The following is a 56337-nucleotide window of genomic DNA, read 5'->3' as shown; positions in this document are numbered from 1 at the left end:
GTCGACATGGACCGCCTGTACGCGATCGCGCGCGCGCACAACCTGCGCGTGATCGAGGACGCCGCGCAGGCGCTCGGTTCGACGTGGCAAGGCAAGCGCATCGGCGCGTTCGGCGACATCGTGTCGTTCAGCTTCCACGCGAACAAGAACCTGACGACGATCGAAGGCGGCGCGCTCGTGCTGAACAACGAGGACGAGGCGATGCTCGCGCAGAAGTACCGGCTGCAGGGCATCACGCGCACCGGCCTGGACGGGATGGACTGCGACGTGCTCGGCGGCAAGTACAACCTGACGGATGTCGCCGCGCGCGTCGGCCTCGGCCAGCTGCCGCACCTCGAGCGCTTCACCGCGCAGCGCCGCGCGCTCGCGCGCGCGTATTTCGCCGCGCTCGGCGGCGGCCCGGCCGTGAAGCTGGGCCTCGGCCTGCCCGTCGCCGATTTCGAGAACAGCAACTGGCACATGTTCCAGGTCACGCTGCCGCTCGACCGGCTGTCGATCTCGCGCGCCGATTTCATGGCGCAGATGAAGGAACGCGGGATCGGCACGGGCGTCCACTACCCGGCCGTCCATCTTTTCACGCTGTATCGTGCGCGCGGCTTCAAGGAGGGCATGTTCCCCCACGCCGAACGGTACGGCGCATCGACCGTCACGCTGCCGCTCTTCACGCAGATGACGGAAGACGACGTGCGTCGCGTGGCCGACGCCATCAACCAGATTTGCGATCAATACGGAAAATAAGCGTACATGAATCACCTTGAAGCACGCGCCGGGCATCCGGGCGCCGCGAACCCGGAGGTATCGGTCATCATCCCCGTGTACAACGAGGAAGACGGCCTGGCTGCGCTGTTCGCGCGGCTCTACCCGGCACTCGACGCACTCGGCACGTCGTACGAAGTGATCCTGATCAACGACGGCAGCCGCGACCGCTCGGCCGCGATGCTCGCGGACCAGTTCCACGTGCGCCCCGACACGACGCGCGTCGTGCTGCTCAACGGCAACTACGGCCAGCACATGGCGATCCTTGCCGGCTTCGCGCAGTCGCGCGGCGACATCGTCATCACGCTCGATGCAGACCTGCAGAACCCGCCGGAGGAAATCGGCAAGCTGATCGAGAAGATGCGCGAGGGCTACGACTACGTCGGCTCGATCCGCAAGCAGCGGCAGGACAGCCTGTGGCGGCGCAAGGCGTCGCGGATGATGAACCGGCTGCGCGAGCGCATCACGCGGATCAAGATGACCGACCAGGGCTGCATGCTGCGCGCGTACAGCCGCCGCATCATCGACACGATCAACGTGTGCGGCGAAGTCAACACGTTCATCCCCGCGCTCGCCTACACGTTCGCGCAGAATCCGACCGAAATCGAGGTCGCGCACGAGGAGCGCTTCGCGGGCGAGTCGAAGTACTCGCTGTACAGCCTGATCCGGCTGAACTTCGACCTCGTGACGGGCTTCTCGGTCGTGCCGCTGCAGTGGCTCTCGTTCATCGGCGTGATCCTGTCGCTCGGCTCCGCCGCGCTGTTCGTGCTGCTGCTCGTGCGCCGCTTCATCGTCGGCGCGGAAGTGCAAGGTGTGTTCACGCTGTTCGCGATCACGTTCTTCCTGCTCGGCGTGATCATCTTCGCGCTGGGCCTGCTCGGCGAATACATCGGCCGCATCTACCAGCAGGTGCGTGCGCGGCCGCGCTACCTGGTCCAGGCCGTGCTCGAACAGCACGACGGCATCCCGGCGGTGCCGGGCATGAACCGCACAGAGGCCGCGCAATGAAGCCGCGAGCCGTCGTCTTCGCGTATCACAACGTCGGTGTGCGCTGCCTGCAGGTGCTGCTGGCACGCGGTGTCGACGTCGCGCTCGTCGTCACGCACGAGGACAACCCGAACGAGAACATCTGGTTCGGCAGCGTCGCATCGGTTGCCGCCGAGCACGGGATTGCGGTCGCCACGCCGGCCGACCCCGCCGACCCGGCGCTGCGCCGCGCGGTGTCCGACGCGCAGCCGGACTTCATCTTCTCGTTCTATTACCGCCACATGCTGCCGGTGGACCTGCTCGCGATCGCGCCGCGCGGCGCGTACAACATGCACGGTTCGCTGCTGCCGAAATACCGGGGTCGGGTACCGACCAACTGGGCCGTGCTGAACGGCGAAACGGAAACCGGCGCGACGCTGCACGAGATGGCCGCGAAGCCGGACGCCGGCGCGATCATCGGCCAGACCGCGGTGCCGATCCTGCCGGACGACACGGCCGCGCAGGTGTTCGACAAGGTGACGGTGGCCGCCGAGCAGACGCTCTGGCGCGCGCTGCCCGCGCTGCTCGCGGGCGAGGCGCCGCACCTGCCGAACGATCTCGCGAGCGGCAGCTACTACGGCGGGCGCAAGCCGGAGGACGGCCGCATCGACTGGTCGAAGCCGGCCGCGCAGGTCTACAACCTGGTGCGCGCGGTCGCGCCCCCGTATCCGGGCGCGTTCACCGACGTCGCCGGCACACGTTTCGTGATCGCGCGCGCGCGCGTCGCGGCGCCCGGCAGCGCCGCCGCCGCGGCCGCGGCGGATTTGCCGCCCGGCCTGCACGTAAGCGATAATGCGCTATTCGGCGTCTGCGGCGACAGCCGCGCCCTATCCATTCTCGAGCTGTGGCAGCAGCGCGACGGCAGCGAAACCGTCGTGACGCCCGCGGAATTCGCGCAGTTCATTCATTCTTCCCGTCATTCATGAAAGCAAAAAAAGTCCTGATCCTGGGTGTGAACGGCTTCATCGGCCATCACCTGTCGAAGCGCATTCTTGAAACCACCGATTGGGAAGTGTTCGGCATGGACATGCAGACCGATCGGCTGGGCGACCTCGTCAACCACGAGCGGATGCATTTCTTCGAAGGCGACATCACGATCAACAAGGAGTGGGTCGAGTATCACGTGAAGAAGTGCGACGTGATCCTGCCGCTCGTGGCGATCGCGACGCCCGCGACCTACGTCAAGCAGCCGCTGCGCGTGTTCGAGCTCGACTTCGAGGCGAACCTGCCGATCGTGCGTTCGGCCGTCAAGTACGGCAAGCACCTCGTGTTCCCGTCGACCTCCGAGGTCTACGGCATGTGCTCGGACGAGCAGTTCGATCCGGACGCATCGGCGCTCACCTACGGCCCGATCAACAAGCCGCGCTGGATCTACGCGTGCTCGAAACAGCTGATGGACCGCGTGATCTGGGGCTACGGTATGGAAGGCCTGAACTTCACGCTGTTCCGTCCGTTCAACTGGATCGGCCCGGGCCTCGACTCGATCTACACGCCGAAGGAAGGCAGCTCGCGCGTCGTCACGCAGTTCCTCGGCCACATCGTGCGCGGCGAGAACATCAGCCTCGTCGACGGCGGCTCGCAGAAGCGCGCGTTCACCGACATCGACGACGGCATCAGCGCGCTGATGAAGATCATCGACAACAAGAACGGCGTCGCGTCGGGCAAGATCTACAACATCGGGAATCCGAAGAACAACTTCTCGGTTCGCGAGCTCGCGCACAAGATGCTCGAACTGGCCGCCGAATACCCGGAATACGCCGGCTCCGCGAAGCAGGTTCAGCTCGTCGAAACGACGTCGGGCGCCTACTACGGCAACGGCTATCAGGACGTGCAGAACCGCGTGCCGAAGATCGACAACACGATGCAGGAACTCGCTTGGGCGCCGCAATCGACGTTCGACGACGCACTGCGCAAGATCTTCGAAGCGTATCGCGGCCATGTCGCCGACGCGCGCGCGCTGGTCGAGCAGAACTGACGGGACGCTCGCTTGGCTCGTATCGTCCTCAAGATCGACGTCGACACGCTGCGCGGCACGCGCGAAGGCGTGCCGAACCTCGCGCGCATCTTCGACCGCTTCAGTGCGCGCGCGACCTTCCTCTTCAGCCTCGGGCCCGATCACACGGGCTGGGCGCTGCGGCGCGTATTCCGCCCCGGCTTCCTGAAGAAGGTGTCGCGCACGTCGGTGGTCGAGCATTACGGCGTGAAGCAGCTGATGTACGGCGTGCTGTTGCCGGGCCCCGATATCGGCCGCCGTGCGATCGCCGACATGCGCGCGATCCACGAAGCCGGTTTCGAATGCGGGATCCATACGTGGGATCACGTGTACTGGCAGGACAACGTGCGCGTGCGCGATCGCGACTGGACCGCGCGTGAAATGCAGAAGAGCCACGCGCGCTTCATCGACATCTTCGGCGCGCCGCCCGTCACGCACGGCGCGGCCGGCTGGCAGATGAACGACTCCGCGTTCGAGCAGATCGACGCATGGGGAATGCGCTACGCATCCGACGGTCGCGGCCATTCGCCGTACCTGCCCGTGGTCGGCGGCCGCACGCTGTCGCATGTGCAGATGCCGACCACGCTGCCGACGCTCGACGAAGTGCTCGGTATCGACGGCATCGACACGCACAACGTCGCCGCGCACATCCTGAAGTTCACGCAAGCCAATCCGCACGACCAGGTGTTCACGCTGCACGCGGAACTGGAAGGCCAGAAGCTCGCGCCGGTGTTCGAACAGCTGCTCGCCGGCTGGCGCGCGCAGGGCCATACGTTTGCGACGATGGGCGACTACCACGCGACGCTGGACCGCGACTCGCTGCCATCGTACCCTGTCACGTGGGGCGAAATCCCCGGCCGCTCCGGCGAACTGATCGTCCAGCCCGACTGAGCGTGCGCGCGCGCCGGCACGCCGCCCCGCCCTTGCGGCGTGCCGCGGCGACGCCCCGCCGAACCGCGCCGCCCGAGCGGCGCCTTTCCATAACAACAGGAGAAACACGTGTCTGTCGAAGTTGACCGTCAAGTTCCCGATTTCACCGCACCGGCTACGGGTGGCGACATTTCGCTGTCCGGCCTGAAGGGCAGGAAGCTCGTCCTGTATTTCTATCCGAAGGACAACACGCCGGGCTGCACGACCGAAGGCCTGCAGTTCCGCGATCTCTATCCGAAGTTCAACAAGGCTGGCGCCGAAGTCATCGGCGTGTCGCGCGACAGCCTGCGCTCGCATGACAATTTCAAGGCAAAGCTCGAGCTGCCGTTTCCGCTGATTTCCGATGCCGACGAAGCGCTGTGCGCGCTGTTCGATGTCATCAAGATGAAGAAAATGTATGGCAAGGAAGTGCGCGGAATCGAGCGTTCGACGTTCCTGATCGACGCCGACGGCGTGCTCCGCCAGGTATGGCGCGGCATCAAGGTGCCCGGCCACGTGGACGACGTGCTAAGTGCTGTACAAGCGCTTTGAGCCGCGCTATATTGGGCCGCAATGAATGCCAGTTCGCCCCATATTTCTCGTAGCTGCGCCGGTGCCCGTTGCGTTGCTTGCCGGCACCTGACGCGCATCACGACGGTATCAGCCGAGCCGCATGTCCCGGTCCACGGGGCAGCGGCTTTTTTTTATGGACTGCGTGCCGGCTCTCGGTCCGGCCGTCATCTCGTCAAGGAGTTGACCGACACTTAGGCGAACCGGCTCGACGAAATTCCTGTGCGCCACCGCGCGCAAACTGCATGCGTCTACGTCACGCAGGATGCGATCAGCGGCGCACTTCATGCGACACGATTCCTCCCGAGGGACACCATGCCTTTGCCTACCCCCCCCAGCAAGCTCGGCAGCCTGCTGCCGCCCGACGAATACAAGGCGAAAGCGCGGCCCGCGAAAGCCGCGAAGAAATCCGCCGAAGGGGACGCATCCACAGCCGGTGACTACGGTCCGGCCAGCGTGGCCCAACCGATGACCGAAGCCGCGAACACGACCGCACCGCTGCGCGCCGTCGCGTCGTCGGAGCACGACACCGCAAGCACGCCCGCACGCGGCCGCAAGTCCCGGCAGACGGCTGCGTTGCTGCAGCCGATGCCGGCGCCGGCCGTACCGGCGGCACCCGCGGCACCCGCTGCGCCGGTCGTTGCACGCAACGACAAGCCGGCCGCCGGCAAACCGTCCGCGGCGCCCGCGCGCGATGCCGGCGCCGCGACGAAGTCGCGCAGCCGCAAGCCGGCCGAAGCCGAACTGCAGAAGCTGTTCGTGCTCGACACCAACGTGCTGATGCACGACCCGAGCAGCCTCTTCCGCTTCGAGGAACACGACGTCTATCTGCCGATGATGACGCTCGAGGAACTCGACAACCACAAGAAGGGGATGTCCGAAGTCGCGCGTAACGCCCGCCAGGTGAGCCGCACGCTCGACGCGCTGGTCGCCGACGGCGGCCCGATCTCGGCCGGCATTCCGCTGTCGCGCCTCGGCAGCCGCGAGGCACTTGGCCGCCTGTACTTCCAGACGAAGCTCACGGACATCGCGCCGATCGAAGGCCTGCCCGAAGGCAAGGCCGACAACCAGATCCTCGGCGTCGTGCGCGCGCTGCAGCGCGACCGGCCGGACCGCCAGGTCGTGCTGGTGTCGAAAGACATCAACATGCGGATCAAGGCGCACGCGCTCGGCCTGCCCGCTGAAGACTACTTCAACGACCAGGTACTCGAGGACAAGGATCTCCTCTACAACGGCGTGCGCGAACTGCCGCAGGATTTCTGGACCAAGCACGCGAAGGGCATGGAGAGCTGGCAGGACACGAAGACGGGCACCACGTACTACCGCGTGACCGGCCCGCTCGTCGCGTCGATGCTCGTCAACGAGTTCGTCTATCTGGAGCCGCAGAACGGCGAGCCGACGTTCCACGCGATCGTCCGCGAGCTGAACGGCAAGACGGCGCTGCTCCAGACGCTGCGCGACTACAGCCACCACAAGAACAACGTGTGGGGCATCACCGCGCGCAACCGCGAGCAGAATTTCGCGCTGAACCTGCTGATGAACCCGGAGATCGACTTCGTCACGCTGCTTGGCCAGGCCGGCACCGGCAAGACGCTCGTCGCGCTCGCGGCCGGCCTCGCGCAGGTGCTCGACGACAAGCGCTACAACGAGATCATCGTGACGCGCGCGACCGTGCCCGTCGGCGAGGACATCGGCTTCCTGCCCGGCACCGAGGAAGAGAAGATGCAGCCGTGGATGGGTGCATTCGACGACAACCTCGAGGTGCTGCAGAAGACCGACGACGCGGCCGGCGAATGGGGCCGTGCGGCGACGCAGGAGCTGATCCGTTCGCGCCTGAAGGTGAAGAGCATGAACTTCATGCGCGGCCGCACGTTCGTCGACAAGTACCTGATCATCGACGAAGCGCAGAACCTGACGCCGAAGCAGATGAAGACGCTCGTGACGCGCGCGGGCCCCGGCACGAAGATCGTGTGCCTCGGCAACATCGCACAGATCGACACGCCTTACCTGACCGAAGGCAGCTCGGGCCTGACCTACGTCGTCGACCGCTTCAAGGGCTGGGGCCACAGCGGCCACGTGACGCTCGCGCGCGGCGAACGCTCGCGGCTCGCCGACTACGCGTCGGATATCCTGTAACGCGACACGCCGGCCCTCGCCGGCCGTCGACGCCACGCGGCGCTCCATTTTACGGAGCGCCGTTTTTATTTTTGGGGTCGGAAACGTTGGTCACGCCTCGTAACGCAACGACCTCACTTACGCACGAAACTTCAAGTAAATTCTCAGGAATGGTTGCCTGAGCCCCGCCGGAACGTCTACCATCGGGTCTGTCTGTTGTCATACGATTGGCGAGCGCGCCGCGCTCGCCCGCCTCGCCATGCTTCGAATCTGGGTTCCCGTCGCCGTCGTTTCGCTGCTCGCGGCCTGCTCCAGCGTGCCGCCGCAGTCGGAATCGCGCACCTCCGGCATGAAGATCACCACCCCGCGCGCGTTCCCGCCACCCGCCAATTTCCCGAAATTCGTCGATCACAGCGTCGGCCAGGAAGAAATATCGATCCAGGCGATGAGCCTCGTCGGCGTGCCGTATCGCTGGGGCGGCAACACGCCGACGAGCGGTTTCGACTGCAGCGGGCTCGTGCGCTACGTGATCGGCCGCGCGGCCGACGTGAACCTGCCGCGCACGACCGCCGACATGAGCAGCCGCGGCGTGTCGATCGACCCCGACCAGGTGGCGCCGGGCGACCTGATCTTCTTCAATACGACCGGACGCCCGCACTCGCACGTCGGCATCTATGTCGGCAAGCTGCGCTTCGTCAACGCGCCATCGACCGGCGGCACCGTGCGGCTCGATTATTTGACGAACCCGTACTGGGCGAAGCGCTTCGACGGCATTCGCCGTGTCGCGCCGCCGCGCGGCACACCGGCGCCGTTCGATACGCCGACCTACGAGGCACGACGCGATGCGCCGCCGGCCGCACCCGCTGTCGTGACCGCCGCCGCGCCACGGCAGCCCGCCTATGCCGCCGCGCAAGCAAGCGCTGCCCCGTCTCCCGCTCCGGTCGCGCAAGCCGCGGGCGTCGTATCGACCGCTGCGGTGGCTCCGGCGGCCGCGCCCGCCGCCGATCCGTACGAACCGCCGCCGCCGCGCGTGCAGGCTGCCCGTCAGCAGGCAACTTCCACGAACGGCGACATGCTCGCTGCGACCGCGCATGCAGCACCGGCCGGCCCGGCAGAGGTCGGCACGCAGATTCCGACGACGGCACTGACCGCCGCTCAGGCTGCCGCTTTCGACGACGAACCGCCGCCCGCTGCCGCGCCGTCGCCGCGCACCATCGAGCCCGTGCAGGTGTTGCGTGCGTCGACGCAATCCGCGCCCGTCAGCGCGCGCACCGGCACCGCGGACGATCCGATCGCCCGCTTCGCGAACGGCAGTTACTGATCCGGTTCATTCTCGGCGGCAACCGCGTCATTCGCCGCACCTTTTCCGATCACCAAAGAAAATGCGCCGCAACCTTTCGGTTGGCGGCGCATTTCGTGTCGAGGCGGAAGCGTCGGAATCAGAAGATCTGGTGGCCGACCCACCATCCGCCGGCCGCGATCAGCGCGGATGCCGGAATCGTCAGCACCCATGCCCACACGATGTTGCCGGCGACGCCCCAGCGCACGGCCGACAGCTTCTGCGTCGCGCCGACACCGACGATCGCACCGGTGATCGTGTGCGTGGTCGACACCGGAATACCGAGGAACGACGCGATGAACAGCGTGATCGCCCCGCCGCTTTCGGCACAGAAACCGCCGACCGGCTTGAGCTTCGTGATCTTCTGGCCCATCGTGCGCACGATGCGCCAGCCGCCGAACAGCGTACCGAGGCCCATCGACAGATAGCACGCGCCGATCACCCATGCAGGCGGCGCATCGGACGTCGTCGATGCATAGCCCGACGCGATCAGCAGCATCCAGATGATGCCGATCGTCTTCTGTGCGTCGTTGCCGCCGTGACCCAGGCTGTACAGCCCGGCCGACAGCAGCTGCAACCGCCGGAAGCGCCGGTCGACCTTGCTTGGCGCGGTGCGGAAATACAGCCACGACACGCCGAGCATGAACAGCGAACCGAGAATGAAGCCGAGCAGCGGCGAAATGAAGATGAACGCGACGGTCTTCATCAGGCCGTCGATGTTCAGCGCGCTCCAGCCCGACTTCGCGAGCGCCGAGCCGACGAGGCCGCCGATCAGCGCGTGCGACGAACTCGACGGGATCCCGTAGTACCACGTGATCACGTTCCAGCCGATCGCGCCGACCAACGCGCCGAACACGACGTAGTGGTCAACGATCTCCGGATCGATCGTGCCTTTGCCGACCGTCTGTGCCACCTTCAGGTGGAAGATGAAATACGCGATGACGTTGAACGCGGCCGCGAACACGACGGCCTGCTGGGGCTTCAGCACCCCGGTGGACACCACGGTGGCGATCGAGTTCGCCGCGTCGTGGAAGCCGTTCATGAAGTCGAATACGAGCGCGACGAGCACCAGCGTCGCGACCATCCATAGGGCAAGTTGTATCGAATGCATCGTGGTCCGCTCAGGCGTTTTCCAGCACGATGCCTTCGATGATGTTCGCGACGTCCTCGCACTTGTCGGTGATCTCCTCGAGCAGCTCGTAGATCGCCTTCAGCTTGATGAGCGTCTTCACGTCGTCTTCCTCGCGGAACAGCTTCGACATCGCCGAGCGCAGCACGCGGTCGGCCTCCGACTCCCAGCGGTCGATCTCTTCACATTGCTTGAGGATCTGCGCCGACTGCTTCATGTCGGACAGCATGCCGACGGCTTGCTGCACGTGCTGGGCCGACTGCGTGACGATGTGCGCGAGCTGGCTCGCCTCGGACGTGACGGAGCGCACGTCGTACAGCGACACGGCCGTCGCGACGTCTTCCATCAGGTCGAGGATGTCGTCCATCGTCGTGATCAGCTTGTGGATTTCGTCGCGATCGAGCGGCGTGATGAAGGTCTTGTGCAGCAGATCGATCGCTTCGTGCGTCAGCTTGTCAGCGGCCTTCTCGGCAATTTGCACGTTTTGCTTGTGAATCTCGGCGTCGGCGAGATTGTCGATCAGCAGTTCGAGCTCGCGGCCACCGGAAACGATGTGCTTCGCGTGCGCGTTGAAGAGTTCAAAGAACTTGCCCTCGGTGGGCATGAATCGACCGAACATGGGATTCCTGAGAGATTGTCAAACTACTGTCACGAAAACGGGCGACATTGTACCGTTTCCGGTCGGGCCGCGCCGCGCGCATATGCGCACGGCGGGATTGGATACAACGTTTGGCGATTTAGGGCTTTACATCCGGCGTCACTCGCCGTAGAAGGCCTGTGCCCCCGCAAAGTTGTCGAACTTCGTGAATTGCCCCAGGAACGTGAGCCGAACGGGGCCGATCGGACCGTTACGCTGCTTGCCGATGATGATTTCGGCCGTGCCCTTGTCAGGGCTGTCCGGGTTGTAGACTTCGTCGCGATAAATGAACAGGATCACGTCCGCATCCTGTTCGATTGCGCCCGATTCGCGCAAATCGGACATCACCGGACGCTTGTTCGGACGCTGTTCGAGGCCGCGGTTCAGCTGCGACAGTGCGATCACCGGCACGTCCAGCTCCTTGGCCAGACTCTTCAGCGATCGCGAGATTTCCGAGATTTCGGTCGCGCGGTTCTCGCCCTGCGACGAACCCGACATCAGCTGCAGGTAGTCGACGATGATCAGGCCGAGCTTGCCGCATTGCCGTGCGAGACGCCGCGCGCGCGAGCGCAATTCCATCGGGTTCAGGCCACCCGTCTCGTCGATGAAGAGCTGCGCCTCGCTCATCTTCTGCACCGCGTGCGTCAGTTTCGGCCAGTCCTCGTCGGTCAGGCGGCCGGTACGCATCCGGTGCTGGTCGAGCCGGCCGATCGAGCCGAGCATACGCATCACGAGCTGGGTGCCCGGCATTTCCATCGAGAACACCGCGACCGGCAGCCCGTACTCGACCGCGACGTATTCGCCGATGTTCATCGACAAGGCGGTCTTACCCATCGACGGGCGCCCCGCCACGATGATCAACTCACCACCGTGCATCCCGGACGTCATCCGGTCGAGATCGACGAAGCCCGTCGGCGTGCCGGTGACGTCGCTCGGGTTCGCGGTGTGGTACAGCGTGTCGATGCGCTCGACGACCTGCGTGAGCAGCGGGCCGATCTCGAGGAAGCCCTGGTTGCCGCGCGCACCTTCTTCCGCGATCGAGAACACCTTCGATTCGGCTTCGTCGAGCAGCTGGCGGACTTCCTTGCCCTGCGGATTGAACGCGTCGGCCGAGATTTCGTCGGCGACCGATACGAGCCGGCGCAGCACCGCACGGTCGCGCACGATTTCCGCATAGCGGCGGATGTTGGCCGCACTCGGCGTGTTCTGCGCGAGTGCGTTCAGGTACGCGAGGCCGCCGACGTCGTCGGCCTTGCCGGACGTGGTCAGCGCTTCGTACACGGTCACGACGTCGGCCGGACGCGTCGATGCGATCAGCCGGCCGATGTGCTCGTAGATGATCCGGTGGTCGTAGCGATAGAAGTCGCCCTGCGACAGGAAATCGGCAATCCGGTCCCATGCCGCGTTGTCGAGCAACAGGCCGCCGAGCACCGACTGCTCGGCTTCGACCGAGTGCGGCGGGACTTTCAGCGATTCGATTTGAGGATCTTGCGGCGCGTTCATGGGTTGGGATTATCGCGAATAACCTACGACGTTGCTAGAGACGGGCGCCGCCGAACAGGCAATAAAAAAGGCAGGCCCCGGTTGCCCGGGCACCTGCCCTTGTCCGGACAGCGGAAGCCGCCCGGGAAGCTTGCGTACGACGCTTACGCGTGGTCGCCGATCACGTTGATCGTGACGTCGACGACGACGTCCGTGTGCAGCGCGACCTGGACGGTGTGCTCGCCGATCATCTTCAGCGGGCCTTCCGGCATGCGAACCTGCAGCTTCTCGACTTCGTAGCCTGCCTTCTTCAGCAGTTCCGCGATGTCGCCGTTCGTGACCGAGCCGAACAGACGGCCGTCAACGCCCGACTTCTGCGTGATTTCGAACGATTGGCCGTTCAGCTTCTCGCCGACTGCCTGCGATGCCGCCAGCTTCTCGGCGGCGACCTTTTCGAGTTCAGCGCGGCGAACTTCGAATTCGGCGATCGCTTCCTTCGTTGCACGGCGAGCCTTGCGGTTCGGGATCAGGAAGTTGCGAGCGTAACCGTCCTTGACCTTGACGATGTCGCCGAGGTTACCCAGATTGGCGACTTTTTCCAACAGAATGATTTGCATTCGAATTCTCCTTATTGCGTCGCCTGATTACGCCTTGTGCTGATCGGTGTACGGCAGCAGCGCGAGGAAACGCGCACGCTTGATGGCCGTATCCAGCTGACGCTGATAGTGCGCCTTCGTACCCGTCAGACGAGCCGGCGTGATCTTGCCGTTTTCGCCGATGAAGTCCTTCAGCGTTTCCGTATCTTTGTAGTCGATCTGGTCGACGCCGGCTGCCGTGAAACGGCAGAACTTCTTGCGCTTGAAGAGCGGGTTTTGTTGCTGACGACGCTTGTCGAATTTCTTACCAGTCGGGCGGGCCATGATTTCAGTCCTTTCCAATGTCCTGCAATGCAGTGATGTGAAACACCAAGGTTCTCGCGTTGCGGCTTTTCTTTGCCAGGAAGCCCGTGAACAGCGTTTCGACGCCCATTTCACGGCTTTCCAGCCTGCCGCTCGCCTCACCGGCCGCCACCGCGTCGATCGTCATTTCGACCTGACGGGGAATGCCTGCTTCGACAACTTCCGTGCGGTGGTGCAACGTGGCGCTTGCGATCGGAACACCTGCCGGCGTATATCGCACCGGTGCGCGTTCGACGACGCTCGCCGTCAATTGCAACCTGTTCACGTGAGTAGCGCGCTCCTTGATGGCTTAATGAATGACGAACTTAAGCCTGCGCTTCGGTCGGCTGAGCAGCAGCCGCCTTCTTGGCTTCTTCGCGCTGAACTTCCTTCATCATCGGCGACGGGCCGGTCTCGGCCTTCTTCATCTTGACGATGAGGTGGCGCAGCACGGCGTCGTTGAACTTGAACGCGTGTTCGAGTTCGTCGAGCGTCGTCTGGTCGCACTCGATGTTCATGCAGACGTAGTGAGCCTTCGCGAGTTTCTCGATCATGTAGGCCAGTTGGCGACGGCCCCAGTCTTCGACACGGTGGATCTGGCCGCCGTGCGTCGTGATCGTGGTCTTGTAACGCTCGATCATCGCGGGCACTTGCTCGCTTTGATCGGGGTGCACGATGAATACGATTTCGTAATGACGCATTACACACTCCTTGTGGATTGAAGCCACCCGGGCGTCTGAACCGGTGTGGCAAGTGAGAAGCCGAAGATTCTAACCCGGATACAGGGCGCATGCAACACCGATCGACGATTTCGGACCGGATTCAGCCATGTTTTCAAAGACTTGAACCCGCGCTGGCGGTCGAACGGCGGCTCGCGCGCCCGCTCGGGAATCGGGGGCGGAGCATCGCGCGCGGGTGACGGGCCGGCGCTGCGGCCCGCCGTCATTCGCCGCGCGCCCCGCCCAGCCGCGCGTCGAGCGCCGTCCTGAACGCGGCCAGCGCCGACGGCTCGGCGTCGGTCACGGCCCACCAGGTCATCCCGGCCGCCTCCCAGCGGTCGAGCGCGTAGCCCTGCGACACGGTCGCATATGGCGCCGCCTCCCCACCGCCGCCCGCCGGCCGCACGTACACGTCGATCACGTGCTGCCGGTAGCGGTACACGAGCACCGCGACGCGGCGGCGCCCGACGTAGTCGAGCCGGCCGCCCACGAGCGGGAAGCCGCTCGCCGACAGGTCCTCGACCGGTGGCGCATAGTCGAGCCGGCCGTTGAACCACGGCTTGACCGTATGCCGGTCGGTCGAGATCACGTCGATGTCGCGCGCCGACAGGCCGGCCCGCACGTGGCTCGCGACCAGTTCGTCGACCGTCTGGCCGGTTTCGGCGTGACGGGCGGACAGCGCGATCCCGGCCGCCGCGGCGAGCGCGACCACCAGCGCCACGCCCCAGCCGAGCCCGGGCACCGCCGTGACGCGCGGCCCCGGCCCGGCAGAGGCCGGGTGAGCCGATATGCCGCGTCCGGCCGGCCAGGAGAACCAGCGGCGCCCGCGCGATCGAGGCCGCGGCCGCGGCGCCGCATCAGGCTCCGGCGCCGCCGCGGCCGGCCCGCGCTCGCGCGCGCCGCCTGGCGCCGGCAGCGCCGCGAGGAGGCTCGCCCGCAGCGCATCGGGCGCGCGGTGATAATCGGCCTGCCGCACGGCCCGCGCCAGCACGACGATCCGCTCGCGTTCGCGGCGGCACGCATCGCACCCCTCGACATGCCGCTGGACGCGCAACGCATCGGGCGCCGACAGCTCGCGGTCGACGTCCGCGTCCAGCAAGGCTCGCGCTTCGTTACAGTCCATCGATCGCCTCCGATGCGGTTCCGCTCGCCGACGCACGCCCCGACGCGGGTCCGGACGGCGGCACCTGCGTGCCGCCCAGCAGCGCGGCAAGCCGGCGCCGGCCGCGCGAGAGCCGCGACATCACCGTGCCCACCGGCACGTCGGCGATCGCCGCGATCTCGCGGTAGCTCAAATCCTCCATCTCGCGCAGCACCAGCACCTCGCGGTATTCGGGTGGCAGCTTCGCGAGCGCCGCGTTCACGAGCCGCGCGTTCTCGCCGCGCAGCAGCTGCGCGAGCGGATCCCCGGGCGCCGGCTGCCAGTCGTCGGGCACCTCCGTGTCGTCGAGCGTGTCGGGCAGCGCAACCTCGTGCGCGTGGGTGCGGCGGCGCCACTCGGTGTACCAGGTGTGGCGCACGATGGTCAGCAGCCACGGCCGGGCGTTGTCGCCGCGGCACGAGTCGACGAAGCGCAGCGCGCGCATGCACGCGTCCTGGACGACGTCATCCGCGTCGCCCGGGTTGCCGCTCAGCCAGCGCGCGAGGTTGTACGCGGCGTCGAGATGCGGCAGCACGAGCGCGCGAAACCGCTCGCCGCGCGCGAGCGCATCGTCCTCTGCCCGCTCGTCGACCGCCTGTCCGGCTTGCCCCACATGGCCTCCCTGATCACGGCGGCCGAAGCCGCGCCCGTCTCGCGTCCGTGCTTGCGCCCGTTCTCGCGCCCGGTGCCCGGACAGACCGGCAGCGTGCGCACTCGATGACCTTACCGCCGCTGCACCGAGTTTATTCCCGCATGAAGCCGGTGAAGCGCAAAAAATGCCCGGACCTGCCGTGGCCGTTACGGCGTGCTGCTCCAGTAGCCGGGCCGCGCATACGCTTCGCGAAGGTAGTCGATGAAGTAGCGCACGCGCGCGGGCACGTAGCGCTGCTGCGGATAGACCGCGAGGATGTCGTAGTCCGGCAGTGCGTATTCGTCGAGCACCGTCTCGAGTTCGCCCGTGTCGAGCTGCGCGGCGATTTCCCAGGTCGAGCGCCAGCCGAGCCCGAGGCTCTCGGCCGCCCAGCGATGCAGCAGCTCGCCGTCGTTGCAGTCGAGATTGCCGGTCACCCGCATCGTCACGATCTTGCCGTGGCGCTGGAAATACCAGCCGCGGTTCTGGCCGCCCTGCAGGTTGAATGCGAGACAGTTGTGCTTGAGCAGGTCGTCCAGCGACTTCGGCCGGCCGTGGCGGCGGAAATACTCGGGCGTGCCGCACACGACGCGCCGGTTCGACGCGAGCTTCACCGCGACGAAGTTCGGATCGACCGAGCCGCCGATCCGGATCGACAGGTCGTAGCCTTCGCGCACCAAATCGACGACGCGATCGGTCAGGTTGAACGACAGCTGCATTTCCGGCTTGTCGACGAGAAAACCGGGGGCGTGCGGCGCGACGTGCTTGCGGCCGAACGCGGCCGGCGCGGACACGATCAGGTGCCCGCTGACCGCACGCCGCCCGGCGGCCAGCTCGTTCTCGGCCTGATCCCATTCGGACAGCAGCCCGCGGCAGCGCTCGAGGAACGCCGCGCCCTCCTCGCTCACCACCAGCCGCCGCGTCGAGCGGTACATCAGCTTCACGCCGAGGCGCTTCTCGAGCGCGTCGATGCGCCGCCCGAGCACCACCGGCGACACGCCCTCCTCGAGCGCCGCCGCCGCGAGGCTGCCCGCGTCCGCGACCCGCACGAACGTCTCGATCTGCTTGAAACGATCCATCTGCTGTCTCCGTCCCGGCTTCGGCGCCGGCGGGAAGCCCCGTCCGGCCGCCATTCCATACTTTTAGTTTCGAAATAAGCGACTTCGGCTGATCTTATCAAACCTTTCCTGCGTCCCTAAAGTGTTCCCAACAGACCGATTCGCCAGATCCGCACATTCAAGGAGACATTCATGGCCAAGATGAGAGCCGTCGACGCAGCCGTACTCGTGCTCGAGAAGGAAGGCATCCAGACCGCGTTCGGCGTGCCGGGCGCAGCGATCAACCCGTTCTACTCGGCCATGCGCAAGTCGGGCGGCATCAGCCACGTGCTGGCCCGCCACGTCGAAGGCGCGTCGCACATGGCCGAAGGTTTCACGCGTGCCGCGCCCGGCAACATCGGCGTGTGCATCGGCACGTCGGGCCCCGCCGGCACCGACATGATCACCGGCCTGTACTCCGCATCGGCCGACTCGATCCCGATCCTCGCGATCACCGGCCAGGCACCGCGTGCACGCCTGTACAAGGAAGACTTCCAGGCCGTAGACATCGAGTCGATCGCGAAGCCCGTCACCAAGTGGGCCGTCACGGTGCGCGAACCCGCGCTCGTGCCGCGCGTGTTCCAGCAGGCGTTCCACCTGATGCGCTCGGGCCGTCCGGGCCCGGTGCTGGTCGACCTGCCGATCGACGTGCAGCTCGCCGAAATCGAATTCGACATCGACACGTATGAACCGCTGCCGGTGTACAAGCCCGCGGCGAGCCGCGCGCAGATCGAGAAGGCGCTCGCGATGCTCAACGACGCGGACAAGCCGCTGATCGTGTCGGGCGGCGGCGTGCTCAACGCGGCGGCCGAAGACCTGCTCGTCCAGTTCGCCGAAACGATCGGCGTACCGGTGATCCCGACGTTGATGTCGTGGGGTGCGATTGCCGACGACCACCCGCTGATGGCCGGCATGGTCGGCCTGCAGACGTCGCACCGCTACGGCAACGCGACGATGCTCGCGTCCGACTTCGTGCTCGGCATCGGCAACCGTTGGGCGAACCGCCACACCGGCAGCGTCGAGGTTTATACGAAAGGCCGCAAGTTCGTGCACGTCGACATCGAGCCGACGCAGATCGGCCGCGTGTTCGGCCCGGATCTCGGCATCGTGTCCGACGCGAAGGCCGCGCTCGAGCTGTTCGTCGCGGTGGCGCAGGAATGGCAGGCCGCCGGCAAGCTGAAGGACCGCAGCGCGTGGGTGTCCGAATGCCAGGCACGCAAGCGCACGCTGCAGCGCAAGACCCACTTCGACAACGTGCCGGTCAAGCCGCAGCGCGTGTACGAAGAGATGAACAAGGTGTTCGGCCGCGATACGTGCTACGTCAGCACGATCGGCCTGTCGCAGATCGCCGCCGCGCAGTTCCTGCACGTGTTCAAGGCACGCAACTGGATCAACTGCGGCCAGGCAGGCCCGCTCGGCTGGACGATCCCCGCCGCGCTCGGCGTGCGTGCGGCCGATCCGACCCGCCCGATCGTCGCGCTGTCCGGCGACTACGACTTCCAGTTCATGATCGAGGAGCTGGCCGCCGGCGCGCAATTCAAGCTGCCGTACGTGCACGTGGTGGTGAACAACTCGTACCTCGGGCTGATCCGCCAGGCCCAGCGCGCGTTCGACATGGACTACTGCGTGCAGCTCGCGTTCGACAACGTCAACGCACCGGAACTGAACGGCTATGGCGTCGATCATGTGGCGGTCGCCGAAGGCCTCGGCTGCAAGGCGCTGCGCGTGTTCGAGCCGGAAGAGATCGAGCCGGCGCTGAAGCAGGCGCAGGCGCTCGCGCAGGAGTTCAGCGTGCCGGTGGTCGTCGAAGTGATCCTGGAGCGCGTGACGAACATCTCGATGGGCACCGAAATCGACGCGATCAACGAGTTCGAGGACCTCGCCGAGAAGGCCGAGCACGCGCCGACCGCGATCTCGATGCTCGACTGATCCGCACGCCATTTTTTGACTGACCGACCGAAGAGGCTTAGCTCATGCCGAAGTTTGCTGCAAACCTGACCATGCTGTTCAACGAAGTGCCGTTCCTCGACCGCTTCAAGGCGGCCGCGGACGCGGGCTTCGACGCCGTCGAGTTCCTGTTCCCGTATCCGTACGCGAAAGAAGAACTCGCCGAGCGGCTCGAGACGCACCGCCTGCGCCTCGTGCTGCACAACCTGCCCGCCGGCAACTGGGACCAGGGCGAGCGCGGCATCGCGTGCCTGCCCGATCGCGTCGGTGAATTCCAGCAAGGGGTCGGCCGTGCGATCGAGTACGCGAAGGCGCTGAAGGTGCCGCAGCTGAACTGCCTCGTCGGCATCCCGTCGGCGAGCACGGCGCGCGACAAGACCTTCGTCACGATCGTCGACAACCTGCGCTTCGCCGCCGATGCGCTCAAGCGCGAAGGCATCCGCCTGCTGGTCGAGCCGTGCAACAGCTTCGACATCCCGGGCTTCGCGCTGAACCACTCGTCCGAAGGGCTCGACGTGATCCGCGCGGTCGGCTCGGACAACCTGTTCCTGCAGTACGACATCTATCACATGCAACGGATGGAAGGCGAACTGGCCGCGACGATCGAACGCAACCTCGCGTCGATCGGCCACGTCCAGCTCGCGGACAACCCGGGCCGCAACGAGCCGGGCACGGGCGAGATCAACTACGCGTTCCTGTTCGCGCTGCTCGACCGGCTCGGCTATGCCGGCTACGTCGGCTGCGAATACAAGCCCCGCACCACCACGACGGAAGGCCTCGGCTGGCTGCAAAGCGTCGCCGCCTGCGCACCGGGCTCGGCGCGCCGCGCCGCCTGAGATCCGCTCTTCCCGCGGACTTCCCCTCTACGCCCCTATAGGAGACTTTCACATGGCAACCATCGGATTCATCGGCCTCGGCATCATGGGCGCGCACATGGCGCGCAACCTGCTCAAGGGCGATCATCAGCTCGTCGTGAACGGTGCGTTCCCGGTGCCGGACGACCTGCGCGCGAGCGCGAAGGTCGTCGCGAGCTCGACCGAAGTCGCGCAGCACGCGGACATCATCATCTCGATGGTGCCGGATACGCCCGACGTGCGTAACGTGCTGTTCGCCGACGACGGCGTGGCGAAGGGCCTGACGGCCGGCAAGCTCGTGATCGACATGAGCTCGATCTCGCCGCTCGACACGCAGCAATTCGCGAAGCAGATCAACGCGCTCGGCTGCGACTACCTCGACGCACCGGTGTCCGGCGGCGAAGTCGGCGCCCGCGAAGCGACGCTCACGATCATGGTCGGCGGCCCGGAGCAGGCCTTCGAGCGCGCGAAGCCGCTGTTCGAGAAAATGGGCAAGAACATCACGCTCGTCGGCGACAACGGTGCGGGCCAGACCTGCAAGGTCGCGAACCAGATCATCGTCGCGCTGAACATCGAAGCGGTCGGCGAAGCGCTGCTGTTCGCCGCGCGCTCGGGCGCCGATCCGGAGCGCGTGCGCCAGGCGCTGATGGGCGGCTTCGCCGCGTCGCGGATCCTCGAAGTGCACGGCGCGCGCATGACGAAGCGCACGTTCGATCCGGGCTTTCGCATCGAGCTGCACCAGAAGGACCTGAACCTCGCGCTCGACGGCGCACGCAAGCTCGGCCTCGCGCTGCCGCACACGGCGAGCGCGCAGCAACTGTTCAGCGTGTGCGCCTCCCACGGCGGCAAGGCATGGGATCACTCGGCGCTCGTGCGTGCGCTCGAGATCATGTCGAACTTCGAAATCGGCCAGACGCCGGCCGCGTAACGCCGATGCAGCGGCGCGCGTTTCGCTGCAACGGCGAACGCGCGCGGGCGCAGCGCGACGAATGATTGCGATCCGGCCGCGGCCGGTCGTATCGGTGCGCGAACACGCGCGCATCACGGTGGGGCGTCCCGCCGCGCATCGCTCACCGCGTGCGCGACGGGGCGAAAAAGCGCCGCTCTGGGCTGAGAGCGGCGTGGTGGGGTCCGCAGCGGCACCCGGCGGCGCCGGGGAAGCCTTGGTCGGTCAGACGTCGTCGTCGGGTGTCCGCCTGTCGGATTTCGCGTATTACATTTCTTTACGTTCAAGCGTGCGATTTTTCATGCAATCGTCGCGATGAACGCCTACACTTTCGCCACGCCTTTCGAGAAATCCGCCGCGCTTGGCGCTCCCTCCGGTGAGCGCGCCCAGCGCGGTGTTTTTTTCGCCACTTCACGGCGCGTTTTCTTTTCAACCACCTAGGGAGTGCAGCGATGGGTCTTCTTTCGTTTATTAAAGAGGCGGGTGAAAAACTGCTGGGTCACGCTGACGCGCAAGCAGCGGAAGATCCGAATGCGGCGAACCAGACCGCGGCCGATGCGATCAAGAACTACATCAGCTCGCAGGGTCTCGATACGTCGAATCTGACCGTCGCGTTCGACGGCGCGTCGCGCACCGTCACGCTGTCGGGCAGCGTCGGCGACCTCGACACGAAGGCGAAGGTCAAGGTCGCGGCCGGCAACGTGCAAGGCGTCGCGGGCGTCAACGACGACGATCTGCAGCCGGACGATCCGGAAGTTCAGTACCATGACGTGAAGCCGGGCGATACGCTGTCGGCGATCGCGAAGGAAGTGTACGGCGACGCGAACAAGTACCCGGCGATCTTCGAGGCGAACAAGCCGATGCTGTCGAGCCCGGACCGGATCTATCCGGGCCAGAAGCTCGTGATTCCGCCGCAGTCCTGAGCAATCGCCCAGCACTGACGCAAAAGGCAGGCCATTGGCCTGCCTTTTTTCATGCGCGCCGCGTGCCGCCCGATCGGCGGCCACCGGTCACAGCGTGTCGAATGCGCGTTGCAGCGCTTCGCGCCCTTGAATGCCGTTCGCGAGCGCCAGCATCAGCAGCACGCGTGCCTTGAACGGGCTCAGCGACCCGGCGCTCACGAAACCGAGCACATCGTCGTTCGCCGCGCCGTTGCGCATCACGTGCCCCGAGCCGACCCGCGACGCGCGCACCACCGTGACGCCGGCGTTCACCGCATCGGCGAGCGCCGCCTGCAACGTCGCATGGATCGACCCGTTGCCGGTGCCCGCGACGACGAGGCCGCGCACGCCGGCCGCGACGAGTGCGTCCACGGCCGTGCGCGTCACGCCCGCATAGCTCGCGACGATTTCGACCGGCGGCCACGCCGCCGCGATCGCCAGTTGCGCATCGCGCGCGCGCGTCACGCGGCGCGCGAATTCGACGCGGCCGTCCTGCACCCAGCCGAGCGCGCCCAGTTCCGGCGACTGGAATGCGTCGACCGCGTAGGTGCTCGTCTTCACGACGTCGCGTGCGCCGTGAATCCGGTTGTTGAACGCGACGAGCACGCCCTGCCCGCGCGCGGCCGGGTTGGCGGCGACCGTCACCGCGTTCAGCAGGTTCAGCGGACCGTCGGACGACAGCGCGGTGGCCGGCCGCATCGCGGCCGTCAGCACGACCGGCTTGTCGCCGGTCACGACCAGATGCAGCGCGTACGCGGTTTCCTCGAGCGTGTCGGTACCGTGGGTGATCACGATGCCGTCGATCGCCGGATCGGCCATCAGCGCGTCGATGCGCGCGGCGAGCGTATTCCACAGCGGCAGCGCGAGATCCTTGCTGTCGATGCTGGCGACCTGCTCGGCATCGATGCGCGCGACCGACGCGAGCGCCGGCACCGCGTCGAGCAGGAAATGGACGCCGAGCGCGCCGGCCTGGTAGCCGGCCGTGCTGGCGGCGTCCGGCGCGGCGCCGGCGATCGTGCCGCCGGTGGCGAGTACGGCGATGCGCGGCAGGGCCGCGGACAACGAAGGGGATGCGGAGTTCGGAGTATTCATGGCCGCGATTGTAATGGCTCGCGGCCGGCATCCGGCAGGTTCCGCGTGTCCGGCCGGGGCCGACGCCCACACGTCATGGTTTGTCCCGATCACCGGCGCCCGCACGCACCGTCAACGGCTGCGCGACCCGCCGCGTTATACGAATGCCGTTTTGGTGTTTTCACATTGATTTGCCATAATCGGAGCGCGCGGCGCGATGCGGCCCTGTTCCCGTTGCGCCGGGCTTCGTGACGGCGTCGATATAAAGCGCAATTCACCCCATGGGAGTGTCGAAATGAAAATCCAATCGCTCGTAGCCGCAGTGCTTCTCGGCGGCATGCTGGCTTCCCCCGCTTTCGCGGCGAACAGCCAGCAGGACAAGATGAAGGCCTGCAACACCCAGGCCACCGGCAAGACGGGCGACGAACGCAAGGCGTTCCTGAAGGACTGCCTGTCGGCCAAGCCCGCGAAGGCAATGACGCAGCAGGAAAAGATGAAGGCCTGCAACACGCAGGCCACCGGCAAGAAGGGCGACGACCGCAAGACGTTCATGAAGAGCTGCCTGAGCAGCCAGCCGGCCGCCTGAGTTCCGGCGCTCCCGCACGAATGCCGCGCACCGCTTCGGCGGGCGCGGCTTTTTTGTTTTCGTTGCACGCGCATCGACGCGCACGATGCCGCCGGATGCGCCGGCGCACCGTCCGGCGGCATCGCCACGCCGACGCCGCGATACGTTGCACCGCCCACGCGCCCCGCTTTCCGCTTTCCGGCTTGCGCCGTGCGAATGCCGCCACATGGTGCGGCAATTCGCCGCGATTTCTTCTATGATGGCTGCAACGCGGCCCATCCAAGTACAAGAAGCGCCATCGGGCCGCCCTCGAGACGGACGCGCACGCCGCGTCAAACGGAGGCATGGATGGCATGGAGACAACACCGCTGGTTCCGCCGCTGGCTGATCGTGATCGTGTTCTGGGCCGTGCCCGTCGCGATCGTCGCCGTGCGCGAGATCCGCGAGGAAATGGCGTACAACAAGGCCGACCTGGAGCTCGCGCTGACTACCTGGCAGCTCACCGACGCGCAGCAGGCCGCCGGCGCCGCCACGAAGTGCCACGGGGATCCTGACGCGGCACGTGCGGCCGGCTGCCCGGCCGACGTGCTGAGCGCCAACGCGGCGCGCCAGCAGGCGGCGCGCGATGAATACGTGGTGCGCCGCAATACGCTCGCCGGTTATCTGTGGCATGCGTTCGTCGGCTATTGGGTCGTGCCGGCCGCGTTCCTGTTCGCCTGCGGCGTCGTGATCGCGCTGATCCGCCGTGCGCTGCGGCGCCCGCCCATCAAGCCGCCGACTCCACCGGCGCCCCCCGTCACGCATTGACGCACAGCCCCGCTCTCCCTTTCCCGCTGGCCGCCTGCCGCCGCCCCCGCGCGACGCGCCTCCGCGCGCGCGCCCGGCCGTCCGTTGGCGCGCCGCGACATCCCCGAACGATTTGACGCTTTTTCACGTCGCAATAAAAAGAGGCTGTAATCCACTGTGATATAACTGCCGACGTGATCCGCTCCCTGAGCGAGACTCACCCCGAACGTCATCCGATGGAGAAGAACGATGCAAAAACGGAATCTTGTGCTGAAAGCTGCCGCTGCGCTCATCGTCGGTAGCCTCGCGCTCACCGGTTGCACCACCACCCCGGACAAGCCGGACAATGCCGCGACCAACGCGTCGAAGCGCCAAGCGATCGACTCGAGCGTCGACGCCACGCTGTCGCGCATGTATTCCACGGTCAAGGGTTCGCGTGAGCTCGTCGCGAAGTCGCGCGGCGTGCTGGTGTTCCCGAACGTGCTGCAGGCCGGCTTGATCGTCGGCGGCCAGTCCGGCAACGGCGCGCTGCGCGTCGGCGGTAGCACGGTCGGCTACTACAACACGTCGTCGCTGTCGGTCGGCCTGCAGGCCGGTGCGCAGTCGAAGTCCATCGTTTTCCTGTTCATGACGCAGGAAGCGCTCGACGAATTCCGCGGCTCGGACGGCTGGGCAGCCGGCGCCGGCGCGTCGGTCGCGCTCGTGAAGATGGGCGCGAACGGCGCGGTCGATTCCAACACGGCCACCGCTCCGGTCCAGGTCGTCGTGCTGACGAACGCAGGCCTGATGGGCGACGTGTCGATCAACGGCACGAAGGTCACGAAGCTCAAGATCTGACGCTGACGCCATGCCCGTGCACATCGTGCGCGGGCCATGCGCAAACGGCGATGTCCTTGCGGGCATCGCCGTTTTTTTATTTGCCCGCGTCGCGCGTCAGGTCGTCGAGTCGATCACCTTGAAGCGCGAGCGCTTCTGCGCACGGATCAGCGATTGATAGACGTCGACGTACTGCTGCGCCATCCGGCGCGACGTGAATCGCTCCTCGAAGCGCTGCCGCACACGCGCACGCGGCAGCAGGTGCAGCCGGTTCACGGCGGCAACCGCGCTGATTTCATCCTCGACGATGAAACCCGACACGCCCTCGTCGATCACTTCCGGCACCGCGCCGCGATTGAATGCGATCACCGGCGTGCCGCACGACATCGCCTCGATCATCACCAGGCCGAACGGCTCCGGCCAGTCGATCGGAAACAGCAGCGCATGCGCGCCCGACAGGAATTCGGCCTTCTGGTGATCGGCGATCTCGCCGACGAATTCGACGTGCGGCAACGCGAAAAGCGGCTTGATCTCGCGGTCGAAGTAATCCTCGTCGGCCGCATCGATCTTCGCGGCGATCCGGATCGGCAGCCCGCACTGGCGGGCGATCCGGATCGCCGTGTCGACGCGCTTCTCCGGCGAGATGCGGCCCAGGAACGCGAGATAGCGCGGCTCGACGGGCTGCGGCATGTACATCGTTTCGGGCAGCCCGTGGTAGACGGTCGTCAGCCATTTCGCCTGCGGCAGCGGCTGGCGCTGCGAGTTGGAAATCGAGATCACGGGCGCCGTGTTGAACGTGTCGAACACCGGCTGCTGTTCGGGCAGGTCGAGCCGGCCGTGCAGCGTCGTCATGTATGGCGTTTCCTGCCGGTTGAAGACCGAGAACGAGTAGTAGTCCATGTGGAAATGGAGCACGTCGAAGTCCTTCGCGCGGCGCGCGACCGTCTCCATCAGCAGCATGTGCGGAGCGACCCGGTCGCGGATCGACGAATCGAGGCGCAGCGCGCGCGGCCACACCGGTTCGAGCTTCGCCCGGGTCGTCGAATCGCCGCTGGCGAACAGCGTCACATCATGGCCGAGATCGACGAGCGCCTCGGTGATGTAGGACACGACGCGCTCCGTGCCACCGTACAGCTTCGGCGGCACCGATTCGGTCAGCGGGGCGATCTGGGCAATTCTCATGGTCCACGTCTCCTGTGTCCTGTCCGTTGCCGCACAGCCGGCGGGCGTGTGCGCAGTCGCGCCGCCCCGCTTTCATGCGGCGCCGGCCGGCATGGCGCCAGCCGAATATCTCATTATTATTCGCGATCCCCGTACAGGGAACCGTCCGTCTTTCATTTTATGGGTGTTGTTACAGACCGGATACATTCCACCCGGCGCGCCCGCTCGTTCGCGAGCCGCGCAGCCGCGGCCCTTCGTGGGGCGAGAATCATCATCGAACGCACGCCGCCATGCCCGTCAACGCGACGGCCACTTCCATGCCGGCAGGTCGCGCGTGTCGGCATCCACGAGCGCGGTCGCGCCCAGCTGCTTGTCGAGCACCAGCGATGCGCAGCCGGCCTCGCGCTCGAGCGTCGCGATGAGCCGCGCCGCATGCGACACGACCAGCACCTGCGAACGCTGCGCGGCCTGCGCGATCAGGCGGCCAAGCGCCGGCAGCAGATCGGGATGCAGGCTCGTCTCCGGTTCGTTCAGCACCATCAGCGCCGGCGGCCGCGGCGTCAGCAGCGCGGCCGCGAGCAGCAGGTAGCGCAGCGTGCCGTCGGACAGTTCGGCGGCGGCCAGCGGCCGCAACAGCCCCGGCTGGCGCATCAGCACGTCGAAGCGGCCACGGCCGCCCGGATTGTCGATCTCGACCGACGCGCCGGGAAACGCGTCGTCGATCGCCGCATCGAGTGCCGCGCCGTCGCCGATTTCGCGAATCGTCTGCAGCGCGGCGGCCAGATCGGCGCCGTCGTCCGCCAGCACCGGCGTATGGGTGCCGATATGCGACTGCCGGGCCGGCGCCTGCGCGTCGGTCCGGAAATGGTCATAGAAGCGCCACGAGCGGATCCGCTCGCGCACCGCGATCATCTCCGGCGCGCCGGTCGGATCGGCGAACTCGGTCATCATGCTGTCGAAGCTCGCGACCGGCTGCGGAATCGTCCGCCAGTCGCCCGACGCGGTGCGCGTGCGGATCTGCGCACCCTGCCGGTCGACCAGCAGCGTCGACGGGCGCGGCAGCGCGCCGCCCCAGATGCATTCGCGCTTGATCACCGGATCGAGCGCGAACTGCGAATGGCTCGGGACCGGCAGGCCGAGATCGATCGAATAGCCGAAATCGTCGCACGCGAAGCCGAGCCTCAGGCTCACGGGCCCCTTGCGCACCGTGCCCGTCACCGGCACGTCGCCGGCCAGCATCGCGCGCGAGAAGCGCTCGGGGCCGGCCCACAGCGTCGACGGCAATCCGCCCTCGCGCGCGAGCGACGGGATCACGCGGCCCTGCGCGGTGTCGGCGAGCAGGCGCAGCGCGCGGTACACGCTCGACTTGCCGCTGCCGTTCGGCCCGGTGACGACGTTGAGCGCCGCGAGCGGCACGATCAGCTCACGCAGCGAGCGGTAATTGGCGATAGCGAGCGTGTTCAGCGCGGTCATGGTGACGGAGGGCGGGCCACGTTCAGCGGCCGTCGACGGCCTGCGGATCGGCGGCGGTGTTGGCCGCCGTGCTGGCGGCGGGCTGGCGCGCATGTGGGCGAACGGGATTCGGCGCGTCCGGCGCGGAATCGTGCGGATACAGCTCCATCCGGCTGCGCGGCAGGCATTGCGGAAAACGCGCCTGCAGGTATGCGATTAATCCCTCGCGCACGCGGCAGCGCAGGTCCCAGCACGACGACGAATCGACCGCGCTGACGAGCGCGCGCAACTGCATCGCGCGCTCGGTCGCGTCGGTCACCTGCAGTACCTGGACGCGCCCGTCCCACTCGGGCGCCGCATGGACCAGCCGCGCGAGCTCCTCGCGCAGCGGCGCGAGCGGCGTACGGTAGTCGACCGACAGGTACACCGTGCCGATGATTTCCGCGCTGCTGCGCGTCCAGTTCGTGAACGGATTCTCGATGATCCACTGCAGCGGCACGACGAGGCGCCGCTGGTCCCACAGCCGCACCGACACGAACGAGCCGGTGATTTCCTCGATGCGGCCCCACTCGCCCTGGATCACGACGACGTCGTCGAGCCGGATGGGCTGCGTGAGCGCGATCTGCAGCCCGGCAATCAGGTTGCCGAGCACCGGCCGGGCGGCGATACCGGCGACCAGCCCGGCGACGCCGGCCGACGCCAGCAGGCTCGCGCCGATCTGGCGCACGTTCGGAAACGTCATCAGCGCGGCGCCCGCGCCGATGATCACGATCAGCACCATGACGGTCCGCACGAGCACCTTGGCCTGGGTGTGGACGCGCCGCGCGTGGAGGTTGTCGGCCGTATCCATCGGATGGGCCTGGATGATCGCGTCACCGACGCCGGCCGCGAGCCGCACCAGCAGCCAGGTCAGCGACACGATCGAACCGACCGCGGCCGCGGTGCGCATGCCGCGCACGAACGACATGCTCTCGTCCGCCTGGATCCACACGAACTCGAGCGCGAGCAGCGCGAGCGTGACGAGCGACGGTTTGTCGATGTAGCGCAGGATCACGCTCATCAGCGGATACGGCTGCGCGATGCGCTTGACGATGCGTGCGCCGAGACGATGCACGATCAACACGACAAGCACGACGAGGACCGACACGATCAGCGTGCCGAGCCACGAATGCAACGGCGCATCGGCGATGCGCTGCAGTTCCTCGATTGAAATCATCGGCGCCCGGGATGCTTCGGTTATGAGGCGCGGCGGCCTCGTCCTGGATGCGTCGGCGACGTCCGGGCCGCATGCGCGCCCGGATCCGGCGTCAGATCAACTGCCGCCCCTGCAGGGGAACGCCTTGCCGAGACCGAGCGACACCGCGGTGCTCGCGTTGTAGTCGGCCAGCTTCGGGTTCTCCGCGATGTACTTGCGCACCGCGTCGGTCATTTGCTGCGCCCGGATGTCGGGCGGCAGGCAGAAATACTGTCCGACGCGCGGCCCGGTGGTGCCGCCGATCGCGTCGATGGTGTTGTAGACGCCATCGGCAGCGCCTTCGATGTAGGCCGCGCACGACGCCCGCGACTTGACGTCCGTCTTCGCGCACAGCCGGTCGAGATCCGCGCCCGTGAAAGCCGCCGCCGACAACGGCACGGCAAACGCCGCGGCACAAAACATAGCCCGCAACATGGTGTTCCTTATGTCAATGCGGCCCCAGGCCGCTCGCTGCGTTGACCGGCGCGGCGGCCGGACACCCGCTGCCGGCCGGGTGCCGGCCGGGCGGGCGCGCTCCGCCGCCGCGCCGAAACCGTCATTTTGCACTCTTTTGGGCATCCGCCGGCGCCGATGCACCGACGCGCACCGTCCGCTTGCTCAGGATGTCGATCGCGTCCGGCGCTTTATAGTGCTTCGCGAACTCGAGCGCGGTGATGCCGAGCTGGTTCTTCACCTGCGGATCGGCGCCCTGGTCGAGCAGCAGGTTGACCGTCGTCGCATGGTTGCCGCGCGCGGCCATCATCAGCGGCGTCGTGCCGTTCGGCGACGCCGTGTCGATATACGCGTCGTGGTCGAGCAGGATCTTGACGACCGCGTCCTGGCCGTTGGTGGCCGCGTAGTGCAGCGGCGCCCAGCCCTTCTTGCTGACTTCCGCGCCCTTGTCGATCAGCAGCTTGACGAGGCCGGCATCACCGTTCAGCGACGCGAGCATCAGCGCGTTCTCGCCGGCCTTGTCTTCCTTCTCGAGGTCGACGTTCGGCGTCGTGGCGATCGCGGCAGCAACCTTGTCGGATTTCTCGCGCGCGGCGATCACGAGGATCGGGTCGCCGTTCGGCGCGAGCGTGTTCGGATCGAGCTTGCCGCTCTTCAGCTGCTTGCCGATGTCGTCGATGTCGTCGAACTTGACCGCCTTGACGATCGCGTCGAGCGACTCGGCATGCGCGCCGGCGACGGCAAACAGGCCGCTCGCGACGAGCGCGGCGGTGACGAGTGCGCGCTTGGGCAGGTATGTGGTCGGCTTCATCATTGTTGTGGGCTCCTTCCCTGGGTTGTCGGCTGGCCGCGCGTCATGAGCGGGCGATCTTGAACAGCCGGAAAAAATTCTGCGTCGTCGCATCGGCCAGCGCGTCGACGGCGATCCCGCGCTCGGATGCGATAAAGCGTCCGACATGGCTGACGTACGCAGGTTCATTCGGCTTGCCGCGATACGGCACCGGCGCGAGGTACGGCGAGTCGGTTTCGATCAGCAGCCGCTCGAGCGGCACGCGCCGCGCGACGTCCTGCACGTCGGTCGCGTTCTTGAACGTGACGATGCCCGACAGCGAGATATGGAAGTTCTGCGCGAGCGCCTGCTCGGCGACGGGCCACGGCTCGGTGAAGCAGTGCATCACGCCGCCCGGCACGTCCGCGCGCTCCTCGGCCATGATCCGCAGCGTGTCTTCCGACGACGAGCGCGTATGGATGATCAACGGCTTCATCGTCGCGGTCGCCGCGCGGATATGCGTGCGAAAGCGTTCGCGCTGCCATTCCATGTCGGCGATCGAGCGGCCTTCGAGGCGGTAGTAGTCGAGGCCCGTCTCGCCGATCGCGACGACCTTCGGGTGCGCGGCCAGCTCGATCAGTTCCGCGAGCGTCGGCTCGCGTGCGTCCTCGTGATCGGGATGCACGCCGACCGACGCATAGACGTTGTCGTGCGCCTGCGCGATCGCGAGCACGTCGGGCAGCGTCTCGAAGTCGACCGACACGCACAGCGCATGCGTGACGTCGTGCTCGCGCATGTTCTCCAGTACGGCAGGCAGGCGGTCGGCGAGACCCTTGAAATTGATGTGGCAGTGAGAATCGACGAACATCGTGTTTCCTGAATACGTAAGACGGGCGCTCACGCGCTCGCCGGCAAGCGTTTCCCTACCCGAAGGAAGCAATCCGCGCTCACGCGAACATTTCCCGATAACCCAGAAACAGTTCCTCGAAGACGAGCCGGGCGTTGAGCGGATGGTTCTCGACCGTCCGCTGGCGCGTCACGGCCTTCATGAAGCGCGCGAACGCGTTCGCGTCGACGGCCTCCGCGCAACGCGCGAGCGCGGCCGCCTGCATCGGGAAGTAGCGCGGCGCGCCCGCCATGCGCTGCGCGAGCAAATCGTACAGCCAGCGCTGCAGCCAGCCGAGCACCAGCGGCACCGGCAGCTTCTGCAGCGTCTCGCCGCACGCGAACGGATCGCACGCGGCGCCGGCCGCGAGCTGGCCGAGCGTGAAATCGCGCAGCGGGCGGTTCTCGTCGCTCGCGAGCGCCAATGCGGCGAGCGGCGCGCCGCCCGCTTCGGCGAGCAGTGCACGCGCGTCGTCGACACCGCGCGCCTCGAGCCACGCGGCGGCCGCGTCGGGTGCCGGCACGGTCATCGGCCACTGCCGGCAGCGGCTGATGATCGTCGGCAGCAGCCGGTCGATGCGCGCCGACACCAGCAGGAACACGACGCCCGACGGCGGCTCCTCGAGTGTCTTCAGCAGCGCGTTCGACGCGGCGACGTTCAGCGCCTCGGCCGGATACAGCACGACCACGCGCGCGCCGCCGCGGTGCGAACCGACCCCGCAGAAATCGAGCAACGCCCGCACCTGCTCGATCTTGATCTCCTTGCTCGGCGCGCGCGTCTTCTTGCCGCCTTCATCGGCGTCGGCCGGCTTCGCGTCGTCAACCGCGCCCGGCGCCTCGCCCGCGAGCACCTCGGGCAGCACGATCCGGTAGTCCGGATGGTTGCCCTGCGCGAACCACGTGCAGGCCGCGCAGGCGCCGCACGGCTCGCCGTTCGGCTGCGGCGCTTCGCACAGGAAGCCCTGCGCGAGATGCTGCGCGAACTGCAGCTTGCCGATCCCGGCCTGGCCGTGCAGCAGCAGCGCATGCGGCCATTGCGGGCGCAGTTGCTGCAGGCGGTTCCAGTCGTCGGTCTGCCACGGATAGATCATGTGGTGCGTTCCTTCGGGTTACAGCGCGGCGAGCACGCGTTCGAGCTGCTGGCGGATCTCGGGAATCGACTGCGTCGCGTCGACGATCGCGAAGCGGTGCGGCGCCTCTTCCGCGCGCCGCAGGTATTCGCCGCGGGTGCGCGAGAAAAACGCGTCCGACTCGCTTTCGAACTTGTCGGGCATGCGCACGGCGCCGCGGCGCTCGCTCGCCACCTGCGGCGCGACGTCGAACAGCACCGTCAGGTCGGGCTGGAAGCCGCCCTGCACCCAGCGCTCGAGCGTCTCGAGCTTGTCGCGCGGCAACCCGCGGCCGCCGCCCTGGTACGCGAACGTCGCATCGGTGAAGCGATCGGACACGACCCAGTCGCCGCGCGCGAGCGCGGGCTCGATCACGAGCGCGAGGTGTTCGCGCCGCGCCGCGAACATCAGCAGCGCTTCGGTCTCGAGATCCATCGGCTGGTTCAGCAGGATCTCGCGCAGCTTCTCGCCGAGCTGCGTGCCACCCGGCTCGCGGGTGACGACGACCTGCCGGCCGCCCGCGGCCAGCTTCGCCTGGAGTCGTTCGCAAAACCATTGCAGGTGGGTGGTCTTCCCTGCCCCGTCGATGCCTTCGAACGTGATGAATTTACCGCTCGCCATTATTGACCTCGTATGTACTTGTCCACGGCCTTGTTGTGATCGCCGAGCGTATCCGAGAACACGCTCGTGCCGTCGCCCTTCGCAACGAAATAGAGCGCGCCCGTCTGGGCCGGATTGATCGCCGCCTGCAGCGAGGCGACGCCCGGCAGGGCGATCGGCGTCGGCGGCAGCCCGCGGCGCGTATAGGTATTGTAAGGAGTGTCGGCCTGCAGGTCGCGCTTGCGCAGGCGGCCGTCGTACGCGTCGCCAAGGCCGTAGATCACCGACGGATCGGTCTGCAGCGGCATCCCGATGCGCAGCCGGTTCGCGAACACCGCCGCGACGAACGTGCGGTCAGCCGCGTGGCCCGTTTCCTTTTCGATGATCGACGCGATCGTCAGCGCTTCGTAAGGCGTCTTGTACGGCAGCCCCGGCGCGCGCGCGGCCCATGCTTCGTCGAGACGCGTCTGCATCAGGTGGTACGCGCGCCGGTAGATGTTCAGGTCGCTCGTGCCCTTGTCGAACAGGTAGGTGTCGGGGAAGAACAGCCCCTCGCCGCTGCCGCGGTGGATCGCGGCGTCCGACGCGCCGATCGCGCGCAGCAGTTCGGCGTCGCTCATGCCGGCCGTTGCGTGCCCGAGATCGGGATTGCCGTCGAGTTCCGCGCGCATCCGCTTGAAGGTCCAGCCCTCGATCACGGTCGCGACGTACTCGTTCACGTCGCCGCGCGCGATCTTCTGCAATACGTCGTACGGCGTGATGCCGGTCTTGAATTCGTAGTTGCCGGACTTGAGCCGGCTCGACAGCCCGAGCAGGCGCGTCATCGCGACGAAGCCGAGCGGCTCGACCGGCACGCCGCCGCGCTTGAGCTGCAGCGCGACGCTCTTCACGCTGCTGCGCGGCTTGATCGTGACGTCGAGCGACGCGGCGCCCAGCAGCAGCGGCCGGGTCGCCCAGTAATACCCGCCGCCCGCGCCGGCAGCGGCCACAACGACGGCCAGCGCCACGACCGTCGCGGCGCATTTCTTCAGTAGGGACATGGAAACGAGACTCAGGTAAGACCCATATAATACTTGCTCGCCTCCGTCAAAGTCAGAGTTGACTGCTCCCTCATTCCATGAGCACACCGTTCGCTTCACCGGCTGCCCAGGCCGCAACTGCCTCGCTCCCCGTTTTCCCCCGCCCGTCCGCTGCCGATTTCGACGCGCCGGGCGCCTGCATGCCGCTCCCGCAATTCGGCGTGATCGACGTGGCGGGCGACGACGCCGCGACGTTCCTGCACAGCCAGCTCACCAACGACATCGAGCATCTCGATGCCGCGAGTGCGCGCCTGTCCGGCTACTGCTCGGCGAAGGGCCGCCTGCTCGCGTCGTTCCTCGCCTGGCGCGCCGGTCACGACGTGCGCCTGCTGGTCTCGAAGGACGTCCAGGCCGCCGTTCAGAAACGCTTGTCCATGTTCGTGCTGCGCGCGAAGGCGAAACTGACGGACGCGAGCGACACGCTCGCGGTGGTCGGCTTCGCGGGCGACGTGCGCAATGCGCTGTCGGGCATCTTCGACGCGCTGCCGGACGGCGTGCACGTGAAGGTCGACGGCCCCGCCGGGGCGCTGATCCGCGTGCCGGACGCGGCAGGCCGCAAGCGCTATCTGTGGATCGGGCCGCGCGCGGAAGTCGACGCGCGCCTCGCCGCGCTCGGCGGCACGATGCCGGTCGTGTCGCCGGCCGTATGGGACTGGCTCGACGTGCGCGCCGGCGAGCCGCGCATCACGCAGCCGGCCGTCGAACAGTTCGTGCCGCAGATGGTCAACTTCGACGTGATCGGCGCCGTTAACTTCAGGAAGGGGTGCTACCCGGGCCAGGAAGTCGTCGCGCGCAGCCAGTACCGGGGCACGATCAAGCGTCGCACCGCGCTCGCGCATGTCGCCGGCGAGACCGACACCGTGCATGCCGGCGTCGAGCTGTTCCACAGTGACGACGCGGGCCAGCCGTGCGGAATGATCGTCAATGCGGCGGCCGCCCCAGCGGGCGGCGTCGACGCGCTCGTCGAGATCAAGCTGGCCGCGCTCGACCGCGGCACGGTGCACCTCGGTGCGGCCGACGGCCCGGCGCTCGCGTTCGACGCGCTGCCGTACGCATGGCCAACGGAAGCGTGACGCACTGACAACCTGTTCGCACGCCGGTTCGCACGTGGCGGCCGGCGCGCGATGTTTCCTGCGAGAGATTCGCCCGATGTGTCTGATTGCCTTCGACTGGCAGCCTGATGCCGCCGCCGGTCCTGTCTTTACCTTCACCGCCAACCGCGACGAATTCTTTCGCCGTACGAGTGCGCCGCTTTCGTGGTGGGAGGACGTGCCGGGCGTGCTGGCCGGCCGCGATCTCGAAGCGGGCGGCACATGGCTCGGCGTGTCCCGCGACGGCCGCTTCGCGGCGCTGACCAATTACCGCGCGCCGTTCGACATTCGCGCGGGCGCACCGACCCGCGGCAAGCTCGTGTCCGATTTCCTCGGCGGCCCGTCCGTCGCGCCGCTCGATTATCTCGGCGCGCTGGCCGAGCACGCGGCCGTGTACAACGGCTTCAACCTGCTGGTCGGCGACTGGAAGCGGCGCGAACTCGCGTGGTTCTGCAACCGCGCGGCCGAAGGCGAAACCGCTGTCGCGCCGCCGGTCGCGGTCGGCGCCGGCGTGCATGCGCTGTCGAACGCGCGGCTCGATACGCCCTGGCCGAAAGTCGTGCGCAAGCGCGCGGAACTCGGCACGCTGCTCACCGAGAATCCGACCCCGTCGCTCGACGAACTGATCGAGCTGATGCGCGATCCGCACGTCGCGGCCGACGACGCGCTGCCGCACACCGGCATTCCGATCGAGCGCGAGCGTGCGCTGTCGGCGGCGTTCATCGAGACACCCGAATACGGTACGCGCGGCACGACCGCGCTGCGCGTGACGATGAAGGAAGGCGTGCGGCTGACGGTCGACATCAAGGAGCGCTGCGACGACGACGGCTCGCACCGCACCGTTCGCCCGGGCACGTTCGAGCGCACGTTCACGTTCGACATCGACGCGACGCAGCCGCGCTGAGCCGGTGCGTGCGGCGCCCGGGCCTGTTCACGCGAGTAACGGGCCTCAGGGCGCGCGCGCCATCTCGACGTGCGGCACGCCCACTTCGACGAACCGCTCGCCGATGGTCGTGAAACCGTGCCGTACGTAGAACGCCACTGCGGCATCCTGCGCGTAGAGCCGCACGACCGGTTCGCCGCGATGCCGCGCCGCGTCCAGCAGCGCGTGCAGCACGGCCGATCCGGCGCCCTGCCCGCGCGCGTCGGCCAGCACCGCGACGCGGCCGATCGTGCCGGAGCGCAGCAGCCGTCCGGTCCCGACCGCGCGGCGCGTGCCGGTCGCCGCATCGGCCCGGTAGGCCACCGCATGCAGCGACAGCGGATCCTCGTCGTCGAGCTCCCATTCCGGCGGAATCCGCTGCTCGCGCACGAACACCGCATCGCGAATGCGTGCGGCATCGCCGCCCAGCACCGTCCAGTCGCCCGTTTCCACCCAGTCGTCGGTCATCGCTTCCTCCGCGCGGCGCCGGGCGCCGCCGCCGTCAAACGTCATCGAATGCCGCCTTGAGCGCCGCCACCGCGTCGGCATGCGCGGCCCGCACCTCGGGTACGTAGCCGCCCATCTTGAAGAACTCGTGGATCATCCCCGAATAGCAGACCAGCGTGACCGGATTGCCGGCCGCGCGCAGCTTGTCCGCGTACGCGGCGGCCTCGTCACTCAGCGGATCGTATTCGGCCGTCGCGATCCACGCCGGCGCGACACCGGCGAACGACGGCGCGTCGCGCTTGCCGTCGAGCGGCGCGAAACGCCAGTCGTCGCGATCGGACCGATCGCGCACGTATTGCGTGAAGAACCACTGGATCGTGTCCTGCGTCAGCAGGTAGCCGCTCGCGAGCCGCGCGTGCGATTCGGTGTCCTGGTAGCCCGTCACGCCCGGATAGATCAGCATCTGCAGCGCAAGGTCGATGCCCGCGTCGCGCGCGAGCACCGCGCAGACCGTCGCGAGCGTGCCGCCCGCGCTGTCGCCGCCGAGCGCGAGCCGCGTCGCATCGATGCCGAATGCGGCGGCCTCGCGATGCAGCCAGCGCAATGCGTCGTCGGCGTCGTTCACCGCGGTCGGGAACCGGTGTTCGGGCGCGAGCCGGTAGTCCACCGACAACACCGCGCACTGCGCGTCGCGCGCGAACATCCGGCATAGCGCGTCGTGCGTATCGACGCTGCCGACCGTGAAGCCGCCGCCGTGGTAATAGACCAGCGCCGGCAGCGGCTCGGCAAGGCTCGGCTCGACCGGCAGGTACAGCCTCGCGCCGACCGAGCGGCCGTCGCGCGTCGGCACGACGCAAGCCTCGATCGAATGCATCGGTGCGGGCGCGACGTCGAGGATCGGCGCGCTCTTCTCGTACGCTGCGCGCGCCTGCTGCGGCGTCTGGTGGTGATAGGACGGACGTTTCGCGCGCTCGATCATATCGAGCACCTGGGCGATCTTCGGATTCAGCGGCATCGGTGAGGACGGCGCGTACGGCGCCGTGAGCGAACAAGCGTCACATGATGCCACGCGCGGGTCAGACGAGTTGCACCAGCTGCTTGCCGAAATTACGGCCCTTCAGGAGCCCGAGGAACGCGTCCGGCGCCCGCTCGAGCCCGTATGCGATCGTCTCGCGGTAATGGAGCCGCTTCGTCGCGACGAGTTCGCTCAGCTCGGCCAGCGCGGGCGGCCACGCGTCCGGATGCTCGAACACGATGAAACCCTGCATCGTCAGTCGCGAGCGCAGGATCAGGCCCGGATTCGCGAGCGGCGCGGGCACGCCGTCGTAGCCGGCGATCATCCCGCACAGGGCGATCCGGCCGAACGCGTTCATCCGCGCCATCGTCGTGTCGAGCACCGCGCCGCCGACGTTCTCGAAGCAGCCGTCGACACCGTCCGGCGTCGCGGCGGCCAGGTCGTCGGCCAGCCGGCCGGCCTTGTAGTCGACGCACGCGTCGAAGCCGAGCGTGTCGACCACGTAGCGGCACTTGTCGGGGCCGCCCGCGATGCCGACCGCGCGGCATCCGACGCGTTTCGCGAGCTGGCCGACCACGCTGCCGACCGCGCCGCTCGCCGCGCTGACGACGACGGTTTCGCCGGCCTTCGGCGCGATGATCCGGTTCAGCCCGACCCACGCGGTCACGCCGGGCATGCCGGTCACGCCGAGCCATGCGGACAGCGGCACCCGCGACGTGTCGACCTTGCGCAGCCCGCCGCCGTTCGACGTGCCGTATTCCTGCCAGCCGAACTGGCCGACCACGTGCTCGCCGACCGCGAAATCCGGGTGCCGCGACTCGACCACCTCGCCCGCCGTCGCACCGATCATCACCTCGTTCAACGGCTGCGGCGCCGCGTACGACTTCGCATCGTTCATGCGGCCGCGCATGTAGGGATCGAGCGACAGGAAATGGTTGCGTACCCGCAATTCGCCCGCGGCGAGCGGTGCGAGCGGCGTTTCGACGAGCCGGAAATTGTCGGCGCTCGCGGCGCCTTGCGGGCGTGACACCAGCAGGATCTGGCGGTTGACCGTGTTCATTGCTGTCTCCTTGGTTTCGTTCGCGCGGTATCGCCATCCCGTTGCGGATCCGTGCCGCAAAACAAACGGCCCTGCCTTCGATCAGGCAGGGCCGCTCGTTCGGCGCTTACGCGTCGCTCGGGCCGGGATGGGCGTCCGGCGCCGTGCGCGTGCGTTGTCGCTTGATGTCGCGGCCCACCGCGAGCCGCCGCATGTACTTGAACGTGCCCAGCGCCTTCGCGACGAAGTTGCCGTCGCTGTCGCGCACTTCGCCTTCGCAGTACGCCATCGTCGTCGAACGATGCATCACGCGTCCGTACGCGCGCAGCTCGCCGCGCCCCGGCTGCATGAAGTTCACCTTCATCTCGACCGTGACGACGCCGACGCCGTCGTCGGTCAGGCTGCGCGCGGCCATCGCGAGCGCGATGTCCGACAGCGTCATCGTCACGCCGCCGTGCGCGATGCTCCACGTGTTCATGTGCCGCTCGTCGAGCGGCAGCACGATCTCGCTCGCGCCGTCCTTCGCGGACACGAGCCGCACGCCGAGCAGATCGACGAACGGGCTTTCGATCGACGGGCCGTCCGTCGGGGATGCCGCGTCGCTCATCGTGCGCTTTCGGAGAAATAGTCGACGCACTGGCGCGATTCGGCCACCGCAACGATGAATTTCTTCACTTCCTGGTGAACCGGGTGCACCTGGTACGCATCGAGCGCGGCCTGGTCCGTGAAATCGGACACGAGCACGACGTCCGACGTCGCGTCGAGGCCGGGCGTCGCCACGCCGACGTCGAGCTGCAGGATGCCCGGCACGAGATCGCGGCAGCCTTCGAGCTTTTCCTTCAGCTTCAGCGCGTTCTGCGCACGCGTGCCGCCTTCCGCCGATTCCTTCAACTTCCACATGACGATATGTCTGATCACTTCGTTCGCTCCAGTTCGTGGTGGTTCGGCGATTCGCCTGGAACCCTTGCCCGTCGGGCATCGACTGCCCTTTCATCGTTCGCTCACGTTCGTCGGAAATCGCGCCCGGCCGACGAAAAGGCGGGTGTCAACGCGGGTTCGATTTCAGACTTCCAACGACGATACCCGCTTTTTCACCGTGCCATTTACCGACATCAAGATCCGACAAACGCAAGCAGGCAACAAGCCTATCAAACTTACCGACGGCAATGGGCTGTATCTGTTGGTGAAGCCGTCGTCCGGCTCCAAGCCCTGGCGATACAAGTACAGAATTGCGGGGAAAGAAAATCTCTTCGCGATCGGCGAATACCCAACGGTCAGCCTCCAAGACGCGCGCGTGGCGCGCGATGATGCCCGCGAACTCGTCAAGAAGGGGCTGCACCCGTCTCACGCGCGACAGGAAGTGCTGTCCACGCGCATCAACGAAGGCAAAGCAACTTTTCGTTCCGTAAGCGACGAATGGCTTCAGAAGAAGAGGAAGACTTGGACCGAGCGGCACTATGGCGAGATTCTGCGCATGCTGGAAGCGGATGCGTACCCGTACATCGGGAACCGCCCATGCGTTCCATTACTGCACACGACGTGCTTGCTTTGATGCGCCGAGTCGAGGAGCGTGGCTCCCCTTCCGTAGCGATCAAACTGCGCCAGTACGTGTCCAACGTGTTCCAGTATGCGGTGATCACGCTTCGGGCAGATACAGATCCCGCATCCGTGCTGCGCGGATCGGTCCTCCGCCAACCGAGAATGCTCGGCCATTGAGCCGCGAAGAACTAAAGAGGCTCTTTCGGAAGCTTCCGACCTACAAGAGCAGACGAACCGCGATTGCGATTCGATTGCTGATGATGCTGTTTCCACGAACGGTCGAGCTTTGCCGGGCGCGATGGGAAGAAATCGACCTGGGAACCGCCGAATGGAGGGTGCCACCGGAAAAAATCAAAGCGCGACGCCTGCACATCGTTCCGCTTCCCAAGCAAGCGCTTGAACTACTTCGCGAGTTGCAGGAGATGTATGGCAATCGTGGATATATCCTGCCGATCCTTCATAGCAATCGAAGGCTCCCACATATGAGTCGCGCAACGATTAATCGCGCGATCGACTACATGGTTCCGGATAACCCTGAACCGATAACCGGTCACTATTTTCGAGCAACCGCGTCGACGAACCTTCATGAGATGGGGTGGAAAGACGAAGTCGTTGAGATGCAGCTATCGCACAAGGATAAGGACAAGACGCGTTCGACATACAACCATGCAAAGTACTTGCGGGAACGACGGGAGGTGATGCAGGCTTGGGCAAATTGGCTTGACGACGTCGAAAATGAGGCGCGTATGGACAGCGGTATCGCAACCGCTTCCATCAATGACCGATGATGCAGCAGTACCTGCGCTTTATCTGACCAGGCCACAATCAGAAAGCTACGCCCAAACCTACGCTTGGCACTTTCGGGGACGTCCATTCCCGCCCCGAATCGGTCCGTCGGTGCGACGAGATCTGGACGACCACCCGCCCTTCTCCGACATACAGCATGTCCGAGTGAAATGCTTGTCGCCATTTGCCAAGAGTGAGAGAACTGATCCACTACGGGAAACCGCAGTCGTAAGGGTGGAGGTCGAAGCCGGCCAGTTCTCAATGTTCCAGCAACAGTCGTGCGGGCGGCCTTCGTTCAAAGCCACGCGTAGGCCCACGGTCTATTGGGAAGGCGACTAACGAGAAGAATAAAAAATCAGCGGTAATTACAAACATTGGTTCTTTTTTTATACAAAAAATATGACGACTAAACCCCTTGACCAAATACAACACCACTACCATACTGACTTTTGTGAGTGAGAGCAATGTACCGAAAATCACTTCGGCGTAAATTATAGCGTAGATTTACAACCAAAAATGGAGGCCCTATGAACGTGAAAATGTAGTTTGCGCTGCTACAGTGAAATCATCGACTCGATAGTTCCTGTCGGTAATTTTCATTTTCGATCGATCGCTACGCTAGGCGACCCATCCAATCTAGAATCGATGCAACGACTTCGATGCCAACTAATAGAGACAGCACAATGAGTCGCCAGAACTTACCCAAATCCGACAGCAAACCCGTTCTTCATCCCGGGCGATCTACTGGCACGCTCACTGAATATTGACATCATACAAATTCATTTCATAGCAATGCTTTTGGCTTGCGAACCAAATTCCACAAACCGATTGCCATTAATATTGAGGATTTAACATGGAAGACGATTTGATTTACACGGATTCTAAAATATCCGCCGAACCCGCAGCCTTCGACTCGAAGTATCAGTTCGACTCCGGCTGGATGGCTGAGAGCAATCAGACGAACCACAACTTGGTTATAGCCCACAATCTACATGTCTCACCCACTCAAATAGCTATTATTTTTTCACCTGACCAGGAAACGATATATCCACTGCTCTGGCCATGGGATAACTCCAAATCGGGAAATCCCATTTCAATTTGGGCCGATACAACCACCATCACACTCTCTATATATTCCAAAGTCCCGTTGCACGGAAGTTGGAATGGCCAGACCGCCAGTTGGACATACTGGAACACGGGATATTTCCGGGTTTTTGCCTCATCCTGATTGAGTCACTTGAAGGCGAAAAGCTCGTGCTATCGGTCGGCGGGCTTTTTTCACATCGTAAGCTAACCAAGCCTACCACAAGCGCTTGATCGATACAGTCAGTGACAATATCGAATGGAATGCGCAGCCTAACGGCCTGTCCGAGTATAGCCTCCGATTCTGTGCTCATGACAAGCAGCCCCCCGTCGTGACCGCCGGAAACTGGCCGAAAGGCGAACTTCGTGCGCGCCGAGGCCGCCGGCAAACTCGGGCGACCAAAGCAACTTCTCCCGGTCGCATGAGCATGCGACCCGCCGCAACACCTGCAACCGTGACTCCAATGATGCGGCAGTACCTGCACCTTATCTGACACGGCTCAGCACACAAACCTCCGCCAATACCTACGCTTTGGCTTTTGGAGATGGGCGGCTATCGACCCGTTTCGGCCGCACATACAAGATTCAAGAATGCCTGCTCCCAGAGCGAAAGCAGACTGTGACTACAAAGAGACAAGGCATCCAGATTCGAACATTTTACCGATCCATCTGGCAATAATTGCATCCGCTTTTCAAGCGATCATTCGGAATTTTCAAAAACATTATTGACTCCATCTTTATCCGAACTTTAGAATCCCCTGCGACAGCTTACGTTTCACTCCCTGCACCACTTGCATCGCTTCCGGTGCCATGACGGGGCGCCTGTACAAGAAGTCAATCGTGCCTCACGGAGGCGAAGTCTTCTTTTACTTTTCAATTCTGGCATTAACCGCCTGCCGGTTATTCCGCCCAATTCGCCCCGCATCACGTCCGGATTAAATCGCGCATTCATCGGAATGCCGTCGCACCGGACGAAGCCGGCCGAGCGCCGGCAGATTCGATCATTCTCATAAAAAATCGCCATTCATCAGGAGGGACATGACATGCATCGCTTCGCGAAGTCGCTTTGTATGGGACTCGTCTGCGCCGGCCTGCTCGCGGCCTGTAACGACGACGACGTCAAGCCGGCCAATCCGCCGTCGAACCAGGCCGCACTGTCGTTCCGCATGGACGCCGGCGGACAAATCAATGCGTTCTACCGGCAGGACCAGGTCGCCGCGCATCTGCTGGTGCGTTCGTCGACGAAACCGCGCCTGCTCGTCGTGTTTCCGGCCGGCAACAGCGGCACCGGGCTGTGGTTCGACGATACGGTGCAGCCGGTGAACTGGAGCCTCGACACGCCACCCGCCTCGCTATCGGCGCCCGACACGCATGGTCGTCCGCTGCACGGCATCGGTGCCGACGTGTCGGTCGACACCGATACGCTGACGATCCGCCAGGGCCTGCTCAGCAACGTGCGCTTCCTGCGCGACTTCAACGGCGGCGCGACGATTCCGCCGGAGATCGTCACTGCCCCGACGATCCAGGGCAGCGCCGCGCAATGGCAGCGCGACAGGATCGACGGCGCCCCCGGCTACGCGCTGCGCATCACGCTGCGCGACGGCGGCAGCATCGCGCCGGCCGCAGGCGGCAAGCTCGTGCTGCGCGCGGCGCCCGGCACACGCACGCTGAAACTGCATGTCGACGCGCTGTCGGGCGAGACGCCGTTGTCGCCGATCACGCGCGCCGACCTGCTCGCGCCGTCCGTGAACCCCGACCCGGTCAGCCAGAACGTGCTCGAATTCCTGAGCTTCCACGACAAGCTGCTGGCCGGCTCGTGGCAGTACGACACCTACTTCGGCCGCGACACGCTGATCTCGGTGCGCATGCTGATGCCGGTGCTGGAGCCGGCGGCGATCGAGGCCGGCCTGACGGCGGTGCTGAGCCGCCTGTCGAACGACGGCAAGGTCGCGCACGAGGAAGGCATCGGCGAATTCGCGCTGATCGACAACGCGAAGAAGGGTCGGCCGAACGATGCGACGCCGGCCTACGACTACAAGATGATCGACAGCGACTACCTGCTCGCGCCGATCGCGGCGGCCTGGCTGATCGACGACACGCGCGGCCAGGCGCGCGCGGCCGCCTATCTCGCGCAACGCGGCAGCGACGGCCAGACCAACGGCAGCCGGCTGGTCGTCAACCTGCTGCACGTCGCGGCGACCGCGCAGCCATTTGCGCAGCAGCCGTCGGTCGCGAACCTGATCCGGCTGCGGCCCGGCGAGATCGTCGGCAACTGGCGCGACAGCACCGACGGGCTCGGCGGCGGCGTCTACCCGTACGACGTGAATGCGGTGCTCGTGCCGGCCGCGCTGCGCGCGGCGAACGCGTTCCTCGCGCGCGGCCTGCTCGATCCGTACCTGGACGCCGGCCAACGCGCGGCGCTCGCGAACACGGCGACCGAAGCGGCCACCTGGGAGCAGCAGGCGCCGCCGCTGTTCCAGGTGAGCGTGCCGGCCGCGCAGGCGGCGACCGACGTGTCGACCTATGCGCCGTCCGCCGGCGTGCCGGCCGGCACCGCGCCGAGCGCGCCGCTGTCGTTCTACGCGCTGTCGCTCGACCAGCAGGGCGCCCCGATCCCCGTCATGAATTCCGACGGCGGCTTCGCGCTGCTGTTCGGCACGCCGCCGGACGACGAGCTCCGGCGGATCGTCGCCGACGTCACGCGGCCCTTCCCGACCGGGCTCGTCACCGATGTCGGGATGCTGATCGCGAACCCCGCGTATGCGAGCCAGGCGCTGTGGCGGAAGTTTACGAGTTCCGCGTATCACGGCACGGTGATCTGGTCGTGGCAGCAGGCGATGTGGGTCGCCGGGCTCGGTCGCCAGCTCGCGCGCCAGGACCTGTCGGACACGACGCGCACGCTGCTGACGCAGGCACGGCAGACGATCTGGCAGGTGATCTCGAACGGACACGACATGCGCACGTCGGAGATGTGGACCTGGTCGTACGTCAACGGCCAGTACCGGCCGGACGCATTCGGCACACGCAGCGCGGATGCGACCGAGGCCAACGCGGCGCAGCTGTGGAGCACGACGTATCTCGCGATCCGCGATCCGCAACTGCGCACGGGCAAGTACTGGTGGCAGGCAGCGCAGCGGATTCAGGACGCGCAGCCGGCGAACGCCGCGGCGATTGCGTCGCGATAGTCGGGCCGCCGGTGAAACGAAAGCCCCGCGCGCGTATTCGCGGGCGGGGCTTCGTTCGGGGTTGCACGCAAAACGGCGGTACGTGGCATCGCGCCGCTGCCCCGCATCAACGCGCGCGGCGTCGCCGGATGCGCGCCGGTCGCGCGTCAGTGCGCGACCACGCGATTGCGCCCGTCGCGCTTCGCCTGGTACAGCCGTTCGTCGACCGCCCGCAGCAACGCATCGACCGTACTCCCGTCCACACCGTACTGCGCGACGCCGACGCTGACCGTCACCTGCACGCGCTTGAAATCCAGCCCGAACGGCGAACTCGCGATCGACGAACGCACGCGCTCGGCCGTCATGCGGGCGCCTTCGAGCGGCATCTCGGGCAACAGCGCCATGAACTCCTCGCCGCCGACCCGCGCGAGCGCACCCGCCGGACGAATCGCCTCGAGACACTGGCGCACGACGCCGCGCAGCACTTCGTCGCCGATCTGGTGCCCGTATGCGTCGTTGATGTTCTTGAAGTTGTCGAGATCGAGCGCCAGCAGGCAAAACGGCGTGCCGTCGCGTTCCGCACGCACGATCTCGCGCTCGACCTGCCCGATGAACTGGCGGCGGTTCGACGCACCCGTCATCGGATCGGTGGCGGCCATGTACTCGAGCTTCTGGTTCGTGCGCCGCAGCTCCTGCAGCGCGCTATCGGTGCGCGCCATCGATTCCGACAGCCGGCTCATCAGGTCTTCCTGGCGGTAGATCGCCGAGAACGAGCGCGTCGTCTGCAGCGCCTGCACGACGCCATAGCTGAGCAGGAAGAACCCGCCCGCGAAGATCGCATGCGCGAGCCACCACATGTGATTCCATGGCTTGCCGAGGATGAACGCGACCGACGACAGCGCGAACGCCATGATCGACATGCCGTAGATCACCATCAGCGGCGAACGGATCCGCCTGGCGAGCAGCACGCCGACGTTCAGCAGCGAAAACACCAGCGCGCCGCCTTCCATCGACAGCCGCGTGCCCAGCGCGCCGGCGACCGGCGAATACGCGATATAGGCGACCGCCACATTGACGATCAAGAAAAACGCGATCCACGGCAGCCAGGTTAGCGCGCGCGTGCGCTTCTCCGGCCGATCGGGCGGATTCGAATACGACAGCATGCCCGTCAGCAGCAGGATCGACATCACCAGCCGCGACGCGGGCCCGTACAGCAGGAACAGCCAGATATTGTGGTGCGCCATCCCGGTGAAGACCCCGTGCAGCGCATAGATCATCGCGAAGCCGAGAAAGCCGAGGGTCAGCCAGCGCAGCAGCGGCTCGCCGGACGACCGGTAGCACACCCACGTCACGTAGGTGACGAATGCGCCTTCGAGTGTGGCAGCCGCGATCGCGATTTCATGGAATGCGTGGCTCTCGAACACGACGCGCGGGTCGCCGAAGAACCACAAATAGGCGATCAGATAGGCCGGCAAGAGCGCGAATCCGATCAGCAGGCATTTCGCGTAGAGCCTCGCGGCGGCGCTGACGACGCGCGGGGGTTCCGCCGATGCATAGGTCGTGCTCAATTTGATCCCCGTTTCGGTCTGCTGCGTGGTTCGAACGTCCACGGTGCCGGAAACGCGTGCTGCATCGTCTTCGCCGGCTACCGGAAACGCGTCGCGAGCGTCCGTGCGACGCACGCGCTGGTCCATCCCGCCGAAAGGCAAATGTCAGAGCAAGTATAGATGCGGCAATTCGTTTGACAAGTAAGGAGAAACGGCAGCATCGAAAGGACGCCTTTTACTTGCGATTCCTTTCAAATGGCCTGCGAATGCCGGCGCTCGCGGCTTCCACTCAAGAAGCCGCGAGTTAGCCAGTCGAAATCAAACGATTTCGAACAGCCCGGCCGCCCCCTGCCCGCCGCCGATGCACATCGTGACGACCACGTATTTCACGCCGCGCCGCTTGCCTTCGATCAGCGCATGGCCCGTCAGGCGCGCACCCGACACACCGTACGGATGGCCGACCGCGATCGCGCCACCGTTCACATTCAGGCGTTCCTCAGGAATCCCGAGCGTGTCGCGACAGTACAGCACTTGCACCGCGAACGCTTCGTTCAGTTCCCACAGGCCGATGTCGTCGACCTTCAGCCCGGCCTGCTTCAGCAGCTTCGGCACGGCGAACACCGGGCCGATGCCCATCTCGTCCGGCTCGCAGCCGGCCACCGCGAAACCGCGGAACACGCCGAGCGGACGCAGCCCGTCGCGCTGCGCGACGTCCGCGTTCATCACCACGCACGCCGACGCGCCGTCCGAAAACTGGCTCGCGTTGCCCGCGGTGATCACGCCGCCCGGCACGGCCGAACGGATGTTCGACACGCCTTCGAGCGTCGTGTCGGGCCGGATGCCTTCGTCGGCCGACACCGTCACGTCCTGCGTGAACAGCCGGCCCGTCGCCTTGTCGGCAATGCCCGCGCGTACGGTAATCGGCACGATCTCGTCGTTGAAGCGCCCGGCTTCCTGCGCGGCCGCGGCCCGCAGTTGCGACTGCACGCCGTACGCGTCCTGCCGCTCCTTCGAAATCCCGTAGCGCTTCGCGACGTTCTCCGCCGTCTGCAGCATGTTCCAGTAGATCTCGGGCTTGTGCTCGACGAGCCAGCCTTCCTGGATCATGTGCCGGTTCATTTCGTTCTGCACGCACGAGATCGATTCGACGCCGCCTGCGATGTACACGTCGCCCTCGCCCGCGATGATCCGCTGCGCGGCGAGCGCGATCGTCTGCAGGCCGGACGAGCAGAAACGATTCACCGTCATCCCCGGCACGCTCACCGGCAGCCCGGCGCGCAGCGCGATCTGCCGAGCGATGTTGGCGCCGGTCGCGCCTTCGGGGTTCGCGCAACCCATGATCACGTCCTCGATGCGCGCGGGGTCGAGCTTCGCGCGTTCGAGCGCGGCCGCGACCACGTGGCCGCCGAGCGTCGCGCCGTGCGTCATGTTGAATGCGCCGCGCCACGATTTCGCGAGCGGCGTGCGTGCGGTCGATACGATTACGGCTTCGGTCATGCGAGTCTCCTTCGGTCCTGCTTCAGGTTATGGTCTGCTTACCTATGGAACGCGCATGCGTTGCCACGAGAACGGCCGCTCGCGAGGCGCGCGACGCCGCGAATACTAACGTATTCGCAAGGAGCGCAACGCGGCGAGCGGCCGTTCTCGTGGCAACCCCAAACTTGAAATTCATTCCACGGGAATGCCCGAAATCGCCCGTATGGCGGCGTCGCTCGTCGCTTGTTTGGCTCGGCCAAACGGCGCTCCTCACTTCTTGCCATACGCCCCGAAGGAAGTCCCCTTGGGGGACGAGCGATTTCGGGCATTCGCATGTGCGTTCCATAGGTAAGCAGACCCTAAATCGGATGGGAATGCGCTACGCCGTCGGGCGCGCGCCCGCGGACGTCACATGCGCGACGCCCGCCGCCTGCATCTGTTGCCATGCGTGCGCGAGCGACCCGTTCAGGTCGATCGCGCGGCACGCATCATTGATCACCGCGGCCTCGAAGCCGGCCGCGCGCGCATCGAGCGCGGACCACGCGACGCAATAGTCGGTCGCGAGCCCGCAACACCACACGCGCTTCGCGCCGAGCTCGCGCAGATAGCCGGCGAGCCCCGTGCGCGTCGTGCGGTCGGCTTCGACGAACGCGGAATAGCTGTCGAGCTGGGCGTCGCCGCCCTTGCGAATCACGAGCCTGGCATGCGGGATGTCGAGGTCGCGATGCAGCGCCGCGCCTTCGGTGTCCTGCACGCAGTGCACGGGCCACAGCACCTGCTCGCCGTACGGCAGCGCGAGCGTCGAGAACGGCTCATGCCCCGGGTGGTTCGCGGCGAACGACACGTGTTCGCGCGGATGCCAGTCCTGCGTGAGCACGACCTGGTCGAAGCGTCGCGCGAGCGCGTTGATCACCGGCACGACCGCGTCGCCGTCCGGCACCGCGAGTGCGCCGCCCGGCATGAAGTCGTACTGCACGTCGATCACGAGCAATACGTCGTCGGTGCGTTTCATTGCGTTTCTCCTTGCTGCCTTCGCCGTGCCGTCACGCGCGGCCGTCAGTCGTTGAATCCGCGCCCGGCCGACGCCCGCTCGGCGATCGACGGCGCGAGCTGCCATGCGTCGCCGTTCGGCGCGGCCGCGTAGCGGCGGATCGCCCGCTCGACGTTGTAGAGGCCGACCATGTCCGCGTACAGCATCGGGCCGCCACGCCAGAGCGGGAAGCCGTAGCCGGTCAGGTAGACCATGTCGATGTCGGACGCCTTCGACGCGATCTTCTCCTCGAGGATCTTCGCGCCTTCGTTGACGAGCGCGAACACGAGCCGCTCGACGATCTCGTCGTCGCCGATCTTGCGCCGCTCGATGCCGCGCTCCTTCGAATACGCGACGACCATCTCGTCGACGAGTGCCGACGGCTTCGCCTTGCGCTCGCCCGGCACGTAGTCGTACCAGCCGCCGCCCGTCTTCTGGCCGAAGCGGCCCTGTTCGCACAGGCGGTCGGCGATCTTCGAGTACTGCAGATCGGGCTTCTCGACATAGCGGCGCTTGCGGATCGCCCAGCCGATGTCGTTGCCGGCGAGGTCGCTCATCCGGAACGGGCCCATCGCGAAACCGAATTTCTCGATCGCACGATCGACCTGCGCGGGCAGCGCGCCTTCCTCCAACATGAAGAGCGCCTGGCGGATGTACTGCTCGATCATCCGGTTGCCGATGAAGCCGTCGCACACGCCCGACACGACCGCCGTCTTGCGGATCTTCTTGGCGACCGCCATCACGGTCGCGAGCACGTCCTTCGCGGTCTGCGCGCCGCGCACGACCTCGAGCAGCTTCATCACGTTCGCGGGGCTGAAGAAGTGCATGCCGACCACGTCCTGCGGACGCTTCGTGAACGCGGCGATCTTGTCGACGTCGAGCGTCGACGTGTTCGACGCGAGGATCGCGCCCGGCTTCGCGACGGCGTCGAGCTGGCCGAACACCTGCTCCTTCACGCCGAGCTCCTCGAACACGGCCTCGACGATCAGATCCGCGTCCTTCAGGTCGTCGTAGGACAGCGTCGGCGTGATCAGCGCCATGCGCGCATCGAGCTTCTGCTGCGTGAGCTTGCCCTTCTTCACCTGCGCGTCGTAGTTCTTGCGGATCGTGGCCAGCCCGCGCTCGAGTGCGTCCTGCTTCGTCTCGAGCAGCGTGACGGGCAGCCCCGCGTTGATGAAGTTCATCGCGATCCCGCCGCCCATCGTGCCCGCGCCGATCACGCCGACGCGGCGGATCTCGCGCACCGGCGTGTCGGCCGGCACGTCGGGAATCTTGCTCGCCGCGCGCTCGCCGAAGAATGCATGCCGCAGCGCGCGGCTTTCCGGCGTCATCATCAGCGCGACGAAGCCCTCGCGCTCGGCGACGCTGCCCTTGTCGAAGCCGTTCAGCACGCCGGCTTCGATCGCGTCGATGCACTTGTGCGGCGCGGGGAGATTCGGCGCGGCGGCCCGCGCCGAATTGCGCGCGAACTGGATGAAACCCGCGGCGTTCTCGTGGACGATCTTGCGATCGCGCACGCGCGGGTGCGGCCCCTTCTGCGCACCGACCTTGCGCGCGAACGCGACGGCCGCGTCGAGCAGCTCGCCGTCGGCCATCGCGTCGAACAGCCCGCTGTCCGCGAGTTGCTCCGACGGCACCGGTGCGCCCGACACGATCATGTTCAGCGCGGTTTCGAGGCCCACCGCACGCGGCAGCCGCTGCGTGCCGCCCGCGCCCGGCAGCAGGCCGAGCTTCACTTCGGGCAGCGCGACCTGCGCACCCGGCGCCGCGACGCGATAGTGCGCGCCGAGCGCGAGCTCCAGCCCGCCGCCCATCACGACGCTGTGCAGCGCCGCGACGACCGGCTTCGCGCTCGCCTCCACCGCGCGAATCACGGTGTGCAGCGTGGGCTCCTGCAGGGCCTTCGGGGTATTGAATTCGGTGATGTCGGCGCCGCCCGAGAACGCGCGGCCGGCGCCCGTCAGCACGATCGCCGTGACCGACGGATCCTGCAACGCGCGATCGAGCGCGTCCATGACGCCCTGGCGCGTCGACAGGCCGAGCCCGTTGACGGGCGGATTGTTGAGCGTAATGACGGCCACGCCGTCGCGAGTCGAGTAATCCACTGCCATCTGCCTGCCTCCATGCATCGCGCGCCGGGGTGGCTGCGCTTCATTGTGCGCGGTCGAACGGCCGCATGTCCGGATCGAACCGAGGCAGCATACAACGAAAAAGCACGGTCGTTCAATTTGAATTTTTCCCGTTCCGGGGGGCGGATCGGGCGACCGCGTGGCGGACTACGGGGCGGACCGTCGCCGGTCCTGGCTTACGGCTCGCCGACCGCCGTCGGCAGCACGTAGTCGCGGAACGTCTCGCGCAGCTTCAGCTTCTGCAGCTTGCCGGTCGCGGTGTGCGGCAGCGATTCGACGAACACGACGTCGTCGGGCACCCACCACTTCGCGACCTTGCCTTCGTAGAACGCGAGCAGCGCGTCACGGCTGAGATTCGCCCCTTCGCGCGGCACGACGACGAGCAGCGGACGCTCGGTCCATTTCGGGTGCGCACAGGCGATGCAGGCGGCTTCGGCCACGCCCGGGTGCGCGATCGCGACGTTCTCGATGTCGATCGAGCTGATCCACTCGCCGCCGGACTTGATCACGTCCTTGCTACGGTCGGTAATCTGCAGGAAGCCGTCGGGATCGATCGTCGCGACGTCGCCGGTGGGGAACCAGCCGTCCGACAGCGGCGAGGTGTCGCTCCTGAAGTAGTGGTCGATCACCCAGGGCCCGCGCACCTGCAGTTCGCCGAACGCGACGCCATCCCACGGCAGTTCGTGGCCGTCGTCGCCGACGATCCGCATGTCGACGCCGCAGATCACGCGCCCCTGCTTCTCCAGCAGCCGGCGCTGCGTGTCGAGCGGCCGCTGCGACTGCGCCCAGTTCAGCTTCGCGAGCGTGCCGAGCGGCGACAGCTCGGTCATCCCCCATGCATGGATCACGCGCACGCCGTATTCGTCCTCGAACGTGCGCAGCATCGCGGGCGGGCATGCGGAGCCGCCGATCACCGTGCGGTTCAGCGTCGAGAAGCGCACGCCGGCCTCGCGCATGTAGTTCAGCAGCCCGAGCCACACGGTCGGCACGCCCGCGGAAAACGTCACGCGTTCGGCCTCCATCAGTTCGTACAGCGACTTGCCGTCGAGGTCCTTGCCGGGCAGCACGAGCTTGCCGCCCGTGAGCGGCACCGCGTACGGCAGCCCCCACGCGTTCACATGGAACATCGGCACGACGGGCAGCACGGCGTCCAGCGCCGACAGGTTCATCGCGTCGGGCAGTGCGGCGCCGTATGCGTGCAGCACCGTCGAGCGATGCGAATACAGCACGCCCTTCGGATTGCCCGTCGTGCCCGACGTGTAGCACAGGCCCGACGCCTGCCGCTCGTCGAGGCGCGGCCAGTCATAGTGACCGTCTTCGGCGTCGACGAGGGTTTCGTAGCACAGGTACGGCAGCGCGCCGGACGGCAGGTGCGCGGCGTCGGTCATCGCGATCCAGCCCTTCACGTGCGGGCACTGCGGCGCGATCGAATCGACGAGCGGCGCGAAATTGATGTCGAAGAAAACGTAGCGGTCTTCCGCGTGATTAATGATGTAGGCGATCTGCTCAGGAAAGAGGCGCGGGTTGATCGTGTGGCACACGGCGCCCATCCCGCCGATCCCGTAATACGCCTCCAGGTGCCGGTAGCCGTTCCAGGCCAGCGTGCCGACGCGGTCGCCCGATTCGACGCCGAGCCGTGCGAGCGCCTGCGCGAGGCGCTTCGCGCGTTGCTCGCAGTCTCGGTACGTGTAGCGATGCAGGTCGCCTTCCACGCGCTTCGACACGATCTCCGTGTCGCCCGCATAACGCGCGGCATGCGCGATCAGCGACGACACGAGCAACGGCATGTCCATCATCTGGCCCAGCAACGGCTTACCCATCGTCTTGTTCTCCCGGAAGGACGCGAATCGGTGACCAGCCTTGAAGCGGTGCGCCTGCTTGCGGCCCGTCCACGGCCGGACGGGCGTCGCGCAACGCACGCGGGCCGCCATGCGGGCGGCGCGGCGCCGCCTTACAATATCGGCTTACCCAGAGGCGCTCAACATGTCGTTTTCCCGAAGCGCAGCCGATGCGGCTGACACTCTCCCCGACCTCGCCGCCACGCTCGGCGCGCCGGCCCTTGGCGCGTTCGTCACGCTCGGCGACGCGTTTCATACGCGGCTGCCGGCCGCGCCGCTGCCTGCGCCGTACGTCGTCGGCTTTTCGGACGAAGTCGCGCAATTGCTCGGCCTGCCGGCATCGTTCGCCGCCCAGCCCGGCTTCGCCGAGCTGTTCGCCGGCAACCCGACGCGCGACTGGCCCGCGAACGCGCTGCCGTACGCGTCGGTGTATTCCGGTCACCAGTTCGGCGTGTGGGCCGGCCAGCTCGGCGACGGCCGCGCGCTGACGATCGGCGAACTCCCCGGCACCGACGGCCGACGCTACGAGCTGCAGATCAAGGGCGGCGGCCGCACGCCGTATTCGCGGATGGGCGACGGCCGCGCCGTGCTGCGTTCGTCGATCCGCGAATTCCTGTGTTCCGAAGCGATGCATCACCTCGGCATCCCGACCACGCGCGCGCTCACGGTGGTCGGCTCCGACCAGCCGGTGGTGCGCGAGGAGATCGAGACGTCGGCCGTGGTCACGCGCGTGTCGGAGAGCTTCGTGCGCTTCGGCCACTTCGAGCACTTCTTCTCGAACGATCGCCCGGACCTGTTGCGCCAGCTCGCCGATCACGTGATCGACCGCTTCTATCCGGCGTGCCGCGACGCCGACGATCCGTACCTCGCGCTGCTCGAAGCCGCGACGCTGCGCACGGCCGAGCTCGTCGCGCAATGGCAGGCCGTCGGCTTCTGCCACGGCGTGATGAACACCGACAACATGTCGATCCTCGGCCTGACGATCGACTACGGACCGTTCGGCTTCGTCGACGCGTTCGACGCGAATCACATCTGCAACCACTCCGACACGAGCGGCCGCTACGCGTACCGGATGCAGCCGCGCATCGCGCACTGGAACTGCTACTGCCTCGCACAGGCGCTGTTGCCGCTGATCGGGCTGCAGCACGGCATCAGCGACGACGATGCGCGCGCCGAGCGCGCGGTTGACGACGCGCAGGCCGTGCTCGCGAAGTTTCCGGAACGCTTCGGCCCCGCGCTCGAACGCGCGATGCGTGCGAAGCTCGGCCTCGAGCTGGAACGCGAAAACGACGCCGAGCTCGCGAACAAGCTGCTCGAAACGATGCACGCGAGCCATGCGGACTTCACGCTGACGTTCCGCCGGCTCGCGCAGCTGTCGAAGCACGATGCGAGCCGCGACGCGCCGGTGCGCGACCTGTTCATCGATCGCGACGCGTTCGACGCGTGGGCGAACCTCTACCGCACGCGGCTGTCCGAGGAGACGCGCGACGACGCGGCCCGCGCGGCCGCGATGAACCGCGTGAACCCGAAATACGTGCTGCGCAACCATCTGGCCGAAGTCGCGATCCGGCACGCGAAGGAAAAAGACTTTTCCGAAGTCGAACGACTCGCGCAGGTGCTGCGCCGGCCGTTCGACGAACAACCGGAACATGAAGCGTATGCGGCATTGCCGCCCGACTGGGCCGGGTCGCTCGAAGTGAGCTGTTCGTCGTGACCCGCACGACCCGACCGACCGATCAGGAGAATTCCCACATGTCACACGATTCCGACGATAAAACCTACCCGTACCAGAAGGATGACGCCGAACTGCGCCGCCGCCTCACGCCGATGCAGTACGAGGTCACGCAGCATGCGGCGACCGAGCGCGCGTTCACCGGCGAATACACCGACACCGAAGACGCCGGCATCTACACATGCGTCGTCTGCAGCACGCCGCTGTTCGAATCCGGCGCGAAATTCCATTCGGGCTGCGGCTGGCCCAGCTATTTCAAGCCGCTGAACGGCGAGGTGATCGACGAGAAGATCGACCGCACGCACGGGATGGTGCGCGTCGAGGTCCGCTGCAACCATTGCGGCGCGCATCTCGGCCACGTGTTCGAGGACGGCCCGCGCGACAAGACCGGTTTGCGGTACTGCATCAATTCGGCTGCGTTAAACTTCGAGTCCCGACCCGAAAACGAATGAGCGGCGCCGGACGGATCGGTCGGACAGCCTTCCCCGGCTGCGCCGATTCCGGACGGTGTCGCCTGGCGGGTCCCTACAACGGTGAAAGGCCGCGCGATGCGGTCTTTCACGCAGCTGCGAGCGCCATGAAATTCCTGTTCGATCTGTTTCCGATCATCCTGTTTTTCGCCGCCTTCAAGGTCTGGGGCATCTTCACCGCCACCGCCGTCGCGATCGTCGCGACGCTGGCCCAGGTCGCGTGGGTCGCCTTCCGCCACCGGAAGGTCGACACGATGCTGTGGGTCAGTCTCGGCGTGATCGTCGTCTTCGGCGGCGCCACCCTCGTCCTGCATGACGAAAAATTCATTCAATGGAAACCGACTGTGCTGTACTGGTTGTTTGCGATCGGGCTGCTCGCCGCACGCTATGCGTTCGGCAACAACCTGATCGAGAAGATGATGGGCAAGCAGCTTACGCTGCCGCATCCCGTATGGGACAAGCTGAACGTCGCGTGGGCGCTGTTCTTCGCGGTGCTTGGCGTCGCGAACCTGTACGTGGTGCAGAACTACACCGAATCGCAGTGGGTGAACTTCAAGCTGTTCGGGACGACGGGCGCGATGGTCGTGTTCATCATCCTGCAGAGCCTGTGGCTCACGAAGTACCTGAAGGACGAATGACATGACCGACGCCTTTCTCGACGCCTCGCCCGACGAGCGCATCGCGCTGATCGAAGCGCGCCTCACCGCCTCGCTCGCGCCGCTGTCGCTCGCGGTGCGCGACGACAGCGCGCAGCACGCGGGCCACGCCGGCGCGGCCGCCGGCGGCCACTACACGGTCACGATCGTGTCGGCCGCATTCGCGGGCAAGCCGCGCGTGGCGCGGCACCGGCTGGTGTATGATGCGCTCGCTGATGCGATGCAGCGCGGCATTCACGCGCTCGCGATCGTGGCTTATACGCCCGAAGAATTCAACGAATCTTCAATCTAGTCTCAACAGGAATTCCCGATGATCCTGAAATCCCCCCGCCTGTGGGTCGCGGCGGCTGCTTTTGCAGCGGCACCGGCATTCGCCCAGAACATCGCCGTCGTGAACGGCACGCCGATTCCGAAGTCGCGCGCCGACGCGATGGTCGCGCAGCTCGTCCAGCAAGGTCAGACCGACAGCCCGCAACTGCAGCAGGCCGTGCGCCAGGAACTCGTGAACCGCGAAATCCTGATGCAGGAAGCGATCCGCGAAGGCATCCCGAACCGCCCGGACGTGAAGGCGCAGGTCGCCGTCGCGCAGCAGACGGTCGTGCTGCGCTCGATGATCGAGAGCTTCCTGAAGAAGAACCAGCCGACCGATGCGGACGTGAAGGCGCGCTATGACGAGCTCGTGAAGGGCGCTGGCGGCAACCGCGAGTACCACCTGCATCACATCCTCGTCGACAGCGAGCAGCAAGCGAAGGACCTGATCGCGAAGATCAAGGGCGGCGCGAAGTTCGAGGATCTCGCGAAGCAGTACTCGAAGGATCCGGGTTCGGGCAAGAATGGCGGCGACCTCGACTGGTCCGACCCGAAGGCGTACGTGCCGGAATTCGCGGCGGCCGCGCAGAAGCTGCAGAAAGGCCAGATGACCGACACGCCGGTGAAGACGCAGTTCGGCTGGCACATCATCCGTGCCGACGACATTCGCGACGTCGCGCCGCCGCCGTTCGATCAGGTGAAGGCGCAGATCGCCCAGCAGCTCGTGCAGCAGAAGCTGCAGGCGTTCGAGGAAGGCCTGCGCCAGCAGGCGAAGATCCAGTAACGTCGGCGACACTCGCCCACGCCAAGGCCGCTCCCCGGAGCGGCCTTTTTCATGGTTCTTCACGGATTAGCGTGAAGGCGAGGCCTAAAAGGAAAGCGGTGCCCGAAGGAATAGACTGGTTGTGCGACCA

At 66.3% G+C, this 56337-nt stretch carries 55 protein-coding genes and 2 pseudogenes (1 of these 57 only partly in view); 26 read left to right on the top strand and 31 right to left on the bottom strand.

Annotated features, from left to right (window positions below; translation table 11 throughout):
- The 6 genes from SB786_RS22100 to SB786_RS22075 all read left to right on the top strand — a co-directional run.
- On the top strand, positions 1 to 738 hold the 3' portion of the coding sequence (locus SB786_RS22100) for a DegT/DnrJ/EryC1/StrS family aminotransferase (RefSeq protein ID WP_410729348.1). Its footprint begins 414 nt before the window's first position; the window shows 738 of its 1152 coding nt (coding positions 415-1152); its start codon lies beyond the left edge, outside the window; the stop codon is at positions 736 to 738.
- A 6-nt stretch (positions 739 to 744) separates the two neighbouring features.
- The gene (locus SB786_RS22095) at positions 745 to 1764 is read left to right on the top strand and encodes a glycosyltransferase (RefSeq protein WP_410729347.1); all 1020 of its coding nucleotides are present in this window, start codon (positions 745 to 747) and stop codon (positions 1762 to 1764) included.
- Positions 1761 to 2708 (top strand): formyltransferase, encoded by a 948-nt coding sequence (locus SB786_RS22090; RefSeq protein ID WP_410729346.1) that lies wholly within the window; start codon positions 1761 to 1763, stop codon positions 2706 to 2708. Before SB786_RS22095 ends, SB786_RS22090 begins: the two co-directional genes overlap by 4 nt.
- On the top strand, positions 2705 to 3757 hold the full coding sequence (locus SB786_RS22085; protein WP_410729345.1) for a bifunctional UDP-4-keto-pentose/UDP-xylose synthase: 1053 nt from the start codon (positions 2705 to 2707) through the stop codon (positions 3755 to 3757). Before SB786_RS22090 ends, SB786_RS22085 begins: the two co-directional genes overlap by 4 nt.
- Positions 3758 to 3769: 12 nt before the next feature.
- Positions 3770 to 4666: a polysaccharide deacetylase family protein gene (locus SB786_RS22080; RefSeq protein ID WP_006758366.1), complete on the top strand. Its 897-nt coding sequence runs from the start codon at positions 3770 to 3772 to the stop codon at positions 4664 to 4666.
- A gap of 108 nt (positions 4667 to 4774) precedes the next feature.
- A complete protein-coding gene (locus SB786_RS22075) occupies positions 4775 to 5236 on the top strand; it encodes a peroxiredoxin (RefSeq protein ID WP_410729344.1) in 462 nt (153 codons plus the stop codon).
- A 193-nt stretch (positions 5237 to 5429) separates the two neighbouring features.
- Here SB786_RS22075 and SB786_RS22070 read toward each other — a convergent pair.
- Positions 5430 to 5674 (bottom strand): annotated as a pseudogene (locus SB786_RS22070) (hypothetical protein); the annotation flags it as partial.
- On the opposite strand from SB786_RS22070, the gene SB786_RS22065 reads away from it, so the two are divergent.
- Positions 5570 to 7390, top strand: a complete 1821-nt coding sequence (locus tag SB786_RS22065; protein WP_410729343.1) for a PhoH family protein — start codon at positions 5570 to 5572, stop codon at positions 7388 to 7390. The pseudogene SB786_RS22070 and the gene SB786_RS22065 sit on opposite strands and share 105 nt — an antisense overlap.
- Before the next feature lie 238 nt (positions 7391 to 7628).
- Positions 7629 to 8690 carry a C40 family peptidase gene (locus SB786_RS22060; protein ID WP_410729342.1) on the top strand — a complete coding sequence of 354 codons (1062 nt, stop codon included), beginning with the start codon at positions 7629 to 7631 and terminating at the stop codon, positions 8688 to 8690.
- 118 nt (positions 8691 to 8808) lie between these two features.
- Here the strand turns inward: SB786_RS22060 and SB786_RS22055 are convergent, their stop codons facing one another.
- The 10 genes from SB786_RS22055 to SB786_RS22010 form a co-directional block, all read right to left on the bottom strand.
- Complete coding sequence (locus SB786_RS22055) at positions 8809 to 9819, bottom strand: anion permease (protein WP_410729341.1); 1011 nt, start codon at positions 9817 to 9819, stop codon at positions 8809 to 8811.
- Positions 9820 to 9829: 10 nt separating this feature from the next.
- On the bottom strand, positions 9830 to 10456 hold the full coding sequence (locus tag SB786_RS22050; protein ID WP_006755440.1) for a DUF47 domain-containing protein: 627 nt from the start codon (positions 10454 to 10456) through the stop codon (positions 9830 to 9832).
- Between the two features lie 138 nt (positions 10457 to 10594).
- A complete protein-coding gene (locus SB786_RS22045; protein WP_410729340.1) occupies positions 10595 to 11977 on the bottom strand; it encodes a replicative DNA helicase in 1383 nt (460 codons plus the stop codon).
- Between the two features lie 143 nt (positions 11978 to 12120).
- Complete coding sequence (rplI, locus tag SB786_RS22040) at positions 12121 to 12573, bottom strand: 50S ribosomal protein L9 (protein ID WP_006755438.1); 453 nt, start codon at positions 12571 to 12573, stop codon at positions 12121 to 12123.
- Between the two features lie 27 nt (positions 12574 to 12600).
- Positions 12601 to 12876: a 30S ribosomal protein S18 gene (gene rpsR, locus SB786_RS22035; RefSeq protein WP_011885022.1), complete on the bottom strand. Its 276-nt coding sequence runs from the start codon at positions 12874 to 12876 to the stop codon at positions 12601 to 12603.
- A gap of 4 nt (positions 12877 to 12880) precedes the next feature.
- Positions 12881 to 13180 (bottom strand): primosomal replication protein N, encoded by a 300-nt coding sequence (priB, locus tag SB786_RS22030; protein ID WP_410729339.1) that lies wholly within the window; start codon positions 13178 to 13180, stop codon positions 12881 to 12883.
- A gap of 40 nt (positions 13181 to 13220) precedes the next feature.
- Entirely contained in the window at positions 13221 to 13595 is a 375-nt protein-coding gene (rpsF, locus tag SB786_RS22025) for a 30S ribosomal protein S6 (protein ID WP_006755436.1), read from the bottom strand.
- 241 nt (positions 13596 to 13836) lie between these two features.
- The gene (locus tag SB786_RS22020) at positions 13837 to 14736 is read right to left on the bottom strand and encodes a zf-HC2 domain-containing protein (RefSeq protein WP_410729337.1); all 900 of its coding nucleotides are present in this window, start codon (positions 14734 to 14736) and stop codon (positions 13837 to 13839) included.
- Positions 14726 to 15367, bottom strand: a complete 642-nt coding sequence (locus SB786_RS22015) for an RNA polymerase sigma factor (RefSeq protein WP_410729336.1) — start codon at positions 15365 to 15367, stop codon at positions 14726 to 14728. The genes SB786_RS22020 and SB786_RS22015 overlap by 11 nt, the downstream gene beginning before the upstream one ends.
- A 185-nt stretch (positions 15368 to 15552) precedes the next feature.
- A complete protein-coding gene (locus tag SB786_RS22010; protein ID WP_410729335.1) occupies positions 15553 to 16464 on the bottom strand; it encodes a LysR family transcriptional regulator in 912 nt (303 codons plus the stop codon).
- A gap of 171 nt (positions 16465 to 16635) precedes the next feature.
- Between SB786_RS22010 and gcl the strand changes: the two genes are divergently transcribed.
- From gcl to lysM, 4 genes are all read left to right on the top strand, one after another.
- On the top strand, positions 16636 to 18411 hold the full coding sequence (gene gcl, locus SB786_RS22005) for a glyoxylate carboligase (RefSeq protein ID WP_410729334.1): 1776 nt from the start codon (positions 16636 to 16638) through the stop codon (positions 18409 to 18411).
- A 44-nt stretch (positions 18412 to 18455) separates the two neighbouring features.
- On the top strand, positions 18456 to 19265 hold the full coding sequence (hyi, locus tag SB786_RS22000; RefSeq protein WP_410729333.1) for a hydroxypyruvate isomerase: 810 nt from the start codon (positions 18456 to 18458) through the stop codon (positions 19263 to 19265).
- 52 nt (positions 19266 to 19317) lie between these two features.
- Complete coding sequence (locus SB786_RS21995) at positions 19318 to 20211, top strand: 2-hydroxy-3-oxopropionate reductase (protein ID WP_410729332.1); 894 nt, start codon at positions 19318 to 19320, stop codon at positions 20209 to 20211.
- A 470-nt stretch (positions 20212 to 20681) separates the two neighbouring features.
- The gene (gene lysM, locus SB786_RS21990; protein WP_166725586.1) at positions 20682 to 21152 is read left to right on the top strand and encodes a peptidoglycan-binding protein LysM; all 471 of its coding nucleotides are present in this window, start codon (positions 20682 to 20684) and stop codon (positions 21150 to 21152) included.
- Between the two features lie 87 nt (positions 21153 to 21239).
- Here the strand turns inward: lysM and SB786_RS21985 are convergent, their stop codons facing one another.
- A complete protein-coding gene (locus SB786_RS21985) occupies positions 21240 to 22262 on the bottom strand; it encodes an asparaginase (protein ID WP_410729331.1) in 1023 nt (340 codons plus the stop codon).
- 274 nt (positions 22263 to 22536) lie between these two features.
- On the opposite strand from SB786_RS21985, the gene SB786_RS21980 reads away from it, so the two are divergent.
- The 3 genes from SB786_RS21980 to SB786_RS21970 all read left to right on the top strand — a co-directional run bounded on the left by SB786_RS21980 (position 22537) and on the right by SB786_RS21970 (position 24429).
- Complete coding sequence (locus SB786_RS21980) at positions 22537 to 22827, top strand: PsiF family protein (RefSeq protein WP_410729330.1); 291 nt, start codon at positions 22537 to 22539, stop codon at positions 22825 to 22827.
- A 327-nt stretch (positions 22828 to 23154) separates the two neighbouring features.
- The gene (locus SB786_RS21975) at positions 23155 to 23613 is read left to right on the top strand and encodes a hypothetical protein (RefSeq protein WP_410729329.1); all 459 of its coding nucleotides are present in this window, start codon (positions 23155 to 23157) and stop codon (positions 23611 to 23613) included.
- Positions 23614 to 23841: 228 nt separating this feature from the next.
- Positions 23842 to 24429 (top strand): YSC84-related protein, encoded by a 588-nt coding sequence (locus SB786_RS21970; RefSeq protein WP_410729328.1) that lies wholly within the window; start codon positions 23842 to 23844, stop codon positions 24427 to 24429.
- 96 nt (positions 24430 to 24525) lie between these two features.
- On the opposite strand, the gene SB786_RS21965 is transcribed toward SB786_RS21970, so the two are convergent.
- From SB786_RS21965 to mltG, 9 genes are all read right to left on the bottom strand, one after another.
- Positions 24526 to 25590, bottom strand: a complete 1065-nt coding sequence (locus tag SB786_RS21965) for a glycosyltransferase family 4 protein (protein ID WP_410729327.1) — start codon at positions 25588 to 25590, stop codon at positions 24526 to 24528.
- A 276-nt stretch (positions 25591 to 25866) separates the two neighbouring features.
- The gene (locus SB786_RS21960) at positions 25867 to 27042 is read right to left on the bottom strand and encodes an AAA family ATPase (RefSeq protein ID WP_410729326.1); all 1176 of its coding nucleotides are present in this window, start codon (positions 27040 to 27042) and stop codon (positions 25867 to 25869) included.
- 22 nt (positions 27043 to 27064) lie between these two features.
- Positions 27065 to 28237: a mechanosensitive ion channel family protein gene (locus SB786_RS21955; RefSeq protein ID WP_410729325.1), complete on the bottom strand. Its 1173-nt coding sequence runs from the start codon at positions 28235 to 28237 to the stop codon at positions 27065 to 27067.
- Positions 28238 to 28333: 96 nt separating this feature from the next.
- Positions 28334 to 28690 carry a Rap1a/Tai family immunity protein gene (locus tag SB786_RS21950; RefSeq protein WP_006755340.1) on the bottom strand — a complete coding sequence of 119 codons (357 nt, stop codon included), beginning with the start codon at positions 28688 to 28690 and terminating at the stop codon, positions 28334 to 28336.
- 121 nt (positions 28691 to 28811) lie between these two features.
- Entirely contained in the window at positions 28812 to 29522 is a 711-nt protein-coding gene (locus SB786_RS21945; RefSeq protein WP_006761886.1) for an ankyrin repeat domain-containing protein, read from the bottom strand.
- A 40-nt stretch (positions 29523 to 29562) separates the two neighbouring features.
- Positions 29563 to 30345, bottom strand: coding sequence for a TatD family hydrolase (locus SB786_RS21940; RefSeq protein ID WP_410729323.1), 783 nt, complete (start codon positions 30343 to 30345; stop codon positions 29563 to 29565).
- A 79-nt stretch (positions 30346 to 30424) separates the two neighbouring features.
- On the bottom strand, positions 30425 to 31453 hold the full coding sequence (locus SB786_RS21935; RefSeq protein WP_212071757.1) for a DNA polymerase III subunit delta': 1029 nt from the start codon (positions 31451 to 31453) through the stop codon (positions 30425 to 30427).
- Between the two features lie 18 nt (positions 31454 to 31471).
- Positions 31472 to 32092, bottom strand: coding sequence for a dTMP kinase (tmk, locus tag SB786_RS21930; RefSeq protein ID WP_011657084.1), 621 nt, complete (start codon positions 32090 to 32092; stop codon positions 31472 to 31474).
- Positions 32092 to 33111 carry an endolytic transglycosylase MltG gene (gene mltG / locus SB786_RS21925; protein WP_410729322.1) on the bottom strand — a complete coding sequence of 340 codons (1020 nt, stop codon included), beginning with the start codon at positions 33109 to 33111 and terminating at the stop codon, positions 32092 to 32094. The genes tmk and mltG overlap by 1 nt, the downstream gene beginning before the upstream one ends.
- A 77-nt stretch (positions 33112 to 33188) precedes the next feature.
- On the opposite strand from mltG, the gene SB786_RS21920 reads away from it, so the two are divergent.
- Together SB786_RS21920 and SB786_RS21915 are read left to right on the top strand one after the other, a co-directional pair.
- Complete coding sequence (locus tag SB786_RS21920; RefSeq protein WP_410729321.1) at positions 33189 to 34223, top strand: YgfZ/GcvT domain-containing protein; 1035 nt, start codon at positions 33189 to 33191, stop codon at positions 34221 to 34223.
- 76 nt (positions 34224 to 34299) lie between these two features.
- A complete protein-coding gene (locus tag SB786_RS21915) occupies positions 34300 to 35145 on the top strand; it encodes an NRDE family protein (RefSeq protein ID WP_410729320.1) in 846 nt (281 codons plus the stop codon).
- Between the two features lie 45 nt (positions 35146 to 35190).
- On the opposite strand, the gene SB786_RS21910 is transcribed toward SB786_RS21915, so the two are convergent.
- The 5 genes from SB786_RS21910 to SB786_RS21890 form a co-directional block, all read right to left on the bottom strand.
- Positions 35191 to 35631: a GNAT family N-acetyltransferase gene (locus tag SB786_RS21910; protein ID WP_410729393.1), complete on the bottom strand. Its 441-nt coding sequence runs from the start codon at positions 35629 to 35631 to the stop codon at positions 35191 to 35193.
- 34 nt (positions 35632 to 35665) lie between these two features.
- Positions 35666 to 36625, bottom strand: coding sequence for an alpha/beta hydrolase (locus SB786_RS21905; protein WP_410729319.1), 960 nt, complete (start codon positions 36623 to 36625; stop codon positions 35666 to 35668).
- Between the two features lie 61 nt (positions 36626 to 36686).
- On the bottom strand, positions 36687 to 37685 hold the full coding sequence (locus tag SB786_RS21900) for an NADP-dependent oxidoreductase (RefSeq protein WP_410729318.1): 999 nt from the start codon (positions 37683 to 37685) through the stop codon (positions 36687 to 36689).
- A gap of 106 nt (positions 37686 to 37791) precedes the next feature.
- Positions 37792 to 38271: a PaaI family thioesterase gene (locus SB786_RS21895; protein WP_011885047.1), complete on the bottom strand. Its 480-nt coding sequence runs from the start codon at positions 38269 to 38271 to the stop codon at positions 37792 to 37794.
- On the bottom strand, positions 38268 to 38582 hold the full coding sequence (locus SB786_RS21890) for a Dabb family protein (RefSeq protein WP_006760033.1): 315 nt from the start codon (positions 38580 to 38582) through the stop codon (positions 38268 to 38270). Before SB786_RS21890 ends, SB786_RS21895 begins: the two co-directional genes overlap by 4 nt.
- Here SB786_RS21890 and SB786_RS21885 point away from each other — a divergent pair.
- The 4 genes and pseudogenes from SB786_RS21885 to SB786_RS21870 all read left to right on the top strand — a co-directional run bounded on the left by SB786_RS21885 (position 38464) and on the right by SB786_RS21870 (position 44257).
- Positions 38464 to 39380 (top strand): annotated as a pseudogene (locus SB786_RS21885) (tyrosine-type recombinase/integrase). The gene SB786_RS21890 and the pseudogene SB786_RS21885 sit on opposite strands and share 119 nt — an antisense overlap.
- Positions 39377 to 39991: a tyrosine-type recombinase/integrase gene (locus SB786_RS21880; RefSeq protein ID WP_410729317.1), complete on the top strand. Its 615-nt coding sequence runs from the start codon at positions 39377 to 39379 to the stop codon at positions 39989 to 39991. The pseudogene SB786_RS21885 and the gene SB786_RS21880 overlap by 4 nt, the downstream one beginning before the upstream one ends.
- A gap of 851 nt (positions 39992 to 40842) precedes the next feature.
- Positions 40843 to 41217 (top strand): hypothetical protein, encoded by a 375-nt coding sequence (locus SB786_RS21875; protein ID WP_410729316.1) that lies wholly within the window; start codon positions 40843 to 40845, stop codon positions 41215 to 41217.
- Between the two features lie 898 nt (positions 41218 to 42115).
- Positions 42116 to 44257 carry a hypothetical protein gene (locus tag SB786_RS21870; RefSeq protein WP_410729315.1) on the top strand — a complete coding sequence of 714 codons (2142 nt, stop codon included), beginning with the start codon at positions 42116 to 42118 and terminating at the stop codon, positions 44255 to 44257.
- 146 nt (positions 44258 to 44403) lie between these two features.
- Here SB786_RS21870 and SB786_RS21865 read toward each other — a convergent pair whose 3' ends face one another.
- From SB786_RS21865 to SB786_RS21845, 5 genes are all read right to left on the bottom strand, one after another.
- Positions 44404 to 45804: a GGDEF domain-containing protein gene (locus SB786_RS21865; protein WP_410729313.1), complete on the bottom strand. Its 1401-nt coding sequence runs from the start codon at positions 45802 to 45804 to the stop codon at positions 44404 to 44406.
- 297 nt (positions 45805 to 46101) lie between these two features.
- Positions 46102 to 47280, bottom strand: coding sequence for an acetyl-CoA C-acyltransferase (locus SB786_RS21860; RefSeq protein WP_410729312.1), 1179 nt, complete (start codon positions 47278 to 47280; stop codon positions 46102 to 46104).
- 358 nt (positions 47281 to 47638) lie between these two features.
- Positions 47639 to 48271: a bifunctional nicotinamidase/pyrazinamidase gene (pncA, locus tag SB786_RS21855; RefSeq protein ID WP_006753411.1), complete on the bottom strand. Its 633-nt coding sequence runs from the start codon at positions 48269 to 48271 to the stop codon at positions 47639 to 47641.
- A gap of 44 nt (positions 48272 to 48315) precedes the next feature.
- On the bottom strand, positions 48316 to 50400 hold the full coding sequence (locus SB786_RS21850) for a 3-hydroxyacyl-CoA dehydrogenase NAD-binding domain-containing protein (RefSeq protein ID WP_410729311.1): 2085 nt from the start codon (positions 50398 to 50400) through the stop codon (positions 48316 to 48318).
- 194 nt (positions 50401 to 50594) lie between these two features.
- Positions 50595 to 52238, bottom strand: a complete 1644-nt coding sequence (locus tag SB786_RS21845) for a 3-(methylthio)propionyl-CoA ligase (protein WP_410729310.1) — start codon at positions 52236 to 52238, stop codon at positions 50595 to 50597.
- A 163-nt stretch (positions 52239 to 52401) separates the two neighbouring features.
- Here SB786_RS21845 and SB786_RS21840 point away from each other — a divergent pair, with 163 nt between their 5' ends.
- From SB786_RS21840 to SB786_RS21820, 5 genes are all read left to right on the top strand, one after another.
- On the top strand, positions 52402 to 53970 hold the full coding sequence (locus SB786_RS21840; protein ID WP_410729309.1) for a protein adenylyltransferase SelO: 1569 nt from the start codon (positions 52402 to 52404) through the stop codon (positions 53968 to 53970).
- Between the two features lie 38 nt (positions 53971 to 54008).
- A complete protein-coding gene (msrB, locus tag SB786_RS21835) occupies positions 54009 to 54440 on the top strand; it encodes a peptide-methionine (R)-S-oxide reductase MsrB (RefSeq protein ID WP_006761174.1) in 432 nt (143 codons plus the stop codon).
- Between the two features lie 125 nt (positions 54441 to 54565).
- The gene (locus SB786_RS21830) at positions 54566 to 55096 is read left to right on the top strand and encodes a septation protein A (RefSeq protein ID WP_006761175.1); all 531 of its coding nucleotides are present in this window, start codon (positions 54566 to 54568) and stop codon (positions 55094 to 55096) included.
- A gap of 1 nt (position 55097) precedes the next feature.
- Positions 55098 to 55406, top strand: a complete 309-nt coding sequence (locus tag SB786_RS21825; protein ID WP_012364068.1) for a BolA family protein — start codon at positions 55098 to 55100, stop codon at positions 55404 to 55406.
- An 18-nt stretch (positions 55407 to 55424) separates the two neighbouring features.
- A complete protein-coding gene (locus SB786_RS21820) occupies positions 55425 to 56207 on the top strand; it encodes a peptidylprolyl isomerase (protein WP_410729308.1) in 783 nt (260 codons plus the stop codon).
- The last annotated feature ends 130 nt before the right edge of the window (positions 56208 to 56337 follow it).

This window comes from Burkholderia sp. SIMBA_062, from assembly GCF_046534765.1.
In the GTDB taxonomy this organism is placed as follows: Bacteria; Pseudomonadota; Gammaproteobacteria; order Burkholderiales; family Burkholderiaceae; genus Burkholderia; species Burkholderia ambifaria.
This window is presented reverse-complemented; position numbering and strand designations above follow the sequence as displayed.

Excerpts from the sequence above, each read along its gene's own strand:
- SB786_RS22065 (WP_410729343.1), top strand. The coding sequence starts at position 5,570 with ATGCCTTTGCCTACCCCCCCCAGCAAGCTCGGCAGCCTGCTGCCGCCC.
- SB786_RS22060 (WP_410729342.1), top strand. The coding sequence starts at position 7,629 with ATGCTTCGAATCTGGGTTCCCGTCGCCGTCGTTTCGCTGCTCGCGGCC.
- SB786_RS21960 (WP_410729326.1), bottom strand. The coding sequence starts at position 27,042 with ATGACCGCGCTGAACACGCTCGCTATCGCCAATTACCGCTCGCTGCGT.
- SB786_RS21945 (WP_006761886.1), bottom strand. The coding sequence starts at position 29,522 with ATGATGAAGCCGACCACATACCTGCCCAAGCGCGCACTCGTCACCGCC.
- SB786_RS21950 (WP_006755340.1), bottom strand. The coding sequence starts at position 28,690 with ATGTTGCGGGCTATGTTTTGTGCCGCGGCGTTTGCCGTGCCGTTGTCG.
- SB786_RS22020 (WP_410729337.1), bottom strand. The coding sequence starts at position 14,736 with ATGGACTGTAACGAAGCGCGAGCCTTGCTGGACGCGGACGTCGACCGC.
- rplI (WP_006755438.1), bottom strand. The coding sequence starts at position 12,573 with ATGCAAATCATTCTGTTGGAAAAAGTCGCCAATCTGGGTAACCTCGGC.
- msrB (WP_006761174.1), top strand. The coding sequence starts at position 54,009 with ATGTCACACGATTCCGACGATAAAACCTACCCGTACCAGAAGGATGAC.
- pncA (WP_006753411.1), bottom strand. The coding sequence starts at position 48,271 with ATGAAACGCACCGACGACGTATTGCTCGTGATCGACGTGCAGTACGAC.
- SB786_RS21980 (WP_410729330.1), top strand. The coding sequence starts at position 22,537 with ATGAAAATCCAATCGCTCGTAGCCGCAGTGCTTCTCGGCGGCATGCTG.
- SB786_RS21860 (WP_410729312.1), bottom strand. The coding sequence starts at position 47,280 with ATGACCGAAGCCGTAATCGTATCGACCGCACGCACGCCGCTCGCGAAA.
- SB786_RS21875 (WP_410729316.1), top strand. The coding sequence starts at position 40,843 with ATGGAAGACGATTTGATTTACACGGATTCTAAAATATCCGCCGAACCC.
- SB786_RS21840 (WP_410729309.1), top strand. The coding sequence starts at position 52,402 with ATGTCGTTTTCCCGAAGCGCAGCCGATGCGGCTGACACTCTCCCCGAC.
- rpsF (WP_006755436.1), bottom strand. The coding sequence starts at position 13,595 with ATGCGTCATTACGAAATCGTATTCATCGTGCACCCCGATCAAAGCGAG.
- SB786_RS21985 (WP_410729331.1), bottom strand. The coding sequence starts at position 22,262 with ATGAATACTCCGAACTCCGCATCCCCTTCGTTGTCCGCGGCCCTGCCG.
- SB786_RS21970 (WP_410729328.1), top strand. The coding sequence starts at position 23,842 with ATGCAAAAACGGAATCTTGTGCTGAAAGCTGCCGCTGCGCTCATCGTC.
- lysM (WP_166725586.1), top strand. The coding sequence starts at position 20,682 with ATGGGTCTTCTTTCGTTTATTAAAGAGGCGGGTGAAAAACTGCTGGGT.
- SB786_RS21830 (WP_006761175.1), top strand. The coding sequence starts at position 54,566 with ATGAAATTCCTGTTCGATCTGTTTCCGATCATCCTGTTTTTCGCCGCC.
- SB786_RS22095 (WP_410729347.1), top strand. The coding sequence starts at position 745 with ATGAATCACCTTGAAGCACGCGCCGGGCATCCGGGCGCCGCGAACCCG.
- tmk (WP_011657084.1), bottom strand. The coding sequence starts at position 32,092 with ATGGCGAGCGGTAAATTCATCACGTTCGAAGGCATCGACGGGGCAGGG.
- SB786_RS21920 (WP_410729321.1), top strand. The coding sequence starts at position 33,189 with ATGAGCACACCGTTCGCTTCACCGGCTGCCCAGGCCGCAACTGCCTCG.
- hyi (WP_410729333.1), top strand. The coding sequence starts at position 18,456 with ATGCCGAAGTTTGCTGCAAACCTGACCATGCTGTTCAACGAAGTGCCG.
- SB786_RS21820 (WP_410729308.1), top strand. The coding sequence starts at position 55,425 with ATGATCCTGAAATCCCCCCGCCTGTGGGTCGCGGCGGCTGCTTTTGCA.
- SB786_RS21965 (WP_410729327.1), bottom strand. The coding sequence starts at position 25,590 with ATGAGAATTGCCCAGATCGCCCCGCTGACCGAATCGGTGCCGCCGAAG.
- rpsR (WP_011885022.1), bottom strand. The coding sequence starts at position 12,876 with ATGGCCCGCCCGACTGGTAAGAAATTCGACAAGCGTCGTCAGCAACAA.
- SB786_RS22055 (WP_410729341.1), bottom strand. The coding sequence starts at position 9,819 with ATGCATTCGATACAACTTGCCCTATGGATGGTCGCGACGCTGGTGCTC.
- SB786_RS21905 (WP_410729319.1), bottom strand. The coding sequence starts at position 36,625 with ATGCCGCTGAATCCGAAGATCGCCCAGGTGCTCGATATGATCGAGCGC.
- SB786_RS22090 (WP_410729346.1), top strand. The coding sequence starts at position 1,761 with ATGAAGCCGCGAGCCGTCGTCTTCGCGTATCACAACGTCGGTGTGCGC.
- SB786_RS21845 (WP_410729310.1), bottom strand. The coding sequence starts at position 52,238 with ATGGGTAAGCCGTTGCTGGGCCAGATGATGGACATGCCGTTGCTCGTG.
- SB786_RS22010 (WP_410729335.1), bottom strand. The coding sequence starts at position 16,464 with ATGGATCGTTTCAAGCAGATCGAGACGTTCGTGCGGGTCGCGGACGCG.
- SB786_RS21995 (WP_410729332.1), top strand. The coding sequence starts at position 19,318 with ATGGCAACCATCGGATTCATCGGCCTCGGCATCATGGGCGCGCACATG.
- gcl (WP_410729334.1), top strand. The coding sequence starts at position 16,636 with ATGGCCAAGATGAGAGCCGTCGACGCAGCCGTACTCGTGCTCGAGAAG.
- SB786_RS21850 (WP_410729311.1), bottom strand. The coding sequence starts at position 50,400 with ATGGCAGTGGATTACTCGACTCGCGACGGCGTGGCCGTCATTACGCTC.
- SB786_RS21955 (WP_410729325.1), bottom strand. The coding sequence starts at position 28,237 with ATGATTTCAATCGAGGAACTGCAGCGCATCGCCGATGCGCCGTTGCAT.
- SB786_RS21935 (WP_212071757.1), bottom strand. The coding sequence starts at position 31,453 with ATGATCTATCCGTGGCAGACCGACGACTGGAACCGCCTGCAGCAACTG.
- SB786_RS22050 (WP_006755440.1), bottom strand. The coding sequence starts at position 10,456 with ATGTTCGGTCGATTCATGCCCACCGAGGGCAAGTTCTTTGAACTCTTC.
- SB786_RS21870 (WP_410729315.1), top strand. The coding sequence starts at position 42,116 with ATGCATCGCTTCGCGAAGTCGCTTTGTATGGGACTCGTCTGCGCCGGC.
- SB786_RS21825 (WP_012364068.1), top strand. The coding sequence starts at position 55,098 with ATGACCGACGCCTTTCTCGACGCCTCGCCCGACGAGCGCATCGCGCTG.
- SB786_RS21915 (WP_410729320.1), top strand. The coding sequence starts at position 34,300 with ATGTGTCTGATTGCCTTCGACTGGCAGCCTGATGCCGCCGCCGGTCCT.
- mltG (WP_410729322.1), bottom strand. The coding sequence starts at position 33,111 with ATGTCCCTACTGAAGAAATGCGCCGCGACGGTCGTGGCGCTGGCCGTC.
- SB786_RS21895 (WP_011885047.1), bottom strand. The coding sequence starts at position 38,271 with ATGAGCGACGCGGCATCCCCGACGGACGGCCCGTCGATCGAAAGCCCG.
- SB786_RS21910 (WP_410729393.1), bottom strand. The coding sequence starts at position 35,631 with ATGACCGACGACTGGGTGGAAACGGGCGACTGGACGGTGCTGGGCGGC.
- SB786_RS22045 (WP_410729340.1), bottom strand. The coding sequence starts at position 11,977 with ATGAACGCGCCGCAAGATCCTCAAATCGAATCGCTGAAAGTCCCGCCG.
- SB786_RS21940 (WP_410729323.1), bottom strand. The coding sequence starts at position 30,345 with ATGTTCGTCGATTCTCACTGCCACATCAATTTCAAGGGTCTCGCCGAC.
- SB786_RS22085 (WP_410729345.1), top strand. The coding sequence starts at position 2,705 with ATGAAAGCAAAAAAAGTCCTGATCCTGGGTGTGAACGGCTTCATCGGC.
- SB786_RS21900 (WP_410729318.1), bottom strand. The coding sequence starts at position 37,685 with ATGAACACGGTCAACCGCCAGATCCTGCTGGTGTCACGCCCGCAAGGC.
- SB786_RS21975 (WP_410729329.1), top strand. The coding sequence starts at position 23,155 with ATGGCATGGAGACAACACCGCTGGTTCCGCCGCTGGCTGATCGTGATC.